The following is a 56689-nucleotide window of genomic DNA, read 5'->3' as shown; positions in this document are numbered from 1 at the left end:
TCGCGGTGACCAGGGCCAAGTCGGCCCCGGACGGTATTCAGCTGTTCAGCCCAGGGCTGGAGTCCCGGTCGTCACGGCGGCTCGGTCTCGCCGGCGACCTGCGCCGCGCGCTCGACCACGCAGATGTCGAGGTCTACTACCAGCCCAAGGTCAACCTGACCGACCGGCGGTTGGTCGGGGTGGAGTGCCTGGCCCGGTGGGTGCACCCGGCGCACGGGACGGTGGCTCCGGAGGACTTCGTGGCGGTGGCGGAGCACACCGGCCAGCTCTCCGAGCTGACCAGGCTGGTGCTCGGCGAGGCGCTGCGGCGCAGCCGGGACTGGACCAGTGGTGGCAACACGCTCGCCGTCTCGGTCAACATCTCTCCGCGTACCCTCGCCGACCAGCAGTTCCCGGCCCTGGTGCAGGGGATGCTCACGGAGTACGGCGTCGCACCGGAGTTGCTGACCCTGGAGATCAAGGAGGCCGGCGTACTGGACGGCACCGAACGCGCGGTGCCGGGGTTACGCCGGCTGCGTGACATCGGGGTACGCCTCGCCGTCGACGACTTCGGTACCGGCCACTCCTCGCTCTCCTACCTGCGTCGGTTGCCGGTCAACGAGGTCAAGGTCGACCGCTCGTTCGTGCAGGGGATGGCGACCGACCCGGTGGATCTGGCGATCGTCAACGCGGTGGTGACACTCTCCCAGCAGTTCGGCCTGGCGGTGGTGGCCGAGGGGGTGGAGAGCGAACTCACACTGGAGCTGCTCCAGGACATCGGGTGCCAGATCGGGCAGGGCTTCCTGTTCAGCCGTCCGCTGCCGTACGAACGCCTGGAGGCGTGGTTCGCGGCCCAGTCGGAATCCGACACCTCGACCGGCCCGGCCGACGTACGGCGGCTGCGCGCGGTGCCCTGACCTGCGCCAATGATCCGGGATCGATGTCCCGATATGGCTACCGGGGATCTGATTTCACCTCGTGCCCGACGACGTGTACTCTTACCCCTGCGCGCCAGCAGGAAAGATCGCGTGCGCGCCCCCTTAGCTCAGTCGGCAGAGCGTCTCCATGGTAAGGAGAAGGTCTACGGTTCGATTCCGTAAGGGGGCTCAGAGGGTTCTGTTGGACCCGCCACGGCGGTGTAGCTCAGATGGCAGAGCAAGCGGCTCATAATCGCTGTGTCGCCGGTTCAAGTCCGGCCACCGCTACTCTCGGGCGCCGGGGCAAACCCGGAGACCGAAACAAGAGGGCGCTGTCGGCGCCCACTTTGCGTGTCCGCGTGGCAGGCGTCTACGCTGGTACGTCGTAGTTCAGTCCGCTAACGAGGAAGGCGCCCCGCCGTGGCCAAGGCGACCGATGTCCGTCCCAAGATCACTTTGGCGTGTGTGGAGTGCAAGGAGCGCAACTACATCACGCGTAAGAACCGCCGTAACGACCCGGACCGCATCGAGCTGAAGAAGTTCTGCCCCCGGGACGGCAAGCACACCGTTCACCGCGAGACCCGCTGATCCGCGCCGACGTGAGTCGGCCGACCAGAGTCCTCCAGCATCGCCGTTCCGGTCCTGGCGAGCGCGCCCCGAGCCCGCTCCCGCCCAGACCCGGGGCGGCGATTCTGCGTCTGCGCCGAGCCCCCGCGCGGCGGCTCTTCCTGTGTGGCGGGCTCGTCCCGGCCGCCGGGCGGTGGCCCCGGCGGATCGCGCCCGCCGTGTAGGTTCGGCGGCATGTCCCTGGACCCGTCCTTCGTCGGCCGCAGCTATCCGCCGACCCCGCCCCACCAGGTGGGCCGCGAGAAGATCCGAGAGTTCGCCACGGCGATCGGGGCCGCCGATCCGGCGTACCACGATCCGGATGCCGCCCGCGCGCTCGGGCACGCCGACGTGGTGGCGCCGCCGACCTTCCCGTTCACGATCACCATGGCGGCCAACCGGCAGATCGTCGAGGATCCGGAACTCGGCATCGACTACAGCCGGGTGGTCCACGGCGACCAACGCTTCCGCTACACCCGCCCGGTGATCGCCGGCGACGAGCTGACCTGCGTCAACACCGTCGAGGAGATCCTCAACCGGGGCGCACACAGCTTCATGACCACCCGTACCGAGGTAAGCACGACAGCGGGGGAGCCGGTGGTCACCGTCTGGACCAAGCTCGTCGTACGCGGAGAGGGCTGAGATGGATCTTTCACCTCGTACCTTCCGGATCACCCGCGCGGACCTGGTCCGCTACGCGGGTGCCTCGGGCGACTTCAACCCCATCCACTGGAGCGACCGGTTCGCCACCAAGGTGGGACTGCCCGGGGTGATCGCGCACGGCATGTTCACAATGGCGCTGGTCGGGCGCGCGGTCACCGACTGGGCCGGTTCCCCGGACGCGGTGGTGGAGTACAGCGTCCGGTTCACCCGGCCGGTCGTGGTGCCCGACGACGACGAGGGGACCGAGATCGAGGTGAGCGCCGCCGTCCGGGGCGAGCCCGAGGATGGACTCACCCGGCTCGACCTGACCGCCACCTGCCAGGGCGAGAAGGTGCTCGCCCAGGCCCGGGCGGTGATCCGGACCCCGGCTTAGCTCCGGCGGGACCAGTTGCGACGGGCTCGCTGGGGTACACCGGTTGGGAAACTCGTGCCTCTACCCGTACACTGGTCCGCCGTGGGGCAAGTGGCCTCTACTCAGGCGTGCGTGCCTGAGTGGGCCGGCTGCCCCCACAGGGGTGTAGCTCAATTGGCAGAGCAGCGGTCTCCAAAACCGCAGGCTGCAGGTTCAAGTCCTGTCACCCCTGCGCCTACGGCCTGACCGGTCCCGGGATCGGCGTCGCCATCACCTGTGGCGACCGGCTCGTGTTGGTGGCATCGGCGGGGTCGAGCCGAGGCGGTCAGTCCGCCCGGTCCGTTCCCTGACGGATCCGCCGGTCGCGGGCCGTTCCGGGGACGGTCGTCCGGAGGGTTCGGTCGAGGGCGGTCGGCGCCCGAGGCGGAGACTCCGGGTTCCGGCCGGCGTGAAAAGCGCAGCGCGCGTCCACCCGACGCGCGTACCAACCACCCGGCGACGGAGGGCGAAGTGGCCGAGAAGAATCGGCGCGACGAGGACGACAACGACCGTCTCGACGACGAGATGATCGACGACGTCGTCGACGATGACGCCGACGACGAGGCGGACGAGCCGGTCGGGCGTGGTGGCACCGCCACCCGGGAGCGCACCAAGGCTGACTCGGCGGACAGCAGGCCCACGACCAGGACCGAGGGTCGGGTCGGAATATTCGGCCGGCTTGCCCGGTTCTTCCGCGAGGTCGTGGCAGAGCTGCGTAAGGTCATCTGGCCGACCCGTAAGGAGCTGCTGACCTACACCGCCGTGGTGGTCGTGTTCGTCGCCGTGGTGCTGACGATCGTCGCCGGGCTGGACTACGCCTTCGCCCGCGGCGTGCTGTGGGTCTTCGGCGGCTCCAGCTGACCACCTGCCCCACCTGATAGTGACGGAAGTGAGCGAGCGTGCCTGAGTACGACGAGACCGCCGAGACCCCGGACGAGCAGTCCGCGGTGGCGACGGCGAGCGGTACCGAGTCGGTCGAGGCCGCCAGCGAGCCGGAGTTCGCCGCCGAGGCGCCGGACGAGGACTACGACCCGGTCGCCGAGCTGCGGCAGAAGCTGCGCTACGCGCCCGGCGACTGGTTTGTGGTCCACTCGTACGCCGGTTACGAGAACAAGGTCAAGACGAACCTGGAGACCCGGATCACCAGCCTCGACATGGAGGAGTTCATCTACCAGGTCGAGGTGCCGACCCGGGAAGAGGTCGAGGTCAAGAACGGCAAGCGGGCCCAGGTCCAGGCGAAGGTCTTCCCCGGCTACATCCTGGTCCGGATGGAGCTCACCCCGGAGTCGTACTCCTGCGTGCGCAACACCCCGGGAGTGACCGGCTTCGTCGGCGCGACCGACCGGGCCGACCGACCCGCGCCGCTCTCGCTCGACGAGGTGCTCAAGTGGCTCGCCCCGGCGGTGGAGACCGAGACCAAGAAGGCGAAGCCGGAGGTCAAGGTACTCGACTTCGAGGTCGGTGACTCGGTCACCGTGACCGACGGCGCCTTCGCGTCGCTGCCGGCCACGATCAGCGAGATCAACGCCGACCAGCAGAAGCTCAAGGTCCTGGTGTCGATCTTCGGTCGGGAGACTCCGGTCGAGCTCAACTTCAACCAGGTCGCCAAGATCTGATCGACACGCCGGCTGCGTCCGCGGCCGCAGTCGACCTCGGCGCGTCGCCCCAGCCGGCGCTGCGCTACTCTTGAACGTCGCCCGTCACACAGGCGCGCTTGACCGTGCGCGCCGACGGGTGGCCTCAGGTGCACGTTCCCCAGTTTCAAGCCCAGGAAGTGACATGCCTCCGAAGAAGAAGCTCGTCAAGACGTTCACGCTTCAGCTCCCGGCGGGCCAGGCCACCCCGGCGCCGCCGGTCGGTCCGGCGCTGGGTCAGCACGGCGTCAACATCATGGAGTTCTGCAAGTCGTACAACGCGCAGACCGAGTCGCAGCGCGGTGACATCGTGCCGGCCGAGATCAGCGTGTACGAGGACCGGACCTTCACCTTCGTGCTGAAGACCCCGCCCGCCGCCCGACTGCTGATCAAGGCCGCCGGGGTGCAGAAGGGCTCCGGCGTTCCGCAGAGCCAGAAGGTCGGCTCGGTCACCCGCGCCCAGTTGCGCGAGATCGCCGAGAAGAAGATGGCCGACCTCAACGCCAACGACGTCGAGCAGGCCGAGAAGATCATCGCCGGCACCGCCCGGTCGATGGGCATCACGGTCAAGGAATAGTCCTCCTTCCCACCCCTGACCGGCAAGACCAGTTCGTGGGAGGGCTGCGGCGATTCGCGGCCCGCCAGACACCACAGGAGTAATCAGAGATGCAGCGCAGCAAGAGCTACCGCAAGGCCGCCGAGGCTATCGACCGGGACAAGCTCTACACCCCGGTCGAGGCCGTACGCCTGGCCAAGGGGAGCAGCACCGTCAAGTTCGACGCCACGGTCGAGGTCGCGATGCGCCTCGGCGTCGACCCCCGTAAGGCCGACCAGATGGTCCGGGGCACGGTCAACCTCCCGCACGGCACCGGCAAGACCGCCCGCGTGATCGTCTTCGCGGCCGGCGCCAAGGCCGAGGAGGCGACCGCCGCCGGAGCCGACGTTGTCGGCACCGACGAGCTGGTGGCCCGGATCCAGGAGGGCTGGCTGGACTTCGACGCGGCGATCGCCACGCCGGACCAGATGGCCAAGATCGGCCGGATCGCGCGGATCCTGGGCCCGCGCGGTCTCATGCCGAACCCGAAGACCGGCACGGTGACCATGGACGTCACCAAGGCCGTCTCGGACATCAAGGGCGGCAAGATCACCTTCCGGGTGGACAAGCACTCCAACCTGCACCTGATCATCGGCAAGGCCTCGTTCTCCGAGGCCCAGTTGGTCGACAACTACGCCGCGGTCCTCGACGAGGTGCTCCGCTCCAAGCCGTCCGCGGCCAAGGGCAAGTACCTCCGGAAGGTCACCCTCACCACCACCATGGGCCCGGGCGTTCCGGTCGACCCGAACGTGGTGAAGAACCTGCGGGAGTCGGCCGAGGCCTGATCCTCGACCGATCCCGGTCAGTCCCGTCCGACGCGGGACGCCCAGCGACGTTTTCGCGGGGCGTCCCGCGTCGGCGTCTCCGCCGCAGCCCCGTGCGCGGCGTACGGCTGTGGCACTCTGCTATCCGTGCGACTGGATCAGGTCTGGCTCCGGTACGGCGCCCGTGCCCCCTGGGTACTCCGTGCGGTCGAGGTGGAACTCGGCCCGGGGCAGAGCGCCGTGGTGCTCGGCCGCAACGGCGTGGGCAAGTCGACGCTGCTCCAGGTGGCGGTCGGCGTACTGGACCCGACCCGGGGCGTGGTGCGCGATCGCCCCCGTACCGTCGGCTGGGTGCCGGAGCGGTTTCCGGCCGACCAGCCGCACACCGTCGACCAGTACCTCACCGCGATGGCGCGGATCCGGGGGCTCTCGGGCGCGGCGGCAGCCCGTACCGTGACCGGCTGGATCGAGCGCCTCGGGCTCGCGGCGTACCGCGACGTCCGGCTGCCAGCGCTCTCCAAGGGCACGGCCCAGAAGGTCGGGCTGGCACAGGCCCTGCTCCGCCCACCCGGTCTGCTCGTCCTCGACGAACCGTGGGAGGGGCTGGACGGGCCGACCCGGGAACTGGTCCCCGAGCTGATCCGGGAGGTGCTCGACGACGGCGGTGCCGTGCTGGTCAGCGACCATCGCGGCGAGACGGTACGGCTGCCGCAGGCCGCGCGGTGGAGCGTGGCCGACGGTACGGTGAGCGTCCTCTCCCCGGCCGCCGTCGCCGGGCAGCGGATCCCGGAGGTCTCCGCCGACGGCGTCGCGGCCGGGCCGGCGGTCGCCGTCGGGCGGCGGACGATGGTGGTGGAGATCGCGGTGTCGGCCGCCGAGGCCCTGGAGACGGTCGCCGTGCTGCGCCGCGCCGGCCACCGGGTCCTGCGGGTACGCCCCGCCGAGCCGCCGACCCTCGGGGAGGGTGATTCCTCGGCCGAGCAGCCCGCCTCGTCCGGCCTCCCGGCCGTCCCCGGGCTCCGGGCCGCTCCCGGCACCTCGACCGTTCCCGGAGCCCCGGCCGTCCCCGCCGCCCCGCTGGAGGGTTCAGCCGTGCCGAGCCGGACGGTCGACGGGGGCGGGGAGCCGGGGGATGCGTTCGGGTCCGCCGGGGAGGCGTCGTGATCGCGCTGGCCCGGATGCGGCTGGCGGGCTTCGTCCGGACCGCCCGGGCACTGCCGCCGCTGATCGCCGGGCTGGTCGCGCTGAGCGTGCTCTACGGGGGTGGCGCCGCGCAGGCCGCCGAGGCGTACGCCGTCTCCGCCGTGGTGCTCTTCCCGGTCCTGGCTTGGCAGACCAAGCTGCTGCTGGACACCGAGCCGGACACCCAGCGCCGGCTCGCCGTGGTCGCCGCCGGGCGCCGGGCGGAACTTGCCGGCGGGGTGGCCGCCGCCGGGCTTGCCGGGCTGGCCCTGATCCCGGTCGCGCTGCTGCTGCCCTGGCCGCTGGGCGGGGTGACCGGACCGCAGCGGGCCGGCGACCTGCCGCTCCCGCTGGGCCTGACGGTGGGACTCTGGGCACACCTGCTGGTCCTGCCGGCGGCCGTCGGGCTCGGCGCGCTGGCCAGCCGGGCGGCGATCCGCAGTCCGCTGTACGGGCTGACCGCCCTGGTCGGTGGAGTGGTCGGGGTGTACGTGTTCGGGCTGAAGGATTCGGTGCTGCCCTGGATCGTGCCCCCGGTCCTCGCCACCGCCCGGGCCAGCACCACCGGCCCGACCGTCGGATCGGTGGCCCTGTTGACCGGGCACGCCCTGCTCTGGAGCGCGGTGGCGCTGGCCGGTTACGCCTGGCTGCGCCGCCGTCGGACCTGACCGCAGGGCGGCGGGCGAGCGGGAGCGGGGCGGACGTGAGCTGGAGCACCGGGGGGTGATTTGGCCGCCACGGCCGGCGTCACGTACTCTGATAAGTCGGTCAGGCTAGCTTGGCCGATGTTCTAACCCAGAGACCGCTGGTCACCGTGCCCCGGCACGGTCGAAGGTCCCGCTCGACGGGCGGCCCGCGCAGGGGGAGACGGTAGCGTGCCAGGTCATGTTCGCATGATTTTTCCCGCCCCGTGCGCCCTGCGCCGGGGCTTCTCTCGTTGTGGCGGAACCTCCGATCGCACCCGGGCTCCGATCGCGCCGCAGGCCGACCGGGCGTGATCAGCCTGGAGCAACGAGAGAGGAGGGACATGGCGGACAAGCCGGTTCGGGCCGACAAGGCCACCGCCGTCGCCGAGCTCACCGAATACTTCCGCAACTCGGGCGCCACCGTGCTCACCGAGTACCGCGGGCTGACGGTTTCCCAGCTCACCCAGCTGCGCCGCTCGCTCGGTCGGGACACGACCTACGAGGTGGCGAAGAACACGCTGGCCAAGCGTGCCGCGACGGACGCTGGCATTGCCGGCCTCGACGAGCTGTTCACCGGTCCTACCGCGCTGACCTTCGTCTCCGGCGACGTGGTCGAGGCGGCGAAGGGTCTGCGGGAGTTCGCGAAGGCCAACCCGAAGCTCGTCATCAAGGGTGGCGTCTTCGAGGGCCGGGCGATCACCGCGGACGAGGTCAACAAGCTCGCCGACCTCGAGTCCCGTGAGGTGCTGCTGGCCAAGATGGCCGGCGCGATGAAGGGCAGCCTGAGCAAGGCCGCTGCCCTGTTCCAGGCGCCGCTGGCGCAGACCGCCCGCCTGGCGGCTGCCCTGCAGGACAAGCGTGAGAAGGAGGGGCAGGCCTGAGCGGCCAGCCCTCCGGTACCCCCGATATTCGTGTAAGTAATCAGGAAAGGACGCCAGACACCATGGCGAAGCTCAGCACCGAAGAGCTGCTCGACGCGTTCAAGGAGATGACGCTGATCGAGCTCTCGGAGTTCGTGAAGCAGTTCGAGACCACCTTCGACGTGACCGCCGCCGCGCCGGTGGCCGTTGCCGCCGGTGGCCCGGCCGCCCCGGCCGCCGAGGCCGAGCCGGAGCAGGACGAGTTCGACGTGATCCTGGAGGCCGACGGCGGCAAGAAGATCCAGGTCATCAAGGTCGTGCGTGAGCTGACCGGCCTGGGCCTGAAGGAGGCCAAGGACCTCGTCGAGGCCGCGCCGAAGCCGGTTCTGGAGAAGGCCAACAAGGAGGCCGCCGACAAGGCCAAGGCCAAGCTGGAGGCCGAGGGCGCGAAGGTCACCCTCAAGTAGTTCGCAGTACGCCGCATCCGGTGTGCCCGTACCCACCGGCTCTCCGTTCCGCCGAGCGGGAGTCGCAGGGGTACGGGCCGCCGGCGGGCGGCTCGCGTCGGCCGAAGTGAGCTGACGCACAGCAATGTCGCCGACGGGCGGCGATCCGGCGCCGGATCGCCGCCCGTCTCCGTCTGCTGACTGGCTGCGACCGTCGATGATCAGGGCTTTGGCGCCTCGGACGGCTGTCGCGGGCCCGTCCGGCCGGTCAGGCTCGGATGGCGACCCGGCCAAAGAGGTCGCCCGACCCGGGCATCAGCCCTTGACGCGGCACGAACCGGCAGGCACGCTGACATCAGCAAGACCTTCCGCGCTTGCGACGGCCGACACCTGGGTAAGGGCCACGGCAGCACCACCAGCCGCCGGCTCCTACGAGGCCTAGCGGGATGCGTGCGGGACGTGTGAGCGCGCTCGGCGCGCGCCGGCCAGAGGGTTGGCGACACGTTCTGCAACGCCCTGCCGTGGTGGGCTGGACAGCGGTTAGCCGCTCGGCTACACTGCTAGTTTGCGCTGCCTTCCGACTTGACCCCTGCTCGGAATGTCCAGTTTTGGGCGTTTGGAGTGGGGCCATTGGAGTGCACGCGTGACAGCCGCATCTAGCAGCACCGGTCCTCGGAAGGACGCATCTTGGCAGCTTCCCGCCCTGCGAAGACCAGTCGTACGTCGAGCGCTTTCGCGCCCCGCCGAATCTCCTTCGGCAGGATTACCGAACACCTCGAGGTCCCCAACCTCCTGGCCATCCAGAACGAGTCGTTTGACTGGCTGGTCGGCAACGAGGCTTGGCAGGGCCGGTCGGCCGACGACCCGCACGCTCGATCGGGTCTCGCCGAGATCCTCGACGAGATCAGTCCCATTGAGGACTTTTCTGGCACTATGTCGCTCTCCTTCTCCGCGCCGCGCTTCGACGAGGTCAAGGCCTCGATCGAGGAGTGCAAGGAGAAGGACCTGACCTACTGCGCCCCGCTGTTCGTGACCGCGGAGTTCACCAACAACACCACCGGCGAGATCAAGAGCCAGACGGTGTTCATGGGTGACTTCCCGATGATGACGCCGAAGGGCACCTTCATCATCAACGGCACCGAGCGCGTGGTGGTCAGCCAGCTCGTCCGGTCCCCGGGCGTCTACTTCGACAAGCAGCCGGACAAGACCTCCGACCGCGATCTCTCCAGCGTCAAGGTCATCCCGAGCCGGGGTGCCTGGCTGGAGTTCGACATCGACAAGCGCGACACCGTGGGTGTCCGCATCGACCGTAAGCGCCGGCAGGCCGTCACCGTCCTGCTCAAGGCCATCGGCTGGACCAACGAGCAGATCCGTGAGCGGTTCGGCTGGTCCGAGCTGATGATGACCACCCTGGAGAAGGACCACATCGCCGGGGTGGACGAGGCGCTGCTCGACATCTACCGCAAGCTCCGGCCGGGCGAGCCCCCGACGCGGGAGAACGCCCAGACCCTGCTCGACAACCTCTTCTTCAACCCGAAGCGGTACGACGTCGCCAAGGTCGGCCGATACAAGTTCAACAAGAAGCTCCAGCTGGACGTGCCGATCAACACCGGCACGCTGACCGAGGACGACATCGTCGCCACCGTGGAGTACCTCTGCCGGCTGCACGCCGGTGAGGAGGGCTACGAGGCCGACGACATCGACCACTTCGGCAACCGCCGCCTCCGTACCGTGGGCGAGCTGATCCAGAACCAGGTTCGGGTCGGCCTCTCTCGGATGGAGCGGGTGGTCCGCGAGCGGATGACCACCCAGGACGTCGAGGCGATCACGCCGCAGACCCTGATCAACATCCGTCCCGTCGTGGCGGCGATCAAGGAGTTCTTCGGCACCTCGCAGCTCTCGCAGTTCATGGACCAGACCAACCCGCTGGCGGGCCTGACCCACCGGCGCCGGCTGAGCGCGCTCGGCCCGGGCGGTCTGTCCCGGGAGCGGGCCGGCTTCGAGGTCCGGGACGTGCACCCGTCGCACTACGGCCGGATGTGCCCGATCGAGACGCCGGAAGGCCCGAACATCGGCCTGATCGGCGCCCTGTCGACCTTCGGCCGGGTCAACCCGTTCGGCTTCATCGAGACGCCGTACCGGAAGGTCGTCGAGGGTCGGGTCACCGACCAGATCGACTACCTGACCGCCGACGAGGAGGACCGGTTCGTCAAGGCGCAGGCCAACACCGCGCTGCGGGCGGACGGCACCTTCGCCGAGGACCGGGTCCTGGTTCGCCGTAAGGGCGGTGAGGTCGACTTCGTCGCCCCCACCGCGGTGGACTACATGGACGTGTCGCCACGCCAGATGGTGTCGGTCGCCACCGCCATGATCCCGTTCCTCGAGCACGACGACGCCAACCGGGCACTGATGGGCGCGAACATGCAGCGCCAGGCGGTGCCGCTGGTCAAGGCCGAGGCGCCGCTTGTCGGTACCGGCATGGAGTACCGGGCCGCGGTCGACGCCGGTGACGTGGTCGTCGCCGAGGTCGGCGGTGTGGTCGAGGACCTGTGCGCCGACTACGTGACGGTGCACCAGGACGACGGCCACCGGCGTACCTACCTGCTGCACAAGTTCCGTCGCTCCAACGCGGGCTCCTGCGTCAACCAGAAGCCGGTCGTCTTCGAGGGCGACCGGGTCGAGGCGGGCCAGGTCATCGCGGACGGTCCGTGCACCGACGACGGCGAGATGGCGCTCGGCCGCAACCTGCTGGTCGCGTTCATGCCGTGGGAGGGCCACAACTACGAGGACGCGATCATCCTGTCGCAGCGCCTCGTCCAGCAGGACGCCCTCACCTCGATCCACATCGAGGAGCACGAGGTCGACGCCCGGGACACCAAGCTCGGCCCGGAGGAGATCACCCGCGACATCCCGAACGTCAGCGAGGAGATGCTCGCCGACCTCGACGAGCGCGGGATCATCCGGATCGGTGCCGAGGTCGTCACCGGCGACATCCTGGTCGGCAAGGTCACGCCCAAGGGCGAGACCGAGCTGACCCCGGAGGAGCGGCTGCTCCGCGCGATCTTCGGCGAGAAGGCGCGCGAGGTCCGGGACACCTCGCTGAAGGTGCCGCACGGCGAGACCGGCACGGTCATCGGCGTACGGACCTTCTCCCGCGAGGACGGCGACGAACTGCCGCCGGGCGTCAACGAGCTGGTCCGGGTCTACGTGGCGCAGAAGCGGAAGATCCAGGACGGTGACAAGCTCGCCGGCCGGCACGGCAACAAGGGCGTCATCTCGAAGATCCTGCCGGTCGAGGACATGCCGTTCCTGGAGGACGGCACCCCGGTCGACATCGTGCTCAACCCGCTCGGCGTGCCGAGCCGGATGAACATCGGCCAGGTTCTGGAGACCCACCTCGGGTGGGTGGCCAAGACCGGCTGGCAGGTCCAGGGTGACGACGCCGACTGGAAGCGGGCGCTGCGGGCGATCGACGCGGACTCCTCGGAGCCGGACACCAACGTGGCGACGCCGGTCTTCGACGGCGCCAAGGAGGAGGAGATCTCCGGTCTGCTCTCGTCGACCCTGCCCAACCGGGACGGCAAGCAGCTGATCGGCGCGAGCGGCAAGGCGCAGCTCTTCGACGGACGTTCCGGCGAGCCGCTGCCCGACCCGATCGCGGTCGGCTACATCTACATCCTCAAGCTGAACCACCTGGTCGACGACAAGATCCACGCTCGGTCGACCGGCCCGTACTCGATGATCACGCAGCAGCCGCTGGGTGGTAAGGCGCAGTTCGGTGGCCAGCGGTTCGGCGAGATGGAGTGCTGGGCGATGCAGGCGTACGGCGCCGCGTACGCGCTCCAGGAGCTGCTGACGATCAAGTCCGACGACGTACTCGGCCGGGTCAAGGTCTACGAGGCGATCGTCAAGGGCGAGAACATCCCCGAACCGGGCATCCCGGAGTCCTTCAAGGTGCTGCTCAAGGAGCTGCAGTCGCTGTGCCTCAACGTTGAGGTGCTCTCCAGCGACGGTGTGGCCCTGGAGATGCGCGAGACCGACGACGAGGTCTTCCGCGCCGCGGAGGAACTCGGCATCGACCTGTCCCGGCGCGAGCCGAGCTCGGTCGAAGAGGTGTGAGGTGCGTGGTGGGTTTGGGGCGGCACAACCCGCTCCGGGCGGTCAGGCTTGATCCCTCCGCGGGTCGCGCCGCCCCAAACCCCCAGGCCAGTGAGCTAGTGGTAAAACGACACGACACGAGGGACATATAACGTGCTCGACGTCAACTTCTTCGACGAGTTGCGGATTGGCCTGGCCACCGCCGACGACATCCGTCAGTGGTCGCACGGTGAGGTCAAGAAGCCTGAAACGATCAACTACCGCACCCTGAAGCCGGAAAAGGACGGGCTCTTCTGCGAGAAGATCTTCGGTCCGCAGCGGGACTGGGAGTGCTACTGCGGTAAGTACAAGCGCGTCCGGTTCAAGGGCATCATCTGTGAGCGCTGCGGCGTCGAGGTGACCCGGTCCAAGGTGCGGCGTGAGCGGATGGGCCACATCGAGCTGGCCGCGTCGGTGACGCACATCTGGTACTTCAAGGGTGTGCCGAGCCGGCTGGGCTACCTGCTCGACCTGGCGCCGAAGGACCTCGAAAAGATCATCTACTTCGCGTCGTACGTTGTCACGAGCGTCGACACGGAGGCGCGGCACCGTGACCTGTCGACGGTGGAGAACGAGATTCTCGCCGAGAAGCGGCAGGCCGAGAACAGCCGCGACTCGGAGATCGAGAAGCGGGCCGCCAAGCTCGAGGCCGACCTGGCCGAGCTGGAGGCCGAGGGTGCCAAGGCCGACGTGCGGCGCAAGGTCAAGGAGGGCGGAGAGCGCGAGATGCGCCAGATCCGCGACCGGGCCCAGCGCGAGATCGACCGCCTCGACGAGGTCCTCGACACCTTCCGCAAGCTGGAGCCGAAGCAGCTGGTCACCGACGAGCTGCTCTACCGCGAGCTGCGGGACCGGTTCGGCGAGTACTTCACCGGTGGGATGGGCGCCGAGGCGATCAAGGCGCTGGTCCAGAACATGGACCTGGACGCCGAGGCCGACAACCTCCGCGAGATCATCCGTACCGGCAAGGGGCAGCGGAAGATCCGGGCGCTCAAGCGACTCAAGGTCGTGGCGGCGTTCCTGAACACCCGCAACTCGCCGCTCGGCATGGTGCTGGACTGCGTACCGGTGATCCCGCCGGACCTGCGCCCGATGGTGCAGCTCGATGGTGGCCGGTTCGCGACCTCGGACCTGAACGACCTCTACCGCCGCGTGATCAACCGGAACAACCGGCTCAAGCGACTGATCGACCTCGGCGCGCCCGAGATCATCGTCAACAACGAGAAGCGGATGCTCCAGGAGGCCGTCGACGCGCTCTTCGACAACGGGCGGCGCGGTCGGCCGGTCACCGGTCCGGGTAACCGGCCGCTGAAGTCGCTGTCGGACATGCTCAAGGGCAAGCAGGGCCGGTTCCGGCAGAACCTGCTCGGCAAGCGGGTCGACTACTCCGGTCGTTCCGTGATCGTCGTGGGTCCGCAGCTCAAGCTGCACCAGTGCGGCCTGCCCAAGCAGATGGCGCTGGAGCTGTTCAAGCCGTTCGTGATGAAGCGGCTGGTCGACCTCAACCACGCGCAGAACATCAAGTCCGCCAAGCGGATGGTCGAGCGGCAGCGGCCGGTCGTCTGGGACGTGCTGGAAGAGGTCATCGGCGAGCACCCGGTACTGCTGAACCGGGCGCCGACCCTGCACCGGCTGGGCATCCAGGCGTTCGAGCCGCAGCTCGTCGAGGGCAAGGCGATCCAGATCCACCCGCTCGTCTGCACCGCGTTCAACGCGGACTTCGACGGCGACCAGATGGCGGTGCACGTACCGCTGTCGGCCGAGGCGCAGGCCGAGGCCCGGATCCTGATGCTCTCGTCGAACAACATCCTCAAGCCGGCCGACGGCAAGCCGGTCACCATGCCCACCCAGGACATGGTCATCGGTCTCTACCACCTCACCCACCTCACCCCGGGTGAGATCGGCGAGGGCCGGGTCTTCAGCTCGGACGCCGAGGCGCGGATGGCCTTCGACAACGGTGAGCTGCACCTGCAGACCCCGGTCAAGATCCGGCTGCGCGGTGTGGTCGAGGTCGACAACGGCCCCGGCGCCTCGCGGTGGACCGCTCCGGAGGAGTGGGTACCGGGTGAGCCGCTGACCGTGGAGACCACGCTGGGTCGGGTGCTCTTCAACGAGACCCTGCCGGTCGGCTACCGGTTCGTGAACTACGAGATCCGCAAGGGGCAGCTCTCTGCGATCGTCAACGATCTCGCCGAGCGGTTCCCGAAGGTGGCCCTGGCCGCGACGCTCGACGGGCTCAAGGAGGCCGGTTTCCACTGGGCCACCTGGTCCGGCGTGACGATCGGCATGGAGGACGTCATCGCGCCGCCGCGCAAGCGGGAGATCCTGGAGCGGTACGAGAAGGAAGCCGAGCGGATCGACAAGCAGTACCAGCGGGGTCTGATGACCGCCGAGGAACGTCGCGGCGAGCTCATCGAGATCTGGACCAAGGCGACCAACGAGGTCGCCAAGGAGATGGAGACCGCGCTGCCGCAGGAGAACCCGCTGTGGAAGATGATCAACTCGGGTGCTCGCGGTAACCTGCTCCAGCTCCGTCAGATCGCGGCGATCCGTGGTCTGGTGGCCAACCCGAAGGGCGAGATCATCCCGCGGCCGATCAAGGCCAGCTACCGGGAGGGTCTCTCCGTGCTGGAGTACTTCATCTCCACGCACGGCGCCCGGAAGGGTCTCGCCGACACCGCGCTGCGTACCGCCGACTCGGGTTACCTGACCCGTCGTCTGGTGGACGTCTCGCAGGACGTGATCATCCGCGAGGAGGACTGCGGCACCGACCGCGCCATCCCGATGCAGATCGCGACCCAGCTGGACGGTCGGCTGGTGGCCCACGAGCACGTGGAGACCAGCGTGCACGCCCGTACCCTGGCCGACGACATCAAGGGGCCGGACGGCAACCTGGTCGCCGAGCGGGGTGCGGACATCAACACGATCCTGGTCGACAAGATCGTGGCGGCCGGGGTGGACACCGTACGGGTCCGCAGCGTGCTCACCTGCGAGTCCAAGCTCGGCGTCTGCGGGGCGTGCTACGGCCGCTCGCTGCCGACGGGCAAGACCGTGGACGTCGGCGAGGCGGTCGGCATCATCGCCGCCCAGTCGATCGGTGAGCCGGGTACCCAGCTGACGATGCGTACCTTCCACACCGGTGGTGTCGCGGGTGAGGACATCACCCAGGGTCTGCCCCGGGTCCAGGAGATCTTCGAGGCCCGGGTCCCGAAGGGCAAGGCGCCGATCGCCGACACCCCGGGCCGGATCCGGATCGAGGACGGCGAGCGGTCGCGCAAGATCATCGTGGTGCCGGACGACGGCAGCGACGAGATCGTGTACGACAAGATCTCCAAGCGGGTGCAGCTCCAGGCACACGACGGTGACCACGTCGACGTCGGCCAGAAGCTGACCAAGGGCACCATCGACCCGCACGAGCTGCTGCGGATCCTTGGCCCGCGGGCGGTCCAGGTCCACCTGACCCAGGAGGTCCAGGAGGTCTACCGGTCGCAGGGTGTGCTCATCCACGACAAGCACATCGAGATCATCATCCGCCAGATGCTCAAGCGGGTGACGGTGATCGACTCCGGCGCGACCGAGTTCCTGCCGGGCGTGCTGGTCGACCGGGCGCTGTTCGAGTCGGAGAACCGCCGACTCGTCTCCGAGGGCGGCGAGCCCGCGGCGGGCCGGCCGGTGCTGATGGGTATCACCAAGGCATCGCTGGCCACCGACTCGTGGCTGTCGGCGGCGTCCTTCCAGGAGACCACCCGGGTGCTCACCGACGCGGCGATCCACGCCCGGAGTGACTCGCTCATCGGTCTCAAGGAGAACGTCATCATCGGTAAGCTCATCCCGGCCGGTACGGGCATCAGCAAGTACCGCAACATCCGGGTCGAGCCGACCGAGGAGGCGAAGGCCAAGGTCTACTCGATGACCGGCTACCCGGAGACCGACTACGGGTTCGGGCCGGCCAGCGGCCAGGCAGTGCCGCTGGACGACTTCGACTTCGGGTCGTACCGCTAACGAGACACCCGAGGCGCCCCGCCCCGTCGACCGACGGGCGGGGCGCCTCGCATTTCCGGCCGTGGTCACCGGGTTGGGTAGGCTGGCGTGGTGACCACCATGCCGGCAGCCGGCCCGGCCACGCGCCATCCCCTCGACCCGGATCCGGTGCGCTCCACGAAGTCGCGGGCGGTCTTCGCCCTCGGCCTGATGGCGCTGCTCACCGGCCCGATGGTCGGGGGCATCGTCCCGGCGACCGTGGCGATGCTGCTGGCCCGGCAGGCCCGCCGCGAGGCGTACGCTTCCGGGGGTTATCTGACCGGTGCCGCCTGGCTGCGTCGCGGTGAGCGGCTGGCCTGGGCCGGCCTGGTCCTCGCCGCGACTGCCGTGGTGGTGGCGACCGTGATCGGCGTGGTCCAGCTGGCCGACGGCTCGGCGGGTCGGGACTTCGCGCCCGGGGTCGACTGACCGGCAGGCACTGACCAGCAGCCACTGACCAGCAGCACTCACCGGGGTCGCCTGACCGGCGGTGGTCGGCCGTGCGGCGGTAACCTGACCTCGGCACGACGTGTCGGGCCCGGTCGACGGATTCTCCTCGGCCGCTCGGTTCCGCCAAGGCTGGCGGCTCGGTGGTTGCAGGGGGAGTTCCGTGACGGAGGAGGCGCAGCCACCCGGGGTGCAGCGCGCGGCGGACGAGACACCCGGGCAGCCGGCCGGGGACCAGCCTCGCTACCACGAGCCCTCGTACACGCTGCCGACGGATGCGCCGCTGCCGGCGTCGACGCCGTTGACGCCGTCGACGAGCGCACCGGGACAGCCGACCGCTGCGGCGAGCGAGTGGGCCCGCCCCGCGTCCGGTCCGCCGACTCCGGCGAACCTCGGTGCGGCCTGGTCGGGTACGACGTCCGGTCCGATGGCGCCAGCCTCCGGCCCGGCCCCGGTGGGCGTACGGGGGGCGGCCACCGGTTCGGCGTACCCGATGCCGGAGGCGTTCCGGACCGACGCGCAGTCGGCGCCGGCCGGGTACCCGGGGCAGGGCCGCCCGCCCGGTGCACCGGGGGTGGCCGGCGGCCAGCGGTTCGGGGCGGTGCCGGCGCCCCCGCAGGATGCGATGCGGGCGCCCAGCCGGGTGGACGCGGTCCCGGGTACGCCGTTCGGCCTGGTGCATCTTGAGGTGGCTCCGGTCACCTCCGGCCCGGCGGTGGCCTCGCTGGTGACCGGCGCCGGATCCGTGCTCGTCGCCTTCGCCGGCGGCTGCCTCGGCCTCGCCGGCAGCAGCCCGGCGGACTGGGGCGGCTGGGTGGCGGGCGCCTTCGCGGTGCTCGCCGGGCTGCTGGGGGTGACCGGTGTACTCCTCGGGGAGCTGGGGCGCCGGCAGACCTCGCCGGGCGCCAGGCCGCTCTGGCCCGCTCGCCGCCGCGCGGTGGCCGGCGCCACACCGGGCGCCACGGCGCCGCCGGTCCGGTACACCGGTCGGGGCCTGGCGATCGCCGGGATCAGCTGTGCCGGCGTCGGTCTGGCCGTTACCGTGGTCGGCTTGGCCGTGTCGCTGCTGCTGCAACTGGTCTGATCGCCGGCGTCGGGTGCGGGTCGCCCCAGGGCGGATGGTTGTCGGGTTACCGGGCCGACGGGCCGATCGGGGGAGCAGCCGGTACACTTGACAACCGGCAGTGCTTCTCGGGAGCGACGCGGAGATCCGGGCCTGGCCGGGGGTTGGTCGACAACCTCCCGGAGACCTGTTTTGACGTGCCCACTCACGGTAGGTACTCTTTCCTCTCGTGCCCGGGCGTGCCCGGGCAACTCGTGCGTGTGCCCGAGTCCACATGGTGGCAATCGAGCAACGTCACGACCAAGTCGAGACGAGTCGGCTACGCCCCAGCGTGCCGACGGGCTGGAATCCGGCGTCGACGAGTGGCGGCGGGAAACCGTGAGCGGGCGACACGCCCGACCGCGGGTGCCGGGGCCGTCCCGAGACGGCCCTGGTTGGAAGGTAAGAGAGCCACCCACACGGGCGGCTAAAGACACACGGCGCGGTCGCAGAAGGCGGCCGAAGGGAGCGGAAAACCCGGTGCCCACGATCCAGCAGTTGGTCCGCAAGGGCCGCCAGGCGAAGACGAGCAAGACCAAGACGCCGGCGCTGAAGGGGAGTCCCCAGCGGCGCGGCGTGTGCACGCGCGTGTACACCACCACCCCCAAGAAGCCGAACTCCGCGCTGCGCAAGGTCGCTCGGGTGAAGCTCAGCAGCCAGATCGAGGTGACCGCCTACATCCCGGGCGTCGGGCACAACCTCCAGGAGCACTCCCTGGTGCTGGTTCGCGGCGGCCGGGTGAAGGACCTTCCGGGCGTGCGTTACAAGATCGTCCGCGGTTCGCTGGACACCCAGGGTGTCCGCAACCGCAAGCAGGCCCGTAGCCGCTACGGCGCGAAGAAGGAGAAGAGCTGACATGCCGCGTAAGGGCCCTGCTCCGCGCCGTCCGCTTGTCGCGGACCCGGTGTACAACTCCCCGCTGGTCACCCAGCTGGTGAACAAGATCCTGCTGCGCGGCAAGCGTCAGCTCGCCGAGCGCATCGTCTACGAGGCACTGGAGGGCTGCCGGGAGAAGTCCGGCACCGACCCCGTGGTCACCCTCAAGCGGGCGATGGACAACGTGAAGCCGACCCTGGAGGTGCGCAGCCGCCGGGTCGGTGGCGCGACCTACCAGGTGCCGGTCGAGGTCAAGCCGCAGCGTGCCACCACGCTGGGCCTGCGCTGGCTGGTCACCTACTCCCGGGCCCGCCGGGAGAAGACGATGGTCGAGCGGCTGATGAACGAGCTGCTGGACGCGAGCAACGGTCTTGGCGCCGCCGTGAAGCGGCGTGAGGACACCCACAAGATGGCCGAGTCCAACAAGGCCTTCGCGCACTACCGCTGGTAACGGCCCTCCGGGTTCCGGCGCGGTCCGCCGCGCCGGGGCCCGGCACCGGTCGCGATCACACCGACGAGACGACAAGTAGGGATTGAAGTGGCCGCCGCAGACGCGCTCGCCAACGTACGCAACATCGGCATCATGGCGCACATCGATGCCGGTAAGACCACTACCACCGAGCGGATCCTGTTCTACACCGGCATCACCTACAAGATCGGTGAGGTCCACGAGGGCGCCGCCGTCATGGACTGGATGGAGCAGGAGCAGGAGCGCGGCATCACCATCACCTCCGCCGCCACGAAGTGCGAGTGGAAGGGCCACACGATCCAGATCATCGACACGCCCGGCCACGTCGACTTCACGGTCGAGGTCGAGCGGTCGCTGCGGGTGCTCGACGGTGCGGTGGCCGTCTACGACGGTGTCGCCGGTGTGGAGCCGCAGACGGAGAACGTCTGGCGTCAGGCCGACAAGTACAACGTCCCCCGGATGTGCTTCGTCAACAAGCTCGACCGAACCGGGGCGGACTTCTTCCGCTGCGTGCAGATGATGATCGACCGACTCAACGCCACGCCGCTGGTGCTGCAGGTGCCGATCGGCGCCGAGGCCGACTTCATCGGCGTGGTGGACCTCGTGGGCATGCGTGCCCTCACCTGGCGCGGGGAGACCCAGAAGGGTGAGGACTACGCGGTCGAGGAGATCCCGGCCGAGCTGACGGAGATCGCCGCCGAGTGGCGCGAGAAGCTGCTGGAGACCCTGGCCGACGTCGACGACTCGGTGATGGAGAAGTACCTCGAGGGCGAGGAACTCTCGGTCGAGGAGATCCAGGCAGGCATCCGCCGCGCCACCATCGACGGCAAGGCCAACCCGGTGCTCTGCGGCACCGCGTTCAAGAACAAGGGCATCCAGCCCATGCTCGACGCGGTGGTCGCCTACCTGCCGTCGCCGCTGGACATCCCGGCGATCGAGGGTACGGCGAGCGACGGCGAGACGCCGATGCAGCGTAAGCCGTCGACGTCGGAGCCGTTCTCGGGTCTCGCGTTCAAGATCCAGACCGACAAGCACCTGGGTAAGCTGACCTACGTCCGGGTCTACTCCGGCGTGGTCGAGTCCGGGTCCCAGGTGGTCAACTCCACCAAGGACCGCAAGGAGCGGATCGGCAAGATCTACCAGATGCACGCCAACAAGCGGGAGGAGCGCAGCTCCGCCAAGGCTGGCGACATCATCGCGGTGCAGGGCCTGAAGCAGACCACCACCGGCGACACCCTCTGCGACCCGGCCAACCCGGTCATCCTGGAGTCGATGACCTTCCCCGAGCCGGTCATCGAGGTGGCGATCGAGCCGAAGACCAAGGCCGACCAGGAGAAGCTGAGCACCGCCATCCAGCGGCTCGCCGAAGAGGACCCGACCTTCCGGGTCAAGCTCGACGACGAGACCGGCCAGACCGTCATCTCCGGCATGGGCGAGCTGCACCTGGACATCCTGGTGGACCGGATGCGCCGCGAGTTCAACGTCGAGGCGAACATCGGCAAGCCGCAGGTGGCGTACCGGGAGACCATCCGCCGCAAGGTGGAGAAGATCGAGTACACCCACAAGAAGCAGACCGGTGGTTCGGGTCAGTACGCCCGGGTCATCGTCAGCCTCGAACCGCTGCCGCTGGACAACGACTCGCCGACGTACGAGTTCGCGAACGCGGTCACCGGTGGGCGGATCCCGAGGGAGTTCATCCCGTCGGTGGACGCCGGCGCCCAGGACGCCATGCAGTACGGCATCCTCGCCGGCTTCCCGCTCGTCGGTCTGAAGCTGACCCTGCTGGACGGTCAGTACCACGAGGTCGACTCGTCGGAAATGGCCTTCAAGATCGCCGGTTCGATGGTGCTCAAGGAGGCGGCCCGCAAGGCCGACCCCGCACTGCTCGAACCGATGATGTCGGTCGAGGTCACCACGCCCGAGGAGAACATGGGCGACGTGATCGGCGACCTCAACTCCCGCCGGGGCATCATCCAGGCGATGGAGGAGCGCAGCGGCGCTCGCGTCGTCCGGGCCCTGGTGCCGCTCTCGGAGATGTTCGGCTACGTCGGCGACCTGCGGTCGAAGACCCAGGGCCGGGCTAGCTACAGCATGCAGTTCGACTCCTACGCCGAGGTTCCCGCGAGCGTGGCGAAGGAGATCATCGCGAAGGCGACGGGTGAGTGAGCGGAAACGCGCACTGACCCGGTGCCGGGCCGGTGATACCGCGAGCGTGGCGGGCGGGTAATCTCGCCCGCGGCGCCCACGGGCCGGGCTGCTAGACCGGGCCTGAAGGTTTCACCGCCGCAAGACCCACATGACTTCCCGGCCGGGAACCCTCGGTCGGAAAGGCTGTCGACAGAGTCCTGAGCGCCGAATGGCGTGCCGGGCGTACGAACCAAGAAGTCCACAGGAGGACACCAGTGGCGAAGGCGAAGTTCGAGCGGACTAAGCCGCACGTCAACATCGGCACCATTGGTCACATCGACCACGGTAAGACGACGCTGACGGCGGCCATCACCAAGGTCCTGCACGACAGGATGCCGGACCTGAACCCGTACACGCCGTTCGACGAGATCGACAAGGCGCCGGAGGAGAAGGCCCGGGGCATCACGATCTCGATCGCACACGTCGAGTACCAGACCGAGGCGCGGCACTACGCACACGTCGACTGCCCCGGTCACGCCGACTACATCAAGAACATGATCACCGGTGCCGCGCAGATGGACGGCGCGATCCTGGTGGTCGCGGCGACCGACGGCCCGATGCCGCAGACCCGCGAGCACGTGCTGCTGGCCCGCCAGGTCGGCGTTCCCTACATCGTCGTGGCGCTCAACAAGAGCGACATGGTCGACGACGAGGAACTGCTCGAGCTGGTCGAGCTCGAGGTCCGCGAGCTGCTCTCGGCGCAGGAGTACCCCGGTGACGACCTGCCGGTCGTCCGGGTCTCGGCGCTGAAGGCCCTCGAGGGCGACCCGGAGTGGACCGACAAGCTCATGGACCTGATGAGCGCCGTCGACACCGCCATTCCGCAGCCGGAGCGGGAGACCGAGAAGCCGTTCCTCATGCCGATCGAGGACGTCTTCACGATCACCGGTCGGGGCACCGTGGTCACCGGCCGCGCCGAGCGCGGCATCCTCAAGCCGAACGAGGAGGTGGAGCTCGTCGGTATCCGCGAGAAGTCGCAGAAGACGGTCTGCACCGGTATCGAGATGTTCCGCAAGCTGCTCGACGAGGCCCGTGCGGGCGAGAACGTCGGTCTGCTGCTGCGTGGCATCAAGCGCGAGGACGTCGAGCGCGGCATGGTGGTCGTCAAGCCCGGCACCACCACCCCGCACACGGAGTTCGAGGCGACGGTCTACATCCTCTCCAAGGAGGAGGGCGGCCGGCACACCCCGTTCTTCCAGAACTACCGTCCGCAGTTCTACTTCCGGACCACGGACGTCACCGGCGTTGTCACGCTGCCCGAGGGCACCGAGATGGTCATGCCGGGTGACAACACCACGATGTCGGTCAAGCTGATCCAGCCGATCGCGATGGAGGAGAACCTCAAGTTCGCCATCCGCGAGGGTGGCCGGACTGTCGGCGCCGGCTTCGTCACGAAGATCGTCAAGTAATTCAGGTAACCCCGATTAGCGTTGCCCTGCGGTAGTACGGCATACTGGTCAGGTTGCGTACCGGCGGGGTGGCTGGCTGCCAGCAGCCAGCCACCCTTGCTGGGCGTCCGGAGGTAGTTGATCTAGCTCCGGCGCCCCGATACTTCCCGCACGGGCGGGACCGCCTCGGACTTTCCGGGGTGGAGTCCGGCCCCGGGGTGCGACACGCCCGACCGCGGGGGTCGGACAGCACGGGAACTGGGCAGCGCCCGAGCCCGGCATGGAACATCCCGCTCCCCTCCGGGAGAGCGGCTCCGCTGGAGCGGGCGGGCGGGACGGACAAGGCGAGAGAAGGAACAGAGGCCACCATGGCGGGACAGAAGATCCGCATCCGGCTCAAGGCGTACGACCACGAGGTGGTCGACTCCTCGGCGCGCAAGATCGTTGAGACGGTGACGCGTACCGGGGCTCAGGTCGCGGGCCCGGTGCCGCTGCCCACGGAGATCAACCGTTTCTGCGTGATCCGTTCGCCGCACAAGTACAAGGACTCGCGTGAGCACTTCGAGATGCGCACGCACAAGCGTCTGATCGACATCATCGACCCGACCCCCAAGACGGTCGACTCGCTCATGCGCCTCGACCTGCCGGCTGGCGTCGACATCGAGATCAAGCTGTAGGGACCGGACTAATGGACAGGCAAGTGAAGGGCATCCTGGGCGCCAAGCTCGGCATGACCCAGGTCTGGGACAACAACAAGGTTGTTCCGGTGACCGTGGTGCAGGCCGGACCGTGTGTCGTCACCCAGGTCCGCACCGCTGAGAAGGACGGCTACTCCGCGGTCCAACTGGCGTACGGCGTGGTCGACCCCCGGAAGGTCAAGAAGCCGATCAGCGGCCACTACGGCAAGGCCAACGTGGCGCCGCGCCGGCACATCGTCGAGCTGCGCACCACTGACGCCGCCGACTACGAGCTGGGTCAGGAGGTCAGCGTCGAGACGTTCGCCGTCGGTACGCCGATCGACGTGACCGGCCGGACCAAGGGCAAGGGCTTCGCCGGTCCCATGAAGCGGCACGGCTTCCACGGTCTGCGCGCCAGCCACGGTGTCGAGCGCAAGCACCGCTCGCCCGGTTCGATCGGCGCCTGCGCGACCCCGGGCCGGGTCTTCAAGGGCACCCGGATGGCCGGCCGGATGGGTGGAGCGCGCTACACCGTGCAGAACCTCATCGTCCAGGCGGTCGACCCGGAGAACAACCTGCTCCTGGTCCGCGGCGCCGTTCCGGGCCCGAAGGGCGCGCTGGTGCTGGTCCGCTCGGCTGCCAAGGTCGTCGCGAAGAAGGGCGGTGCGGCGTGACCACCGTTGACGTGCTGACCGCCGAGGGCAGCAAGAGCGGCTCCGTCGAGCTGCCGGCCGAGATCTTCGACGTGCAGGCCAACATCGCGCTGATGCACCAGGTCGTGGTCGCGCAGCTCGCCGCCGCGCGGCAGGGCACGCACAAGACCAAGACCCGGGGCGAGGTCGCCGGTGGCGGCAAGAAGCCGTACAAGCAGAAGGGCACCGGTCGGGCCCGGCAGGGTTCGATCCGGGCGCCGCAGTTCGCCGGTGGTGGCGTCGTGCACGGGCCGGTCCCGCGCGACTACAGCCAGCGGACCCCGAAGAAGATGAAGGCCGCCGCGCTGCGGGGGGCCCTCTCGGACCGGGCCCGTGGCGGTCAGGTGCACGTGGTGGAGGCCTTTGTGACCGGCGACAAGCCGTCGACCAAGGCCGCCCTCGCCACGCTGCGCAAGGCGACCGAGGCCAAGCGGGTGTTGGTGGTACTCAGCAGCACCGACGAGCTGAACTGGCTCTCGCTGCGCAACGAGCCCCGGGTGCACCTGCTGGAGGCCGGCCAGCTCAACACGTACGACGTGCTGGTGGCCGACGACGTGGTCTTCACCAAGGAGGCCCTGGACGAGTTCCTGGGTGTCCGCGGTGGGACGCAGGGTGAGGAGAGCGAGAAGTGAGCACCATCGCCGACCCGCGGGACATCATCTTCGCGCCGGTCGTCTCGGAGAAGAGCTACAGCGAGCTGAACAAGAACTGGTACACCTTCCTGGTGCACCCGGACGCCAACAAGACCGCCATCAAGATCGCGATTCAGCAGATCTTCGACGTGCGCGTCCTGACGGTGAACACGCTCAACCGCGAGGGCAAGCGCAAGCGCACCCGCACCGGGTACGGCAAGCGCAAGAACACCAAGCGGGCGATGGTGAAGCTGGCTGACGGTGACCGTATCGAGGCCTTCGGCGGCCCGGTCAGCTGAGGGGTATAGACAATGGCTATCCGTAAGTACAAGCCGACGACGCCGGGCCGGCGTGGCTCCAGCGTCGCCGACTTCGCCGAGATCACCCGGTCCACCCCGGAGAAGTCGCTGCTGGTTCCGCTGCCGAAGAAGGGCGGGCGTAACGCCCACGGCCGGATCACCACGCGGCACCACGGTGGTGGGCACAAGCGCCAGTACCGTCTGATCGACTTCAAGCGGGTCGACAAGGACGGCGTGCCGGCGAAGGTCGCGCACATCGAGTACGACCCCAACCGCACCGCGCGGATCGCGCTGCTGCACTACCTCGACGGCGAGAAGCGGTACATCATCGCGCCGAAGGACCTGAAGCAGGGCGACCGGGTCGAGTCCGGTCCGGGCGCCGACATCAAGCCGGGCAACAACCTGCCGCTGCGCAACATCCCGGTCGGTTCCACCATCCACGCGGTGGAGCTGCGTCCCGGCGGTGGCGCCAAGCTGGCCCGCTCGGCCGGCGTCGGCATCCAGCTGCTGGGCCGGGAGGGGGCGTACGCCACGCTGCGGATGCCCTCCGGCGAGATCCGGCGGGTGGACGTGCGCTGCCGGGCCACCATCGGTGAGATCGGCAACGCCGACCAGTCAAACATCAACTGGGGCAAGGCCGGCCGGATGCGCTGGAAGGGCCGCCGCCCGACCGTCCGTGGTGTGGCGATGAACCCGGTCGACCACCCGCACGGCGGTGGTGAGGGTAAGACCTCCGGTGGTCGTCACCCGGTGAACCCGCAGGGTAAGCCCGAGGGTCGTACCCGGCAGAAGGGCAAGGCGAGCGACCGCCTCATCGTCCGCCGCCGCTACGCCACCCGTAAGCGCGGCTAAGGGAGATAGGTAGACATGCCTCGCAGCCTGAAGAAGGGCCCGTTCATCGACGACCACCTGCTCAAGAAGGTGGAGACGCAGAACGAGAAGGGCTCGAAGAACGTCATCAAGACCTGGTCGCGCCGTTCGACGATCATCCCGGACATGCTCGGGCACACGATCGCCGTGCACGACGGGCGCAAGCACGTCCCGGTGTTCATCACCGAGGCGATGGTCGGGCACAAGCTCGGCGAGTTTGCGCTGACCCGCACGTTCAAGGGTCACGAGAAGGACGACCGGAAGAGCCGCCGGCGCTGAGCGCCGACCACGGATAAAGGATCAAGGGGTTTCAGCGATGCCAGTAAAGGGCGACGCTCCGGTGCTTCCGGGCGCGCGGGCGGTTGCGCGACACGTGCGCATCTCGCCGACCAAGGCGCGCCGGGTGGTCAACCTCGTCCGCGGTCTGCCCGCGAAGGAGGCGCTCACGGTGCTGCAGTTCGCGCCGCAGGCGGCGAGTGAGCAGGTTTACAAGGTGCTCGCGAGCGCGATCGCCAACGCGGAGAACAACGAGCGGCTGGACCCCGACGCGCTGCTCGTCAGCGAGGCGTTCGTGGACGAGGGCCCGACGATGAAGCGGTTCCAGCCTCGGGCGCAGGGCCGGGCGTACCGGATCCGCAAGCGGACCTGCCACATCACCATCGCGGTGGAGGCCGTGGCGCCGTCGGCTCCGGCCGGGCGGGGTGCGGCGAAGAAGGCCGCTCCGGCGAAGGCCACCAAGTCGGCCGAGCAGGGCAAGGCGACCGAGCCGACCGCGGCCGAGGGCACGGAGACGCAGAGCAAGACGGAGGGTGCCGAGTAATGGGGCAGAAGGTTCACCCGCACGGGTTCCGGCTCGGCATCTCGACCGACTGGAAGTCCCGCTGGTACGCGGACAAGCTCTACAAGGACTACATCGCCGAGGACGTCAAGATCCGGCGGATGATGTCCAAGGGCTTGGAGCGGGCCGGCATCTCCAAGGTCGACATCGAGCGGACCCGGGACCGGGTGCGGGTCGACATCCACACCGCCCGGCCGGGCATCGTCATCGGCCGTAAGGGTGCCGAGGCGGACCGGATCCGTGGCGAGCTGGAGAAGCTGACCGGCAAGCAGGTGCAGCTCAACATCCTCGAGGTGAAGAGCCCGGAGTCGGACGCGCAGCTCGTCGCGCAGGGCGTGGCCGAGCAGCTCTCCAGCCGGGTCAGCTTCCGGCGGGCGATGCGTAAGGCCATGCAGTCCGCGATGAAGAACCCGATCGTGCGGGGCATCCGGGTGCAGGTCTCCGGCCGGCTCGGCGGCGCCGAGATGAGCCGTACCGAGTTCTACCGCGAGGGTCGGGTGCCGCTGCACACGCTGCGGGCCAACATTGAGTACGGCTTCTTCGAGGCCCGGACCACCTTCGGCCGGATCGGCGTGAAGGTCTGGATCTACAAGGGCGACGCCGTACCCGGTCGGGAGGCCCCGGCCGAGACGGGTCCGGCGCGTCCGCGCCGCGAGCGGGGCGACCGCCCCGACCGGCCGCGTCGCGGCCGTTCCGGTTCCTCCGGCACCACGCCGGGTGGCACCGAGGCGGGTCGGGCCGCGCAGGCGGAGGCCTCTGGTCCGCCCGCCGAGGCGACGAACGACAGCGCCGCGCCGGCCACCGCCGCGGCGACTCCGGCGGGTTCCGCCGGAACGGACAGCTCAGCGCAGGAGGGCTGACAGATGCTGATGCCGCGCAAGCCCCCTAAGGGCTTCCGCAAGCCGCACCACCCCGACCGCCATGGCGCGGCGAAGGGTGGCACCCGGGTGGTGTTCGGCGAGTTCGGAATCCAGGCGCTCGAGCCCGCGTATCTGACCAACCGGCAGATCGAAGCGGCGCGTATCGCGATGACCCGGCACATCAAGCGTGGCGGCAAGGTCTGGATCACGGTTTTCCCGGACCAGGCCCTGACCAAGAAGCCGGCCGAGACCCGGATGGGTTCCGGTAAGGGTTCGCCCGAGTGGTGGGTGGCCAACATCAAGCCGGGGCGGGTGCTCTTCGAGATGTCCTTCCCCAACGAGCAGATCGCGCGAGAGGCGATGCGTCGCGCGATCCACAAGCTCCCGATGAAGTGCCGCATTGTGACGCGCGAAGTGGGTGAAAGCTGATGGCCGCGGGCGTGAAAGCCGGCGAGCTGCGTGAGCTCTCCGAGGAGGAGCTGGTCAGCCGGCTCCGGGAGGCCAAGGCGGAGCTGTTCAACCTCCGCGTCCAGTCGGCGACCGGTCAGCTGGACAACAACCGCCGGCTCCAGGTCATCCGCCGGGAGATCGCCCGGATCTACACGATCATGCGTGAGCGTGAGCTTGGGCTTTCGGCCGCGCCGACTGAGGTGACTGCATCATGAGCGAAGAAACCACCACCGCGAAGTCGCGGGCTCAGCGCAAGGTCCGGGAGGGCCTCGTGGTGAGCGACAAGATGGAAAAGACCGTGGTCGTCGAGGTCGAGGACCGGGTCAAGCACGCGCTGTACGGCAAGGTCATGCGCCGCACCAGCAAGCTGAAGGTGCACGACGAGCAGAACGCGTGCGGCACCGGCGACCGGGTGCTGATCATGGAGACCCGTCCGCTCTCCGCCACCAAGCGGTGGCGGGTCGTGGAGATCCTCGAGAAGGCCAAGTAAGAGCCGTACCGCAGGCTCAGGGTTCCGCCAAGCTCAGCCGGCACGGGACTTCGGTCGCCGAAGGCCGGATGAACCGCCGGCTGAGAACTGGCAGACATAGGAGATAGACGTGATTCAGCAGGAGTCGCGACTGCGCGTCGCCGACAACACGGGTGCCCGGGAGATCCTGTGCATCCGGGTGCTCGGTGGCTCCGGTCGGCGCTACGCGGGCATCGGCGACGTCATCGTGGCCACGGTCAAGGACGCCATCCCCGGTGCCGGTGTGAAGAAGGGCGACGTCGTCAAGGCGGTCGTCGTCCGCACCGCGAAGGAGAAGCGGCGTCCGGACGGCTCGTACATCCGATTCGACGAGAACGCGGCCGTGATCATCAAGGATGGTGGCGACCCGCGAGGTACCCGTATCTTTGGCCCGGTTGGCCGCGAGCTGCGGGACAAGCGGTTCATGAAGATCATCTCGCTCGCGCCGGAGGTGCTGTAACCGTGAAGGTCAAGAAGGGCGACACGGTCATCGTCATCGCCGGCAAGGACAAGGGTGCCAAGGGCAAGGTCATCGCGGCCTACCCGCGGCAGGACAAGGTCCTGGTCGAGGGCGTGAACCGGGTCAAGAAGCACACCCGCATCCGCACCACCCAGCGCGGTGCGAAGACCGGCGGCATCGTCACCCAGGAGGCCGCGATCCACGTCTCGAACGTGATGGTCGTGGACTCCGACGGCAACCCGACGCGGGTCGGGTACCGGATCGACGAGGGCGGCCAGAAGGTCCGTATCGCGCGTAGCACCGGTAAGGACCTGTGATGACGGCAACCGAGACCAAGACGCTGCCCCGGCTCAAGCAGCGGTACCGCGAAGAGATCGTGGGGCAGCTCCGCGAGCAGTTCCAGTACGGCAACCCGATGCAGGTGCCCGGCCTGGTCAAGATCGTCGTCAACATGGGTGTCGGCGAGGCGGCCCGGGACGCGAAGCTGATCGACGGCGCCGTACGCGACCTGGCCACCATTTCCGGTCAGAAGCCGCAGGTCCGCCGGGCCCGCAAGTCCATCGCGCAGTTCAAGCTCCGCGAGGGCATGCCGATCGGCGCCAAGGTGACCCTGCGCGGCGACCGGATGTGGGAGTTCCTGGACCGGCTGCTCTCCATCGCGCTGCCCCGGATCCGGGACTTCCGTGGTCTGGACGGGCGCAAGCTCGACGGCAACGGCAACTACACGTTCGGCCTGACCGAGCAGTCGGTGTTCCACGAGATCGACCAGGACCGGATCGACCGCGTACGGGGCATGGACATCACGGTGGTGACCACCGCGAAGACCGACGACGAGGGCCGGGCGCTGCTCAAGCTCCTCGGCTTCCCGTTCAAGGAGGGCTGAGCAGCCGTGACGGATCGAAACAAGGAGAACTGAGGACTGATATGGCGAAGAAGGCGCTGATCCTCAAGGCCGCCGCGAAGCCGAAGTTCTCGGTTCGCGCGTACACCCGCTGCCAGCGTTGCGGGCGGCCGAAGGCGGTCTACCGCAAGTTCGGCCTCTGCCGGGTCTGCATCCGGGAGATGGCCCACCGCGGTGAGCTGCCCGGCGTGTCGAAGGCTTCCTGGTGACACTGCGCCCCATCCGTGGGTGGCGGAGCGAGGACCGCGACGCCACCCGCTTTGGGCCCAGCCACGTCCCGACCGATATCCGGGGCGAGGATCGCAACGCCGTAGGCCCGGGCCAGTGCCCCGGGAACCCCGGCGAGAAAGGCTGACGAGATCCATGACGATGACCGACCCGATCGCAGACATGCTGACGCGTCTGCGCAACGCCAACCAGGCGTACCACGACCGGGTGACGATGCCCTACTCGAAGATCAAGGCGAACATCGCCGAGGTCCTCAAGTCCGAGGGCTACATCGCGACCTGGTCGGTCGAGGAGCCCGAGGAGGGCGCCGTCGGCAAGCGACTGGTCGTCGAGCTGAAGTACGGCCAGAACCGGGAGCGGAGCCTGGCCGGCATCAAGCGCGTGTCCAAGCCCGGCCTCCGGGTGTACGCCAAGTCGGACGGGCTCCCCCGGGTGCTCGGTGGACTGGGCGTGGCGATCATCTCGACGTCCCAGGGGCTGCTGACCGACCGGCAGGCCCGCAAGCGGAGCGTTGGCGGGGAAGTCCTCGCCTTCGTCTGGTAACGGGAGACAGAGAAAAATGTCGCGTATTGGACGTAAGTCGATCCCGGTGCCGTCCGGCGTCGAGGTGACCATCGACGGTTCGACCGTCAAGGTCAAGGGGCCGAAGGGCGAGCTGTCGCACACCCTGGCCGAGCCGATCACGGCGGAGCGGGGCGAGGACGGCGCGCTGCACGTCACCCGGCCGAACGACGAGCGCAAGGCCAAGGAACTGCACGGCCTGAGCCGCACCCTGGTGGCGAACATGATCGTCGGGGTGACCGAGGGCTACCGCAAGACCCTGGAGATCGCCGGTACCGGTTACCGGGTCACCGCCAAGGGCAGCGACCTCGAGTTCGCGCTCGGGTTCTCGCACCCGGTGCAGGTGAAGGCCCCGGCCGGGATCACCTTCACCGTCGAGCGGCCCACCCTGTTCCACGTGGCCGGCATCGACAAGCAGCAGGTCGGCGAGGTTGCCGCCAACATCCGGAAGATCCGTCCGCCGGAGCCGTACAAGGGCAAGGGCGTCAAGTACCAGGGCGAAGTGATTCGTCGCAAGGCCGGAAAGGCAGGTAAGAAGTGACCGCCACACTGCTCAAGCGCCGCCGCGGGGTCGCCGCCAAGCGCGCCGTCGGGCGGGCGCGTCGGCACTTCCGGGTCCGCAAGACCGTCGTCGGCACCGCCGATCGGCCGCGTCTGGTGGTCACCCGCTCGCTGCGGCACATCACCGCGCAGATCGTGGACGACGGCCGGGGCCACACGCTGGTCTACGCCTCGACCATGGACGACTCGATCCGGGGGACCGAGGGCGACAAGAGCGCCCTGGCCGGCAAGGTCGGCGCGCTCGTCGCCGAGCGGGCCAAGGCCGCCGGGATCTCCAAGGTCGTCTTCGACCGCGGTGGCAACCAGTACGCGGGGCGGATCGCCGCACTGGCCGATGCGGCCCGCGAAGCCGGGCTCGAGTTCTGACGGCGTTTGATGCGCAATCAGACGAGGATCGTAACTAACCCCGTCACGAGAAGAGAGGAAAGCTGCTGATGCCAGGTCAACAGCGCCGTGGCGGCGGGTCCGGTGGCAACGAGGGTGGTCGCCGCGACAACCGCCGTGAGGGCGGTCGCGGAAACGCGCCCGCCGAGAAGACGCCGCACCTTGAGCGGGTCGTCGCCATCAACCGGGTTGCCAAGGTCGTGAAGGGCGGTCGTCGCTTCAGCTTCACCGCCCTGGTGATCGTTGGCGACGGTGACGGCACGGTCGGTGTGGGCTACGGAAAGGCCAAGGAGGTGCCCGCGGCGATCGCCAAGGGCGTCGAGGAGGCCAAGAAGCACTTCTTCAAGGTGCCTCGGATCGGTGCCTCGATCCCGCACCCGGTGACGGGTGAGGACGCCGCCGGTGTGGTGCTGCTCAAGCCGGCTAGCGCCGGTACGGGTGTCATCGCCGGTGGTCCGGTCCGGGCCGTACTGGAGTGCGCGGGCATCCACGACGTGCTCTCCAAGAGCCTCGGCTCGTCCAACCCGATCAACATCGTGCACGCCACGGTGGCGGCCCTGAAGGGGCTGGAGTCGCCGGAGGCGGTCGCGAAGCGTCGGGGTCTGCCGGTCGAGGACGTCGCCCCGGCCGCCATGCTGGCGGCCCAGGCGGGGGTGACGGCCTGATGGCACGCCTGAAGGTGACCCAGGTCCGGTCCGGCATCGGGACCAAGCACAACCAGCGCGAGTCGCTGCGGTCGCTTGGTCTCAAGCGGATCAACGACGTGGTGGTCAAGGAGGACCGCCCCGAGATTCGGGGCATGATCTTCACCGTGAGCCACCTCGTGAAGGTCGAGGAGGTCGAGTAATGACGATCAAGGTCCACCACCTGCGCCCGGCCCCCGGAGCCAAGACCGAGAAGACCCGGGTGGGTCGCGGTGAGGGTTCGAAGGGGAAGACCGCCGGTCGCGGTACCAAGGGTTCCAAGGCCCGGAAGAACATCTCGGCGGCGTTCGAGGGCGGGCAGATGCCCATCCACATGCGGCTGCCGAAGCTGAAGGGCTTCAAGAACAAGTTCAAGGTCGTGTTCCAGGTGGTCAACCTGGACCGGCTCGCCGAGCTGTTCCCGGAGGGCGGCCAGGTCGGTCCGCAGGAGCTGGTCCAGGCCGGCGCCGTCCGCAAGGGCCAGCCGGTGAAGGTTCTCGGTACCGGGGAGCTGGGCGGGGTCGCCCTCCAGGTGTCGGCGCACGCGTTCAGTGCGTCGGCCAAGGAGAAGATCACCGCTGCCGGCGGCTCGGTGACGGAACTGTAGGACGTCGTGGTCGAGGCGCTCGCCCAGTTGATGGCAACTGGCGGGCGCCACGACCTACTAGGGGTCCATCGATCCCGTTAACATCGGAAGCGGTGAATGCTTCCCGGGTGGATCTGCCCGGAAGCGCGCCGGACTGTTAGAGTCCGATCCCAGCTATGGGTATCGGGTCGATCGCCCGACAACCACCCCGTCCCGCCATGAACCACCGGCGGCCGCCTCGCGCAGGAGGAAGAAGTTGCTCTCCGCCTTTCTCAGTGCGTTCCGCACGCCTGACCTGCGCAAGAAGCTGCTGTTCACAGTAGCCATCATCGCGGTCTACCGGCTCGGCGCGACGCTGCCCAGCCCGGGTGTCTCCTACGGCAACGTGCAGAAGTGCATCCAGACCATGGAGTCGGGTGAGGGCAACGGTGTCTTCAACCTGCTCAACCTCTTCTCCGGTGGCGCGCTGCTGTCGCTGTCGGTCTTCGCGCTGGGCATCATGCCCTACATCACCGCCTCGATCATCCTGCAGCTGCTCACCGTGGTCATCCCGCGGTTGGAGCAGCTCCGCAAGGAGGGCCAGGCCGGTCAGGCGAAGATCACGCAGTACACCCGCTACCTGACCCTCGGCCTGGGCGTCCTGCAGGCCTCGGCGTTCGTGGCGCTGGCCCGGTCCGGCCAGCTCTTCAACGGGATGTGCCAGGAGTTCCCGATCATCCCGGAGGGCACCGGCCTGCCGAACTGGCTGACCGTGACGGTCCTGGTGATCACGATGACCGCCGGCACCGGCGTGGTGATGTGGCTCGGCGAGCTGATCACCGACCGGGGCGTCGGCAACGGCATGTCCGTGCTGATCTTCACCTCGATCGCCGCCCGGCTGCCCAGCGAGGGCTGGACCATCAAGAACAACAAGGGCTGGGGGATGTTCGGCCTGGTTCTGGTCCTGGTCCTGGTGGTCATCACCGCTGTCGTCTTCATCGAGCAGGCCCAGCGCCGCATCCCGGTGCAGTACGCCAAGCGCATGATCGGCCGGCGGATGTACGGCGGCACCTCCACCTACATCCCGCTGAAGGTGAACCAGGCGGGTGTGATCCCGGTCATCTTCGCGTCGTCACTGCTCTACCTGCCGTCGCTGCTGCTCCAGTTCTTCGACCAGAACAACCTGAACAACTGGCAGACCTGGGTGCAGAACCACCTCGTGCAGCCGGACAGCCCGACGTACATCAGCGTCTACTTCCTGCTGATCATCTTCTTCACGTACTTCTACGTCTCGATCACGTTCAACCCGACCGAGGTCGCGGACAACATGAAGAAGTACGGCGGGTTCGTCCCGGGCATCCGGCCGGGCAAGCCGACCGCCGACTACCTGGACTTCATCCTGAGTCGGATCACCCTCCCCGGTGCGCTCTACCTGGGCCTGATCTCGATCCTGCCGAACTTCTTCTTCATCTGGCTCGACAGCCAGCAGTACCAGAACTTCCCGTTCGGCGGCGTCGCGGTGCTGATCATGGTCGGTGTCGGACTCGAGACCGTGAAGCAGATCGAGAGCCAGCTCATGCAGCGGAACTACGAAGGGTTCCTGCGGTAGATGCGACTCGTTCTGGTCGGTCCCCCCGGGGCGGGCAAGGGGACCCAGGCCGAGTTCATCGCCGCCCACCTCGCCGTGCCCAAGATCTCGACAGGCGACATCTTCCGGGCCAACGTGTCGCAGGGCACCCCACTCGGTGTCGAGGCGAAGCGCTACATGGACGCCGGCAAGCTGGTGCCCGACGAGGTGACGATCAACATGGTCCGGGACCGGCTCGCCCGCCCGGACGCGGCCGAGGGATTCCTGCTCGACGGATTCCCTCGGACCACCCCGCAGGCCGCGGCGCTGGACAAGCTGCTGGCTGACCTCGGCACCGCCCTCGACCTGGTAATGGAACTGGTCGTCGACGACGACGAGGTGATCCGGCGGCTCTCCGGCCGGCGTACCTGCCGGGGCTGTGAGAAGGTCTGGCACATCGAGTTCGACGCCCCCTCGGTGGCGGGCATCTGCGACAGGTGCGGCGGCGAGCTGTTCCAGCGGGACGACGACAAGGCGGAGACGATCGCCGAGCGACTGCGCGAGTACGCCAGCAAGACCGCACCGTTGATCGACTACTACGGCGCGCAGGGCAAGCTCGTCGGCATCGACGCCACCGGGCCGGTGGAGGACGTCACCGTCCGGGCTATCGACGCCCTGCGGTCGTACGGCGGATAGGCTGGGCACCATGCGCCGACCCCAGCTGGACATCCAGCTGAAGACCCCGGAGCAGATCGAGCTGATGCGGGCCGCCGGGCTCGTCGTCGCGTCGGCCCTCGAACGGATGCGCGCGGCGGTGGCTCCCGGCGTCTCCACCGCCGACCTCGACGCGATAGCCGAGTCGGTGATCCGGGAGGCCGGCGGCATCCCGTCGTTCAAGGGCTACCACGGCTATCCGGCGTCGATCTGCTCCTCGGTGAACGAGCAGATCGTGCACGCCATCCCGGCGCCGACCCAGGTGCTCAGGGACGGCGACCTGATCTCGATCGACTGCGGGGCCGTCCTCGACGGCTGGCACGGCGACGCCGCGATCACGGTCGGGGTCGGCGAGGTCCGTCCGGAGTTGCTCCGGATGGCCGAGGCCGCCGAGGACGCGATGTGGGCGGGAATCCGCGCCGCGGCGCGCGGCATGCTCAGCGGTCGTGGCCGACTGACCGACATCTCGTACGCGGTGGAGCGGGCGGTCCGGGCCGCCGGCCGGTACGGCATCGTCGAGGGGTACGGCGGGCACGGCATCGGCACCGAGATGCACCAGGACCCGCACGTGCTCAACCACGGCCGCCCCGGGCGTGGTCCCCGGCTGGTGCCTGGGATGGCGCTGGCGATCGAGCCGATGGTGACCCTGGGTTCGCCCCGGACGGTGGAGCTGGACGACGGCTGGACGGTGATCAGCCGTGACGGGTCGATCGCGGCCCACGTCGAGCACACGATGGCGCTGCTGGACGACGGCGTCTGGGTGCTGACCGCACCGGACGGCGGTCGGTCCCGACTCGGTGACCTGGTCACCGCCCGGGAACCGGCCACCTCCTCTCCCGGCTGACGGCCGCCTCCTCTCCCGGCTGACGACCGCCTCCGACCGCTGCGCCAGCACCGGCTCGGGCTGCTGCGCCGGTCTTCCGCGCCGGCTGCCGGGTCGAGCAGCGCGAGGCGTGCGCGCCGACAACCGGGCTGGGCGGGCTGGACCCGCGGTGGCATCCTCGTAGTCATGGAGCGGCGGGACCAGATGCGTGCGGCGGACTCCGATCGTGCCGCCGTGGCCGACCAGCTTCTACGGGCCCTGAACGAGGGGCGCCTCGACCTGGCCGAGTACGACGACCGGCTCCAGCGGGCGTACGCCGCCAAGACGTACGGCGACCTCGACGGGCTCCTCACCGACCTGCCGGGTACGGTCCCCGTCGAGCAGGCACAGTTGGTGCCGACCGACCCGAAGGCTCCGGTGTTCCGCCCCGGACCCGACGGCCGTTATCCGGGCGCCACCCGAGCCTGGCTGGCCGACACCTGGGACGGCTACCTTGGCCTGGTCGGCGTGGTGGTCGCGATCTGGGCGGTCACCTCGGTACTGGCCGGCGACCTCCTCTACTTCTGGCCGGGTTGGGTGGCCGGTCCGTTGGGCGCGGTGCTGTTGGCCGGTACCGTCAGCGGGCTGGCGAAGGGGGAGCCGCAGCGCTGGGCCGCCAAGCAGGCGGCGAAGCAGGCCGCGAGGGAGCGGGCGAAGATCGAGAAGCGGGCCCGGATCGAGGGGCGGAAACGCCGCCGGGACGAGCAGGCCGACCAGGGGGAACCCGCCTGATATAGTCGCGTTCGTCCGATCCGACGGCCCGGGAGTCCCCGGGTTGGCGCTGGCGTGCGGGCGCGCGTACACTGGCTGATCGGCGCACAGCGTCCACTCCGGCATGCCCACCCGCGCTTCGGTGGGGCCGGAGCCGCGGCTGGCTCGGATGTTCTCCATCCGGGAAAGGCGTTGTGAGCCGTCCGGAGTAACCGACGTCAGGACAGCGGAGGACATGCCGAAAAAAGACGGAGCCATCGAGATCGAGGGTCGAGTGATCGAGCCACTCCCGAACGCCATGTTCCGGGTGGAACTCGCCAACGGCCACAAGGTGCTGGCTCACATCAGCGGCAAGATGCGGCAGCACTACATCCGCATCCTGCCCGAGGACCGGGTCGTCGTCGAACTTTCGCCGTACGACCTGACCCGAGGGCGCATCGTCTACCGCTACAAGTGAACGTCGCCGGGCCGATCGCCGGTCCGGAGCACGTGCACTGTCTGACGACGGCCGGGTGTCCGTGTCCGTCCTCAAGACTCGACGGCGTCAGCGCGCTGCCGGGCACAGATGGGAAAGTAAGGCAACCGTGAAGGTCAAGCCGAGCGTCAAGAGGATCTGCAACAAGTGCCGGGTGATCCGCCGGCACGGCCGGGTCATGGTCATCTGCACCGACCCGCGCCACAAGCAGCGTCAGGGCTGATCCGCGGCTGCCGCCGGTGAGTGCCGGTGGTAGCGACGGTGGGTCCGACCGCAGATCCCGTACAACAACACAAGCTCGTCCCAGCCGCGAGCGCGAGATCGCCGAGCGAGAACGCAGTCGTGGCCTACCCCCGGTCGGAGGCCGGGGCCCGCAGGTCAGGGCAGGCGGGGTGGGGCGGGTACAGACCTCCGTGAAGAAATCCGAGGAGTACGCCCACACATGGCACGGCTAGCCGGCGTCGATCTTCCCCGCGAGAAGCGGCTGGAGATCGCGCTCACCTACATTTTCGGGGTCGGTCGGACCCGGGCGATCGAGACGCTCGCCGCCACCGGCATCTCCCCCGACAAGCGCGCCAAGGACCTCACGGACGAGGAGCTGGTCCAGCTCCGGAACCACATCGAGGCCAACTACAAGGTAGAGGGCGACCTGCGCCGCGAGGTCGCCGCTGACATCCGCCGCAAGGTCGAGATCGGCTGCTACGCGGGCATCCGGCACCGCCGGGGTCTGCCCGTCCGTGGGCAGCGGACCCGTACCAACGCCCGGACCCGGAAGGGCCCGAAGCGGACCGTCGCCGGCAAGAAGAAGCCCGGCAAGAAGTAATAGGAGCGCACAAACTTATGCCACCGAAGGCTCGCGCCGGGGCCGCCGTCAAGAAGGTCCGGCGCAAGGAACGCAAGAACGTCGCCCACGGGCAGGCGCATATCAAGAGCACGTTCAACAACACCATCGTCTCCATCACGGACCCGACCGGTGCCGTCATCTCCTGGGCCTCCGCCGGCCAGGTGGGCTTCAAGGGTTCCCGCAAGTCGACTCCGTTCGCCGCGCAGCTCGCCGCCGAGGCCGCCGCGCGCCGGGCCATGGAGCACGGCATGCGCAAGGTCGACGTGTTCGTCAAGGGCCCCGGCTCCGGCCGGGAGACCGCCATCCGTTCGCTGCAGGCCGTCGGCCTGGAGGTCGGCCAGATCGCCGACGTCACACCGCAGCCGCACAACGGGTGCCGTCCGCCGAAGCGTCGTCGGGTCTGAGAGGTAGACGAAGAACATGGCTCGTTACACCGGTGCCGACTGCCGCCGTTGCCGTCGGGAGAAGATGAAGCTGTTCCTCAAGGGCAGCAAGTGCGATGGCCCGAAGTGCCCGTTCGAGTCCCGGCCGTTCCCGCCCGGGCAGCACGGCCGGGGTCGCACCAAGGAGACGGAGTACCTGCTCCAGCTCCGTGAGAAGCAGAAGGCCCGCCGGGTCTACGGCGTGCTGGAGAAGCAGTTCCGGGGGTACTACGAGGAGGCCGTCGCCAAGAAGGGCAAGACCGGCGAGATCCTCCTGCAGATCCTCGAGTCGCGGCTCGACAACGTGATCTACCGGGCCGGCCTGGCGAAGTCGCGTGACCACGCGCGGCAGCTCGTCAAGCACGGTCACCTGACGGTGAACGGCCGCAAGGTCGACATCCCGTCGTACCGGGTGAAGGAGCACGACATCGTCGAGGTCCGGGCCAAGTCCAAGGAGCTGACGCCGTTCATCGTGGCGCAGGCCGAGGCCGGCTCGAAGACGGTGCCGGCCTGGCTGGAGGCGATCCCCAGCCAGATGAAGGTGCTGATCCACTCGCTTCCGGCCCGGGGCGTCATCGACACCCAGGTCCAGGAGCAGCTGATCGTCGAGCTCTACTCGAAGTAACGGTTCCTGGCGTTCCCGCGCCGGCACCCGGCCTCGCCGCCGGGAGCCGGCGCGGAGCGCCGGAGAAGAAGTTTGGGCATCAAATAGCGGGTGCCCCGAACGAAAAGGAAACAGCATGCTCATCACCCAGCGGCCGACCCTCACCGAGGAGTCGATCAGCGAGACCCGCTCCCGGTTCACCATCGAACCGCTCGAGCCGGGTTTCGGGTACACCCTGGGCAACTCGCTCCGGCGGACCCTGCTCTCCTCCATTCCGGGCGCGGCGGTCACCTCGATCAAGGTCGACGGTGTGCTGCACGAGTTCACCACCATCCCCGGGGTCAAGGAGGACGTGGTCGAGCTCGTCATGAACGTGAAGGAGCTCTGCGTCAGCTCCGACCACGACGAGCCGGTCAGCATGTACCTGCGCAAGCAGGGCCCCGGCGACGTCACCGCCGGTGACATCCAGCCCCCGGCCGGTGTCTCCGTGCACAACGCCGATCTCAAGCTCGCCACCCTGAACGGCAAGGGCCGGCTCGACATGGAGCTGACCGTCGAGCGGGGTCGCGGCTACGTCACCGCCGCGCAGAACAAGCAGGCCGGCGCCGAGATCGGCCGCATCCCGGTCGACTCGATCTACTCGCCGGTGCTGAAGGTGACGTACCGCGTCGAGGCGACCCGGGTCGAGCAGCGTACCGACTTCGACCGGCTGATCATCGACGTCGAGACCAAGGCCTCGATCGGGCCGCGTACCGCGCTCGCCTCGGCCGGCTCCACCCTGGTCGAGCTCTTCGGGCTGGCCCGGGAGCTGGACGAGAGCGCCGAGGGCATCGACATCGGCCCGTCGCCGCAGGACGCGCAGCTCGCCGCCGACCTGGCGCTGCCGATCGAGGAGCTGGACCTCACCGTCCGGTCATACAACTGCCTCAAGCGCGAGGGCATCAACACGGTTGGCGAGCTCATCGGGCGTACCGAGGCCGATCTGCTCGACATCCGCAACTTCGGGCAGAAGTCGATCGACGAGGTCAAGATGAAGCTCGCCGGCATGGGGCTGGGGCTGAAGGACTCGGCGCCCAACTTCGACCCGGCGCACGTCGTCGACTCCTTCGGCGAGGCCGACTACGACACCGACGACTACCGCGAGACCGAGCAGCTTTAGTCCGGGGCTAGCCGGAGATCCGGCCACCCACTGGAGATCCGGCCACCCACTATTGAGGAGCACCAAGAATGCCCACGCCCACCAAGGGCCCCCGCCTCGGCGGTAGCCCCGCGCACGAGCGGATGATCCTGGCCAACCTGGCCACCGCGCTGTTCCAGCACGGCCGCATCACCACCACCCAGACCAAGGCCAAGCGACTCCGCCCGCTCGCGGAGCAGCTGATCACCAAGGCCAAGCGGGGCGACCTGGCGTCCCGGCGGCGGGTGCTGACCGTCGTACGGGACAAGGACGTGGTCTTCGCCCTGTTCGACCAGATCGCTCCCCGGTTCGCCAACCGCCCCGGTGGCTACACCCGGATCGTGAAGACCGTCCCGCGCAAGGGCGACAACGCGCCGATGGCCATCATCGAGCTGGTCGAGGAACTGGTCGAGGCTCCGGCGGCACCGGCGAAGAAGACCGCCGCCCGCAAGGCGGCGCAGCAGGACAAGGTCGAGGCGCTCGCCCCGGACGAGGAGACCCCGCGTTCCTCGTCGCAGGACCGGGACGGTGACCAGGACGCCGAGGCGCCGGAGTCGCGCTCCGGCGACACCGACGCGGCCCGCGAGGACAGCGACGAGGCCGACAACAAGTAACACCGATGCACGACGCCGGGCCCGGCACCCCCTGCGGGGTGCCGGGCTGTGGCATATCCGGAGCGGGTGGTTGGGTGGAGCACGAGGTGGATGAGGAACGCACCCGGGTACGCCTGGACGTCGCCTACGACGGCGGCGACTTCTCCGGCTGGGCCGTGCAGCCCGGTCGGCGTACCGTCGCCGGGGTGCTGGTCGAGGCGCTGACCAGGCTCGTCGGGGCGGATCGGGTAAGTGGGCTGACCGTGGCGGGACGGACCGACGCCGGGGTGCACGCCACCGGGCAGGTCTGCCATCTCGACCTGCCGAGCGCGGTGTGGCGGCAGTCGGCGGAGACGCTGCTGCGCCGGCTCGCCGCGGTGTTGCCGCCCGACGTCCGGGTCCGCGCCGTCACCGAGGTACCCGCCGAGTTCGACGCCCGGTTCTCGGCAACCTTCCGCCGCTACGAGTACCGGGTCACCGACGCCCCGTACGGCGCCGAGCCGCTGCGCCGGCACGAGGTGCTCGCCTGGCCCCGCCCGCTCGACCTGACGGCACTGAACCAGGCCGCCGCCGGGCTGGTCGGCGAGCACGACTTCGCGGCGTACTGCCGGCGCAAGGAGCACGCCACGACGGTACGGGAGCTGACCAGACTGGACTGGCGGCGCGACCCGGACGGTCTGCTGGTGGCCACGGTGCAGGCCGACGCGTTCTGCCAGTCGATGGTGCGCAGCCTGGTCGGGGCGATGCTGGTGGCCGGGGACGGGCGGCGCCCCGTCGACTGGCCCGGTGGCCTGCTCGGGCGGCGGGAGCGGGCCAGCGAGGTGAGCGTGGTACAGCCGCACGGGTTGACCCTGGTCGAGGTCGGCTACCCGGCCGACCCGGCCGAGTACGCCAGCCGCGCGCTGCGTACCCGTCGACTGCGGCTCACCGCCTCGGCCTGAACACCGGCTGGCGAGCCCGGTGGTGCCCGTGCGGCCGGCCCAGGGCTCAGCCGGATCCGGCCAGGGCTCAGTCGGATCCGGCGGGACTCGTCGGGGCGCCGGACGGGGCGAGAATGCGCTGGTCGAGCACCTTGCCGCGCAGGTACACCTCGATCATGTCGGAGAGGATCTGCCGGGCGAAGAGGTCCTGGTCACCGATGGTCTTGCCGTCGCTCTTGGCGACGACGCAGTAGATCAGGAAGTGGCCGCGGACGTGCCAGCCGGCCTGGGCCGAGGCGGCGGTGACGGCCTCGGTGCCGCGTCCGGCGGCGAGGCCAAGGAAACGCCCCTTCCGCCCGTCCACGATCGGCTTGATCTTCTCGCGTGCCGAGGTCGCCCCGGCCTCGTCGGCCAGGTTGACGATGCCGGCGGTCGCGACGTACAGGCCGGTGGGGGAGCGTACGGTGCCGCGCACGAACTGGCTGCACCCGGCGTCGGCCAGTACGGCCGCGATCTGGCCGTCGGCGACGAGATCGCACTCCTCCGACTGCTGGGTCTTGAGCAGTTCGTACGCCGACTGCTCCTGGTCGACCAGCACCTCCTTGCCGTTCGGGAAGACCTCCTTGACGGTCAGCGGAGCCGGATCGGCACTGCGGGAGCTGATGTCCCGGGGTGCGGCACCGGCACCGGTGCCGTCGGCCGCCCGGGAGTCCCGGCCCACGGGGTCGTCGACCATGAAGAAGTACGAGCTGAGCCCGCAGATACCGAGCAGCAGCAGTACGCCGAGCGAGCCGATGATCAATTGCCAGGTTCGCTTCGAACTGCGCAGCGGTGCGCCGGCATCGCCCGAGGTGGCCCCGATGGTGGCGATGGCGGAGCCGGGGGTCGGGCCGCCCGAGGGCTTGGCCGGGGCGGGGGCGGGTGCTGGGCTCGGGGCGGCTCTGGAGGTGCGCTCCGGTGCGGCCGGCGTACGGGCCGGGGAGACCGGGGAGGCCCCACCCGACGGCCCGGTACGCACACCCTGCCCCGACCGACCGCCGCCCGGCGGGCCGGAGCGCGGCCCGGCGGGTGAGCCCGGAGTCCGGTCGTGCGGCGTTGCGCCTGGCGGGCCGGAGCGAGGACCCGGTGTGCCCGGGACCCGGTCGGGTGGTGGCCCGGAGCGTGTTCGTGGCGCGCCGTCCGGTCCGGGACGTGGTCCGGCGGGTGAGCCCGGAGTCCGGTCGTGTGGTGTCGCGCCTGGCGGGCCGGAAGGCGGCCCGACCGGTGAGCCTGGTGCGGCCCCGGCGTTGCGGGGACGGCGCGGGGGAGGTGGACCTGCCGGTGCCGGCCTGCCCTGTTCGGGGCTGGGCCGGAGCACACCGTCCGCGCCCGGGCCGGCCGGTCGCGGCGACCCCGGCGGCGCACCCCCGGACGAGGGACCGGGCCGGGGGGAGCCACGGGTGCCGGCCCGGCCGGCGGGGGGAGGCTCGGAGCTGGCGGGGCGACCTGGCCGGCGTACCCCCGGATTGTCGTCCCCGGGCGGCGCGGCACGGTCCAGCGGCGGGCGGGCCGGGCCCCGGTCACCGTGGCGCTCTGCCGGGCCGCCACCGGGCCGGTCGGCGGGGCCGCGCCGGCCACCGGGCGGACCGCCGGGATCGGGAAGGCCGGGATCGGGGAGGCCGGGCCGCAGCGGGTCCCGGTCGGCCGAGGGGGTGCGCCGCTGTCGCGGTACCGGTGCGGATCGTGGCCCGGCGGCTGGCGGCTCTCCGGGACCCGGCCGGTAGGCGCCGGCCGGACCGGCAGCGGGATCCGGCTGGCCGCGACGTCGACCGCCGGGGGCAGGATCATGCGAATCGAAGCCCGCTGGTGCGGCCGATCCCGGCCTGGTGCGGGCCGACCCGAACGGCTCCGCGCCAGGCGAGACCGGTCCGCCGCGTGGCGAGCGGAACGGTTCGGCGTCGGTCGGGGCCGGTCCGCTGTGCGGCGACCGGATCGGTCCGGCGTCGGTCGGGGTCGGTCCGCCGCGTGGCGGCCGGAACGGTTCGGCGCTGGACGGAACCGGCCCGCCCGGGGCACCGCGACCGCGGGTCCGGGCGGGGCGGGCGCCCGGCGCGGCATCGGCGCCGGGCCGGGGGTCGGCGGGTGGCCGGGTGCCGGGGAGCCGATCGCCGGGCATCATCCGGTCGCGTGGCCCGGCCCGGTCGCCGGTGACCGGCCGACCGCTGCCCGGCGCCGGTCGGCCGCCGGGAGGTCCGTCCTCGGGAGCGGCCAGGTGGCGTCCGCCACCGGCAGGGCGTGCCGGGTGGGCCGGGCCGCCGGGAGGCAGCCGATCCTGGGAGCCGGTGGGAGGCAAACGTTCCTGGGAGCCGGCGGGGGACAGCCGATCCTGGGAACGGTTCGGGGCCAGCCGGTCGCGGGACCGGCCGCCGGGGATTCCGCCGGGCAGGTCGGGAACCGGCCTACCCGGCGGTGGGTAGCCGGCGCCCGGTTCGAACCCGTCGGGTCCGGCGGCGTCGTGCCGGCCACGACGCGACCGGCCGGAGGAGGGCCCGGAACGTTCCGGGCCGTCCAGTGTGGGGCCGGGAGACGGCTCCGGGTACCGGCCGGCCGGGCCGTCGCCATACCGACCCGCTGGGGGATCCGGGTATCGGCCGGCAGTCGTGTCCGGGTAGCGGCCGGCGGGGGTCTGCGGGTGTCGGCCGGCCGGCGCATCGGCATGCCGGCCGGCGGGTTCCTCGGGGTGCCGGACCGGCCCGTCCTGGTATCGGCCCGGGGTGTCGCCGGGACGACCCGGGGGCACCGCCGACCGACCTGGACGGTCGGCTGGTCCTTCCGGCCCGTCGACCGTCCAGCCGCGCGAGGAGCCGGGCCCCGGGGGCTCGGCAGTGGACGGACCGAAGCGGGACGCCGCCGGCAACCCGTCCGACCGGTCCGCGGAGCGGCGTCGCCCCGCCCTTCCCGGCGGCGGACCATCCGTCGGATCCGGCTCGATCGAGGGTTCATCGGCGGGATCTCGTCGAGACCGTGGCGGCCCACCGCCCGGTCCAGGACCACGCCTATAAGCCATGTCGCACAGGGTAACGGAAATGCGGATCGGCGCGCCGCCGCAGCGGAGGCGCAGTTGGTGAGAGAGTGGTCATTTGCCCGGAAGCCGGGCAGGGCCCGGAGTACGGCCACCTGCCCGGCGCACTCTCGCGGTAGGCGACAATGCGTGGCGTGACCGGCGACCACTATTTCAGCACCGAGCCCGTGACCAGCGCCGACCGGCGCACGGTGGCATTCTCCGTCGAGGGGTACGACTACTCGCTGACCTCCTCGGCAGGGGTCTTCTCCGCTGACCGGCTCGATTCGGGCACCGCCGTACTGCTGCGCAAGGCCGAGCTGCCCGACGCCCAGACAAGTGGAGCACTGCTCGACCTGGGCTGCGGGTACGGGCCGATCACCTGCGTACTCGCCACCAGGGCGGGTGCGGCGACGGTATGGGCGGTCGACGTCAACGCCCGTGCCCGGGAGCTGACCGGCCAGAACGCGCAGCGGCTCGGCCTCGCCGACCGGGTACGCGTCGCGGCACCGGACGAGGTGCCCGACGACGTCACGTTCGCGCAACTGTGGTCGAACCCGCCGATCCGGGTCGGCAAGGAGGAACTGCACGGCATGCTGCGGCGCTGGCTGCCCAGGTTGGCACCGGACGGCGTGGCCTGGCTGGTGGTGGCCCGGCATCTCGGCGGCGACTCGCTCCAGCGCTGGCTCGTCGAGGCCGGCTGGCGGGTCGAGCGTCACGCCAGTCAGAAGGGTTACCGGGTACTCCGGGTCACCCGCTGACCGCCACGCAGCCCTCCGGGGGCGAGCGCGCTGTAGAGCGGAGGCGCTGTCAACCGGCCGAAACCCGGTGTCGGCGGAGTCGGTGCCTGAGGCAGTATGCCGACGTGGGTTACGTGGACGTCGCCGGAGTCGGGCACATCCTGCCGGATGGCCGCGAACTGTTCGCCGATGTCTCCTTCCGAGTCGGCGAGGGCGCCAAGGTCGCCCTGGTCGGGCCGAACGGCGCCGGCAAGACCACCCTGCTGAAAATGGTGGCCGGGGATCTGCCCACCCGGACCGGAACCATCGCCCGTTCCGGCGGGCTGGGCGTGATGCGCCAGTTCATCGGCATGATCGGCGACGAGTCGACGCTGCACGACCTCGTACTCTCGCTCTCGCCACCGCTGCTGCGCACGGCCGGCGAGCGGCTGGCGGCGGCCGAGGCGGCGCTGCACGCCGCCGAGGTGCACGGCAAGTTCAGCAGCGCCGCCGGCAAGGCCCAACTGGAGTACGCGGAGGCGCTGGCCGAATGGGGCGAGTCCGGCGGCTACGACGCCGAGGTGCTCTTCGACACCGTCTCCACGATCGTGCTGGAGCTGCCCTGGGAGAAGACCCGGGACCGGCCGGTACGCACCCTCTCCGGCGGGCAGCAGAAGCGGTTCGCCCTGGAGTTGCTGCTGCGCGGCGTCGACGAGGTACTGCTGCTCGACGAGCCGGACAACTTCCTCGACGTGCCGGGCAAGCGCTGGCTGGAGGGGCGACTGCGGGAGTCGGCGAAGTCCGTGCTCTACGTCTCGCACGATCGGGAACTGCTGGCCCGTACCGCCGACCGGGTGGTCGCGGTGGAGGGCGGCAGCGCCTGGGTGCACCCGGGCGGCTTCGGCAGTTGGCACGAGGCCCGGCTGGCTCGGCACGACCGGCTGGAGGAGCAGCGCCGCCGCTGGGACGAGGAGCACCAGAAGCTGCGTGAGCTGATGCTGATGTACAAGCAGAAGGCGGCGTACAACGACGGGCTGGCCTCGCGGTACCAGGCGGCGCAGACCCGGCTGCGCAAGTTCGAGGAGGCCGGGCCGCCACCCGTACCGCCGAAGGACCAGGACATCCGGATCCGGCTGACCGGCGGGCCTACCGGCAAGCGGGCGATCGTCTGCGAGCAGGTCGAGCTGGACGACCTCACATTCCCGTTCGACCTGGAGGTCTGGTACGGCGACCGGGTGGCCGTGCTCGGTGCCAACGGTACGGGGAAGTCGCACTTCCTCCGCCTGCTCGCCCTGGGCGGGACCGACCCGGATCCGGCGTGCCGCCCGGTCGACGGCGGCCCGACGCTGGCTCCGGTCCGGCACGGCGGGGTGGCTCGACTGGGCGCCCGGGTGCGGCCCGGTCACTTCTCCCAGACCCACGACCGGCCGGAGTTGCTCGACAAGACCCTGGTCGAGGTGCTGTGGCGGGGTGACGACCACCGGGCCGGAATGGACCGGCAGACCGCGATGAAGGCGCTGAACAGGTACGAGTTGGCAGGTCAGGGCGACCAGCGGTTCGGCACGCTCTCCGGTGGACAGCAGGCGCGGTTCCTGGTGCTCCTGCTGGAACTCTCCGGTGCGACCCTGCTGTTGCTGGACGAGCCGACCGACAACCTGGACCTGGCCTCGGCCGAGGCGCTGGAGGCCGGACTGTTGGCGTTCGAGGGGACGGTGCTGGCGGTCACCCACGATCGCTGGTTCGCCCGGTCGTTCGACCGGTTCCTGCTCTTCCGGGGCGACGGTGAGGTGGTCGAGACGCCGGAACCGGTCTGGGACGTGGCCTGAGCCAGCCAGCCGTGAGCCGGCTTCGGTCGGCGCCGCGTCGTCGGGTCGGTTGGTGGCGCGCGGTCGGGTCGGTTGGTGGCGCGCCGCGTGGCTCTCCGGGCTGGTGGCGTTACTCGGAGTATCGTCCCCGCCGTGGTGCCGCGCGGAACCGGCAGGTGGCGCCTGGCGCGCGGAGCCGCCCAGGTCGCGGTGACCGGGGCGCTCCTCGGATTCGTCGGCTGGGCGGTTGCGAGGCGGTGGGACGAGGTGCCGACCGTACTCGGCCAACTCTCCCCGTCGGGGTTGCTGCTGGCCGGACTGGCTGCCGTCGCCAGTGCGCTCTGCGGCTGCCTGGCCTGGCGGGCCATCCTGACGGACTTCGGCGTCGACCTGCCGCTGGGCGGCGCGGCGCGGATATTCTTCGTCGGGCAGTTGGCGAAGTACCTGCCCGGCAAGGTGTGGCCGATCCTCGTCCAGGCCCGGCTCGGACGGGCGTACGGGGTGCCCGGTCGGGCGTCGGCGGTCGCCGCGCTGCTGGCGATGCTCGTCACGCTCGGGACCGGCCTGCTGCTCACCGCAGCCGCCCTGCCGCTGTTGGGCGGGCGGGCCGTCGCGGACTACTGGTGGATCCTGCTGGCCGTACCGCCCGCGCTGCTGGTGCTCTGGCCGCCGCTGGTCAACCGGATCCTCGCCGCGCTGCTCCGGTTGGCCCGCCGGGAGCCGATGCCCCGGCCGCTCTCCCCGCGCGGCATCGGCGGGGCCGTCGGCTGGTCGCTCGCGACCTGGCTCGGCTACGGTACGCACCTCTGGCTGCTCCTCACCGACATCGGTACGGGTGGCGGCCCTGAACTGCTGCTCCGCTCGATCGGCGCCTTCGCCGGGTCGTGGTCGGTCGGATTCCTGCTGGCCGTCGCGCCGGCCGGGGTCGGCCCCCGGGAGGTGGCGTTGCCGCTGCTGCTCGGCCCGAGCGTCGCCGGGCCGGCCGCGCTGGTCGCCACAGTGCTGTCCCGGCTGCTGCTGACCATGGTGGACCTGCTGCTGCCGGCCGTCGCGGTATCGATGCGGTGGTCAGGACGTCGACTCTCCCGCCGGATACCCCGGCAGCCGCCCCCGGCCGGGGCGCCCGTGGACGCCGTGCCGGAGTTGCGTGGGACGGAGCCGCGCGGGACTGAATTGCGCGGGACGGAGCCGCGCGGGACTGAGTTGCGCGGGACTGAATTGCGCGGGACGGAGCCGGTGGACCCGGCGACGCGCCAGACGTGACGACGGAACGTGCCTGGGGGCGTACTCGGCGTTACGCTGCTCCTCGTGCGCTGGCTGGTGTTCGGCAGCTACGACGTACGCCGACATCCCCGGGTCGGCGTACTCGTCGAGGGGCTCCGGGCGGCCGGCGACGAGGTGACCGAGCTGAACGAACCGCTGACAATGGACACCGCCGCCCGGATAGCCGTGCTGAGGCAGCCGTGGCGACTTCCGCTGCTCGCCGGCAAGCTCACCCGTTGCTGGGCCCTGCTCGTGATGCGGGCTCTCCGGCACCGGCAGCGGCACCGGCGTTGCACCGTCACCGGCCCGGTCGACGCCGTACTGGTCGGCTATCTCGGACACTTCGACGTGCACCTGGCCCGGCTGCTGTTCCGGGGTACCCCGATCGTGCTCGACCACCTCGTCTCCGCCGCCGGTACGGCCCGGGACCGTGGACTCGCCGGCGCCCGGGGTACCCGGGTACGGCTGATGCGGGCGATCGACCAAGCCGCGCTGTGCCGGGCCGACGTCGTACTCGTGGACACTGCCGAACATCTCGACACGTTGCCGGCGCCGGCTCGGAACCGGGGAATCGTGGTACCCGTCGGAGCCGGTGCGCGGTGGTTCGCCGCCGGTGCCCGTACCGCCCGGGAACGCTGGCCCGGCGACCCGGCCGGCGGCGGCCGGCGGCGGCTGCGGGTCGTCTTCGTCGGGCTCTTCACCCCGTTGCACGGCACCCGGACCCTGGGCGCCGCGCTCGCCGCGCTCGCCATCGACGACTCGATCGAGGTGAGCGTGGTCGGCACCGGACAGGACCATCCCGCCTGCCGCCTGGCCGCCGCTGACAATCCCCGGGTGACCTGGCACGACTGGATCCCGTCCGGTGAGTTGCCCGCGTTCGTCGCCGGGCACCAGGTGTCACTTGGCATCTTCGGCGAGACGGCGAAGGCCGGCCGGGTGGTACCGACAAAGGTCTTCCAGGGCGCCGCCGCCGGCTGCGCCATCGTCACCTCCGACACCGCACCGCAACGCCGGGCTCTCGGTGACGCCGCCGTGTTCGTACCTGCCGGCGACCCGTCCGCGCTGGCCGGCGCGCTCCGCGACCTGGCCCGGGACCCGGACCGGCTGGCCCGGCTGCGGCGGGCTGCCCGGCGGCGTGCGGTCGAACACTTCTGGCCGGCGACCGTCGTGGCCCCGGTCCGGCACCGGATCGACAGGCGCCTGCGACGGCACGGCGGAACGCCCAAGTCGCCGCCGACGACGGAGGCGGCCGCCCAACCGAAGCCGGCTTCCGCTGCGACCCCGGCCGGTGTTTCGAGCCCGGCGGCGTCTGCTCCGGGTCCGGCGGCGTCCGCTTCGAGCCCGGCGGCGTCTGCTTCGGGTCCGGCGGCGTCTGCTGTGGCGCCGGCTGGTGGGGACCTGGCCGCCGGCCCGGTCTGGTGGGTCGGATGAGCGCGCTGGCGGCCGACCCGCCGCTGCCACCCCGGGCGACCCTGCGCTGGCACGTCGTACGCCGGCTCGTGGCGGAGTGCGAGCCCCGGACCATCCTCGAACTCGGCTGCGGGCTGGGCTCCGTCGGTACCCGGCTGGCCCGGCTGGCCCGTTACACCGCGACCGAACCCGACCCGCGCAGCTTCGAGACCGCGTACGCCCGGATCACCCCGCTGGGCGGGACCGTGCACAACGGGGATCACCGGCAGGTACCGGCAGCCGACGGCTACGACCTGGTCTGCGCGTTCGAGGTACTCGAACACATCGCCGACGACCTGCCGGTGCTGAGCGAGTGGCTGACCCTGGCCAGGCCGGGCGGGCACCTGCTGCTGTCGGTACCCGCCGACCCGGAGCGGTTCGGTCCCTGGGACACCCTGGTCGGGCACTACCGGCGCTACTCCGCCGGGCAACTACGGCAGCGGCTGCTCGACGCCGGTGCCACAGATGTCCGGCTGGTGCACTACGGCTGGCCGCTCGGCTACCTGCTCGACTCCGTACGGGACCGCTGGGCGGGTCGCCACGCCGGGCATCCGGCCGAAGCTGTTGTCGGTCATCCGGCCGCAGCCGGTACCGAGGCTGGTCCCGATCATCCGGCTGTGGTCGGTGCCGATCATCCGGCTGGGGCCGGTGCCGGCCCGGGTGGGACGCCGGAGGAGCGCACCTCGACCTCCGGGCGGATCCTGCAACCGCGTGGAGTCCTGGCCGGCGAGGCGATCCGGCTGGCCGTCTCGCCGTTCGTACTCCTCCAGCGGATGCGCCCGGACCGCGGGCCGGGCCTCGTCGCGCTCGCAACCCGCCGGTAGAAGCCTTGGCCACCTCGGCGGACCCGTCCGACCGGCCCCGAGCTTTGTGGATCCCCGGCCCGCCGTCGACCCGAGTCCAGGCCGGGGATCCCGCCCGATCGACGGGCGGGCGAGATAACCGGGTCAGGAGGCCAGGGGTCAGGGGGCGTCGGCGGTGCTGTGCAGGGTGGCGACCCGGAGCAGCGCGTACCGCCCGTCCCGGGCCACGATCCCGGTCTCGACCGACCCGGGCAGCCACTCCGGACGCCTGGTCAGGTCGATCAGAACCAGGTCCTCTGGGCGGGTCGGCTCGGTGTGCAGCGTCGCGGGGGTGAGTGGCCGGGGCTTCAACCGCCAGTAGTAGGCGAGCCAGCGCGGGCTTGCCGCCCCGGAACCGACGGTCCAGGCGTACCGCTGACCGGCCGGTGGCGGATGTTCGGAGACGAGCCGACCGGCCGCGGCCGGTTCGTCGAGCAGGCGGTGCCGGTCCGGGCCGACGACAAGCATCCCGAGGTACGCCCCGAGCGCCGCCCCGACCAGCGTCGCCGCCGTCACCCGGACCGGTCGGCAGGCCAGCCTCCTCCCGGTCCGGATGAACCGGCGCGATACCGCCGATGTCCCCGTACCGTCGCCCTTCCGGGCCGGTGCGTCGAGGCCGTTCTCCGGAACGCGGCGGGTGAGCCCGTCAACGAGCCGGTCCAGCAGTACACCCGTTCCGACCAGTCCGACCACAAGCATCGGATAGGACCAGTACGAGTGGACGTAGGCGCCGTTGCGCAACCCGAGAATCCAGACGGCGGTGAACGCGACAGCCATCGCCAGGTAGACCCGGGTACGCCGATCCAGCAGCCCGACCACCGCCCCGACCGGCAGTGCGCCGATGTACCAGAGTGGCAGCAGATCGTAGGCGTAGCGCCACTGCTGGCGGAGGAACTGCCGCACGGTGAAGCCGCCACCGGTACTGCGCAGCTCGGCCTGCCCGCCGAGCATCGCCATCCCGGTCACCCCGACCACGTAGCCCAGGCTGATCGCGACCCCGGTCAGCATGCTCGCGCCGACCAGTACCGTCACCCGGTCGACCCGACGGGCCGCCAGCAGCCACAGCCCGAGTACGGCGGCGAACCCGACTCCGGGCCAGGAGACCAGGGTGGTGAGCAGCGCGGCGACACAGGCTCCGGCGACGAGCCGGCGGGAGGGATCCGGGCGGGCGCGCAGCCGCACCACCAGGGCGGAGAGGGCCAGGATCGGCCCGAGGTCGAACATCAGCGGGCTGTAGATCCAGTAGAACGGGGTGGCCACCGTCAGGCCGAGCGCCAGCAGGGTGGCCGACCAGCGCAGCCCGAGGCCGCGCAGCAGTGCGGTGCCGGCCGGGACGATCAGCAGGGCCAACAGGTACGCCGGCAGCCACACCTGGTATTCACCGTCCCCCGGCAGCAGGCCGGTCAGCGCGGTGAGCAGGTTGAGCAGCGGCGGGTGATGCGCGTACGGCGTCGAGGCGTAGGGCAGCCAGTCGGCACCGAAGTGCGAGCCGAGGATGCCCTGTTCCTGGAGGTTCCGCAGGTGCAGTGCGTACCGGCCGATGATCCGGCCCAGGTGGTTGTCGCCGAACGGCATGCTGAGCAGTGGAAACCAGGTGAGCGCGACGATCCCGGTGATCGCGGCGACACCGACCCGGCCGAGCCGCTCGATCCGATCCGGGCCCGGTTGCGCCGGTTCGTCGACCGGCCCGTTCGAGTCTCCGGCCGACGGCACCGGCCCGCTCTCTCGTACCCGGGCGACCCTGCCCCGGACCCGTAGCCCGGCGCCCCGGACCCGCAGCCCGACACCGCCGCCCCGCAGCCCGACACCGCCGAGCCGCAGTCCGACGCCGCGGACCCGTAGTCCGACACCGCGGACCCGTAGTCCGACGTCTCGGGTCGGGAGCGGCGCGGCGGCGGTCGGCGCCGCTTCGTTCACGATCGGTTTCCGGGCGGCCAGTCGATTCTGGACCGCACGATGAGGTCGGCGAGCAGCGCCACCGCGCCGATGATCAGGCCGGCGCAGAGCAGCAGCACCGTGTTGGTGGCGATCCGGACCGGGTGCGCGACCAGGTCGTAGACGACCTTTCCGGAGCCGACGGCGAGCAGCAGCAACGACGGCGGCATCAGCACCTTGAGCGGGTTGAAGTACATCACCATCCGGAGGACCTGGAGAAGGTACCGGTAGGCGTCCCGGACGAAGTGGAACTTCGACGAGCCCGACCGGCGGGCGTAGGAGATCGGCACGTAGTGCACGTCATGCTGGTTGTGCAGGAACGCCATCGTGATCGTGGTGACGCAGGAGAATCCCGGCGGAAGCAGCCGGAGATAGGGGAGCGACACGTCCCGGCGGAAGGCCCGCAGCCCGGAGTTGAGGTCGGGAATCCGGGTGCCGGCCAGCCGCTCGGCTATCTTGCGGATGAGCCACTTCGCGGGTACCCGGAGGAACTTGTGGCTGCCCTGCTCGCTCGTACGGGCGCCGACGACCTGGTCGACGTGCGGATCCCGGAGCAGCAGCCGGACGAACTCGGGAATCCGCTCGTTCGGATAGGTCATGTCCGCGTCGGTCCACACCACGATGGCGCCACGCGCCTGTTCGGTACCGATCCGGCGGGCGGTGCCGGAACCGCCGTTGCGATGGAACGCCAGCAGCCGGAGCCGGGGAAAGCGGCCGGTCGCCCCGCGCAGGATCTCCAGTGTGTCGTCGGTGGAGGCGTCGTCGATCGCCAGCAATTCGTAATTGAGACCGCTGGCGTCCATTGCGGAACAGATGCGCTCGATTTCCGTCAGCACGTGCGCCTGCTCGTTATAGCAGGGAAGGACGACCGTCACCTCGACAGGTGCGTTGCTCTCCCTGCTGACCTGCGTGGGGACGACCGACGTCTCCGAGCCGGGCCGGTCGAATCGGCCGTTCACCGCCATGTGAACCCGCCTTTCGACACCTCGTGCGGCGACCGTGAACGGCACGGGGTATTCGCAGAGGTCGCCGTATCCGTGCCCACGATATAGCAGTTTTCGGCGTACGCGCGCGACGCGCCAGCGCGCCAGTTGATTTCACGTACGTGAATCGTCGTCGAATTATTTTCTCGAATGGCGTCCCCTGGCCGGGTGAGCGGACTCCGGTGCGGAGTGTCCGGCCCGGGGCGACGGCATAGGGTTGATCTCGTGACTGAGATGACCTACCGCCGGTTGGGCGACTCCGGGCTCGTGGTGTCCGTCGTGGGAGTCGGCTGCAACAACTTCGGCCGCAAGCTCGACTCCGCCGGGACCCGGGCCGTGGTCGACGCTGCCCTCGACGCCGGCATCAACCTCTTCGACACCGCCGACATCTACGGCGAGCCGCACGGCGGGTCGGAGGAGCAGCTCGGCGCGGCGCTGCGCGGACGGCGGGACGACGTCGTGCTGGCGTCCAAGTTCGGCATGAGCATGTCCGGGATGAACGGGCCGGACCACGGCGCCCGTGGTGCCCGGCGCTACGTCATCCGGGCGGTCGAGGCGTCCCTGCGCCGGCTCGGCACCGACCACATCGACCTCTACCAGATGCACGAACCCGATCCGGGTACGCCGATCGAGGAGACCCTGCGCGCGCTCGACGACCTGGTCCGGGCCGGCAAGGTCCGCTACCTCGGCAACTCCAACTTCAGCGGCTGGCAGATCGCGGACGCGGCCTGGACGGCGCGTACCCGGGGCTACCCGCCCTTCGTCAGCGCGCAGAACGAGTACAGCCTGCTGAACCGGAGTGTGGAGGCCGAGGTCGTGCCGGCCGCGCAGCACTTCGGGCTCGGCCTGCTGCCGTTCTTTCCGCTCGCCGACGGGCTGCTCACCGGCAAGTACAAGCGGGGCGCCCAGCCACCCTCGGACAGCCGGCTCGCCGGCACGAGCCCGAGGTACGCCGCCCGGCTCGCCTCCGCCCCCTGGGACACCATCGAGGCACTGGAGAAGTACGCCGCCGAGCGCGGCCGTTCCCTGCTGGACGTGGCGATCGGTGGCCTGGCCGCCCAGCCGGCGGTGACCTCGGTGATCGCCGGTGCCACCACTCCCGACCAGGTACGCGCCAACGCCAACGCCGGCACCTGGCAGCCCACCGCCGACGACCTCACCGCGCTGCGCGCCCTCCTCTGAGCCCGGCTCCCACCGCCACCGGCCGTCGGCCCATCGCCACCGTTACCAGCCCATCGCCATCGCCACCGGCCTATCGCCACCGTCACCGGCCCATCGGCCACAGCCGACCACTGTCACCGACCACCAACCACCGGCCGCTGCTGTGGCCAGGCCGCTGCGGCTGGCCGCCGCCGATAGGTGATCGATGTCGGTATGTGGCCGGTGTCGACCTGGGCGTTAGAGGCGTTACCCGGCAGGGTTAAGGCATCTCGCGTCCAGGTGTGTGGAGGCGTTCCCGGACGGCCTGGGTCACCTGGGCGACGACTCGGGCAGGGCGCCGCAGGACGTCGTCGGCGGTGAAGCGGAGCACGATCCAGCCAGCGGCTCGCAGGTCGTTCAACCGGGCGACATCCTGGCGAAAGTGTGTCCGCTCCCGGTGGTGGTCGCCCTCGTATTCGAGGGCGATGCGCAGCCGGGGATAGGCGAGGTCCACCCGGCCGACGAACCGCCCCCGGGCGTCGTGCACGTCGTGCTGCGCCGTCGGCCTCGGCAGGCCGGCGTCGACGAGTAGCAGCCGGAGGCGGGTCTCCATCGGTGACTCGCTGAGCGGTTCTGCCAGGCCGAGGACCTCACGCAGCAGTGGTACGCCGGGCCACCCGGGCCGCGCGGTGAGGTACTCGGTGAGCCCGGTGGACTTCACCAACCGGCGGTTCAGCAGTGCGTCCACCGCCACCACCGCCTCGGTGCGCGGCGGCTTCCGCCCCAGGTCGAACGCGGTACGCAGCGGCGTGGTGATCGGCAGCCCGCCGAACCGGGTCACGTCGTCGGGCGAGAGTTTCGCGAGCGTGTAGCGAACCCGCGGCCGAGGTCGAGGTCGGGTGACACCGGGTACCAGCACAGTGACCGGAGCGTCGCGGGGGAGTAGGTGGACGCCCCACAGGTGCGCGGCGCTCAGGCCGCCGATCGCCGCGCCCCGGGGCAACGTGAGGGCGACCGCGTCGCACCACATCCGGTGGTCGTCCGCCCGGTAACCGTCGCGGTGCACATAGACGTCGGGAAGCAGCCGGTGCCATGCCGCCCCGCGC

General features: G+C 70.1%; 63 protein-coding genes and 3 tRNA genes (2 of these 66 cut by a window edge). 62 read left to right on the top strand and 4 right to left on the bottom strand.

The annotated features are described in order from the left end of the window. The 56 genes from CLT71_RS18200 to truA form a co-directional block, all read left to right on the top strand. Positions 1-896, top strand: the end of a protein-coding gene (locus CLT71_RS18200; protein WP_101368164.1) for a sensor domain-containing phosphodiesterase. Its footprint begins 1639 nt before the window's first position; only the last 896 of its 2535 coding nucleotides appear in the window; its start codon lies off the left edge, out of view; its stop codon occupies positions 894-896. A gap of 117 nt (positions 897-1013) precedes the next feature. Next, a tRNA-Thr gene (locus CLT71_RS18195) sits at positions 1014-1086 on the top strand. Positions 1087-1111: 25 nt separating this feature from the next. Beyond that, positions 1112-1184, top strand: a tRNA-Met gene (locus tag CLT71_RS18190). Between the two features lie 132 nt (positions 1185-1316). Further along, positions 1317-1484 (top strand): 50S ribosomal protein L33, encoded by a 168-nt coding sequence (gene rpmG, locus CLT71_RS18185; RefSeq protein WP_013288652.1) that lies wholly within the window; start codon positions 1317-1319, stop codon positions 1482-1484. A 213-nt stretch (positions 1485-1697) separates the two neighbouring features. After that, a complete protein-coding gene (locus CLT71_RS18180; RefSeq protein ID WP_101368163.1) occupies positions 1698-2144 on the top strand; it encodes a MaoC family dehydratase N-terminal domain-containing protein in 447 nt (148 codons plus the stop codon). 1 nt (position 2145) lies between these two features. Further along, on the top strand, positions 2146-2538 hold the full coding sequence (locus CLT71_RS18175; protein ID WP_101368162.1) for a MaoC family dehydratase: 393 nt from the start codon (positions 2146-2148) through the stop codon (positions 2536-2538). Positions 2539-2676: 138 nt separating this feature from the next. After that, positions 2677-2749, top strand: a tRNA-Trp gene (locus CLT71_RS18170). Positions 2750-3027: 278 nt separating this feature from the next. Then, positions 3028-3417, top strand: a complete 390-nt coding sequence (secE, locus tag CLT71_RS18165; protein WP_101368161.1) for a preprotein translocase subunit SecE — start codon at positions 3028-3030, stop codon at positions 3415-3417. Positions 3418-3455: 38 nt separating this feature from the next. After that, on the top strand, positions 3456-4172 hold the full coding sequence (gene nusG / locus CLT71_RS18160) for a transcription termination/antitermination protein NusG (protein WP_101368160.1): 717 nt from the start codon (positions 3456-3458) through the stop codon (positions 4170-4172). A 163-nt stretch (positions 4173-4335) separates the two neighbouring features. After that, the gene (gene rplK / locus CLT71_RS18155) at positions 4336-4767 is read left to right on the top strand and encodes a 50S ribosomal protein L11 (RefSeq protein WP_101368159.1); all 432 of its coding nucleotides are present in this window, start codon (positions 4336-4338) and stop codon (positions 4765-4767) included. A gap of 89 nt (positions 4768-4856) precedes the next feature. Then, the gene (gene rplA, locus CLT71_RS18150) at positions 4857-5570 is read left to right on the top strand and encodes a 50S ribosomal protein L1 (RefSeq protein WP_101368158.1); all 714 of its coding nucleotides are present in this window, start codon (positions 4857-4859) and stop codon (positions 5568-5570) included. Between the two features lie 126 nt (positions 5571-5696). Beyond that, positions 5697-6713: an ATP-binding cassette domain-containing protein gene (locus tag CLT71_RS18145; RefSeq protein WP_101368157.1), complete on the top strand. Its 1017-nt coding sequence runs from the start codon at positions 5697-5699 to the stop codon at positions 6711-6713. Next, positions 6710-7399, top strand: coding sequence for a hypothetical protein (locus tag CLT71_RS18140; RefSeq protein WP_101368156.1), 690 nt, complete (start codon positions 6710-6712; stop codon positions 7397-7399). The genes CLT71_RS18145 and CLT71_RS18140 overlap by 4 nt, the downstream gene beginning before the upstream one ends. 359 nt (positions 7400-7758) lie before the next feature. Next, the gene (gene rplJ, locus CLT71_RS18135; RefSeq protein ID WP_101368155.1) at positions 7759-8298 is read left to right on the top strand and encodes a 50S ribosomal protein L10; all 540 of its coding nucleotides are present in this window, start codon (positions 7759-7761) and stop codon (positions 8296-8298) included. A gap of 62 nt (positions 8299-8360) precedes the next feature. Further along, positions 8361-8744, top strand: coding sequence for a 50S ribosomal protein L7/L12 (gene rplL / locus CLT71_RS18130; RefSeq protein ID WP_101368154.1), 384 nt, complete (start codon positions 8361-8363; stop codon positions 8742-8744). A gap of 666 nt (positions 8745-9410) precedes the next feature. Continuing rightward, positions 9411-12842 (top strand): DNA-directed RNA polymerase subunit beta, encoded by a 3432-nt coding sequence (gene rpoB / locus CLT71_RS18125; protein WP_101368153.1) that lies wholly within the window; start codon positions 9411-9413, stop codon positions 12840-12842. A 132-nt stretch (positions 12843-12974) separates the two neighbouring features. Then, positions 12975-16862 carry a DNA-directed RNA polymerase subunit beta' gene (locus tag CLT71_RS18120; protein WP_101368152.1) on the top strand — a complete coding sequence of 1296 codons (3888 nt, stop codon included), beginning with the start codon at positions 12975-12977 and terminating at the stop codon, positions 16860-16862. 99 nt (positions 16863-16961) lie between these two features. Continuing rightward, complete coding sequence (locus CLT71_RS18115; RefSeq protein ID WP_101371556.1) at positions 16962-17309, top strand: hypothetical protein; 348 nt, start codon at positions 16962-16964, stop codon at positions 17307-17309. Positions 17310-17490: 181 nt separating this feature from the next. Further along, a complete protein-coding gene (locus CLT71_RS38075; protein WP_486483324.1) occupies positions 17491-18411 on the top strand; it encodes a phage holin family protein in 921 nt (306 codons plus the stop codon). 498 nt (positions 18412-18909) lie between these two features. Beyond that, positions 18910-19284 (top strand): 30S ribosomal protein S12, encoded by a 375-nt coding sequence (gene rpsL / locus CLT71_RS18100; protein ID WP_101368150.1) that lies wholly within the window; start codon positions 18910-18912, stop codon positions 19282-19284. A gap of 1 nt (position 19285) precedes the next feature. Further along, positions 19286-19756: a 30S ribosomal protein S7 gene (gene rpsG, locus CLT71_RS18095; protein WP_101368149.1), complete on the top strand. Its 471-nt coding sequence runs from the start codon at positions 19286-19288 to the stop codon at positions 19754-19756. Positions 19757-19843: 87 nt separating this feature from the next. Next, positions 19844-21940, top strand: coding sequence for an elongation factor G (gene fusA / locus CLT71_RS18090; protein WP_101368148.1), 2097 nt, complete (start codon positions 19844-19846; stop codon positions 21938-21940). A 236-nt stretch (positions 21941-22176) separates the two neighbouring features. Then, complete coding sequence (gene tuf / locus CLT71_RS18085) at positions 22177-23370, top strand: elongation factor Tu (protein ID WP_101368147.1); 1194 nt, start codon at positions 22177-22179, stop codon at positions 23368-23370. A 347-nt stretch (positions 23371-23717) separates the two neighbouring features. Beyond that, positions 23718-24026 (top strand): 30S ribosomal protein S10, encoded by a 309-nt coding sequence (gene rpsJ / locus CLT71_RS18080; protein WP_007073037.1) that lies wholly within the window; start codon positions 23718-23720, stop codon positions 24024-24026. 11 nt (positions 24027-24037) lie between these two features. Continuing rightward, positions 24038-24700, top strand: coding sequence for a 50S ribosomal protein L3 (gene rplC, locus CLT71_RS18075; RefSeq protein WP_101368146.1), 663 nt, complete (start codon positions 24038-24040; stop codon positions 24698-24700). Then, complete coding sequence (gene rplD / locus CLT71_RS18070; protein WP_101368145.1) at positions 24697-25350, top strand: 50S ribosomal protein L4; 654 nt, start codon at positions 24697-24699, stop codon at positions 25348-25350. Before rplC ends, rplD begins: the two co-directional genes overlap by 4 nt. Next, complete coding sequence (rplW, locus tag CLT71_RS18065; RefSeq protein WP_101368144.1) at positions 25347-25649, top strand: 50S ribosomal protein L23; 303 nt, start codon at positions 25347-25349, stop codon at positions 25647-25649. The genes rplD and rplW overlap by 4 nt, the downstream gene beginning before the upstream one ends. Positions 25650-25661: 12 nt before the next feature. After that, a complete protein-coding gene (gene rplB, locus CLT71_RS18060; protein ID WP_101368143.1) occupies positions 25662-26501 on the top strand; it encodes a 50S ribosomal protein L2 in 840 nt (279 codons plus the stop codon). Positions 26502-26516: 15 nt separating this feature from the next. After that, complete coding sequence (gene rpsS / locus CLT71_RS18055) at positions 26517-26798, top strand: 30S ribosomal protein S19 (protein WP_101368142.1); 282 nt, start codon at positions 26517-26519, stop codon at positions 26796-26798. Between the two features lie 37 nt (positions 26799-26835). Beyond that, positions 26836-27339 carry a 50S ribosomal protein L22 gene (gene rplV / locus CLT71_RS18050; RefSeq protein ID WP_101368141.1) on the top strand — a complete coding sequence of 168 codons (504 nt, stop codon included), beginning with the start codon at positions 26836-26838 and terminating at the stop codon, positions 27337-27339. After that, positions 27339-28217, top strand: a complete 879-nt coding sequence (rpsC, locus tag CLT71_RS18045; RefSeq protein WP_101368140.1) for a 30S ribosomal protein S3 — start codon at positions 27339-27341, stop codon at positions 28215-28217. The genes rplV and rpsC overlap by 1 nt, the downstream gene beginning before the upstream one ends. 3 nt (positions 28218-28220) lie before the next feature. Then, positions 28221-28646: a 50S ribosomal protein L16 gene (rplP, locus tag CLT71_RS18040; RefSeq protein WP_101368139.1), complete on the top strand. Its 426-nt coding sequence runs from the start codon at positions 28221-28223 to the stop codon at positions 28644-28646. Next, positions 28646-28882, top strand: coding sequence for a 50S ribosomal protein L29 (gene rpmC, locus CLT71_RS18035; protein ID WP_101368138.1), 237 nt, complete (start codon positions 28646-28648; stop codon positions 28880-28882). The genes rplP and rpmC overlap by 1 nt, the downstream gene beginning before the upstream one ends. Beyond that, positions 28879-29157, top strand: a complete 279-nt coding sequence (gene rpsQ, locus CLT71_RS18030; protein WP_101368137.1) for a 30S ribosomal protein S17 — start codon at positions 28879-28881, stop codon at positions 29155-29157. The genes rpmC and rpsQ overlap by 4 nt, the downstream gene beginning before the upstream one ends. Positions 29158-29266: 109 nt before the next feature. Beyond that, positions 29267-29635, top strand: a complete 369-nt coding sequence (rplN, locus tag CLT71_RS18025; protein WP_089244879.1) for a 50S ribosomal protein L14 — start codon at positions 29267-29269, stop codon at positions 29633-29635. 2 nt (positions 29636-29637) lie between these two features. Beyond that, positions 29638-29952 carry a 50S ribosomal protein L24 gene (gene rplX, locus CLT71_RS18020; protein WP_101368136.1) on the top strand — a complete coding sequence of 105 codons (315 nt, stop codon included), beginning with the start codon at positions 29638-29640 and terminating at the stop codon, positions 29950-29952. Beyond that, entirely contained in the window at positions 29949-30518 is a 570-nt protein-coding gene (gene rplE, locus CLT71_RS18015; RefSeq protein WP_101368135.1) for a 50S ribosomal protein L5, read from the top strand. Before rplX ends, rplE begins: the two co-directional genes overlap by 4 nt. Before the next feature lie 41 nt (positions 30519-30559). Next, positions 30560-30745, top strand: coding sequence for a type Z 30S ribosomal protein S14 (locus CLT71_RS18010; protein ID WP_007073023.1), 186 nt, complete (start codon positions 30560-30562; stop codon positions 30743-30745). 154 nt (positions 30746-30899) lie between these two features. Further along, complete coding sequence (gene rpsH / locus CLT71_RS18005; protein ID WP_018784557.1) at positions 30900-31307, top strand: 30S ribosomal protein S8; 408 nt, start codon at positions 30900-30902, stop codon at positions 31305-31307. A gap of 16 nt (positions 31308-31323) precedes the next feature. Next, a complete protein-coding gene (gene rplF, locus CLT71_RS18000; RefSeq protein WP_101368134.1) occupies positions 31324-31866 on the top strand; it encodes a 50S ribosomal protein L6 in 543 nt (180 codons plus the stop codon). Further along, a complete protein-coding gene (rplR, locus tag CLT71_RS17995; RefSeq protein ID WP_101368133.1) occupies positions 31863-32252 on the top strand; it encodes a 50S ribosomal protein L18 in 390 nt (129 codons plus the stop codon). The genes rplF and rplR overlap by 4 nt, the downstream gene beginning before the upstream one ends. 68 nt (positions 32253-32320) lie before the next feature. Beyond that, positions 32321-32935: a 30S ribosomal protein S5 gene (gene rpsE / locus CLT71_RS17990; RefSeq protein WP_101368132.1), complete on the top strand. Its 615-nt coding sequence runs from the start codon at positions 32321-32323 to the stop codon at positions 32933-32935. Continuing rightward, on the top strand, positions 32935-33117 hold the full coding sequence (gene rpmD / locus CLT71_RS17985; protein WP_013735939.1) for a 50S ribosomal protein L30: 183 nt from the start codon (positions 32935-32937) through the stop codon (positions 33115-33117). Before rpsE ends, rpmD begins: the two co-directional genes overlap by 1 nt. Continuing rightward, positions 33117-33560 (top strand): 50S ribosomal protein L15, encoded by a 444-nt coding sequence (rplO, locus tag CLT71_RS17980; RefSeq protein WP_101368131.1) that lies wholly within the window; start codon positions 33117-33119, stop codon positions 33558-33560. Before rpmD ends, rplO begins: the two co-directional genes overlap by 1 nt. Positions 33561-33795: 235 nt before the next feature. After that, positions 33796-35127 carry a preprotein translocase subunit SecY gene (gene secY / locus CLT71_RS17975; RefSeq protein ID WP_101368130.1) on the top strand — a complete coding sequence of 444 codons (1332 nt, stop codon included), beginning with the start codon at positions 33796-33798 and terminating at the stop codon, positions 35125-35127. After that, positions 35128-35781 (top strand): adenylate kinase, encoded by a 654-nt coding sequence (locus tag CLT71_RS17970; protein ID WP_101368129.1) that lies wholly within the window; start codon positions 35128-35130, stop codon positions 35779-35781. A gap of 10 nt (positions 35782-35791) precedes the next feature. Next, entirely contained in the window at positions 35792-36643 is an 852-nt protein-coding gene (map, locus tag CLT71_RS17965; RefSeq protein WP_101368128.1) for a type I methionyl aminopeptidase, read from the top strand. 165 nt (positions 36644-36808) lie between these two features. Further along, complete coding sequence (locus tag CLT71_RS17960; RefSeq protein WP_486483323.1) at positions 36809-37393, top strand: DUF1707 SHOCT-like domain-containing protein; 585 nt, start codon at positions 36809-36811, stop codon at positions 37391-37393. Positions 37394-37607: 214 nt separating this feature from the next. Beyond that, positions 37608-37829: a translation initiation factor IF-1 gene (gene infA / locus CLT71_RS17955; protein ID WP_007073013.1), complete on the top strand. Its 222-nt coding sequence runs from the start codon at positions 37608-37610 to the stop codon at positions 37827-37829. Between the two features lie 127 nt (positions 37830-37956). Next, positions 37957-38070, top strand: coding sequence for a 50S ribosomal protein L36 (rpmJ, locus tag CLT71_RS17950; RefSeq protein WP_012184307.1), 114 nt, complete (start codon positions 37957-37959; stop codon positions 38068-38070). A 219-nt stretch (positions 38071-38289) separates the two neighbouring features. Further along, positions 38290-38670, top strand: a complete 381-nt coding sequence (gene rpsM / locus CLT71_RS17945) for a 30S ribosomal protein S13 (RefSeq protein WP_101368126.1) — start codon at positions 38290-38292, stop codon at positions 38668-38670. A 17-nt stretch (positions 38671-38687) separates the two neighbouring features. Further along, positions 38688-39095 (top strand): 30S ribosomal protein S11, encoded by a 408-nt coding sequence (gene rpsK / locus CLT71_RS17940; RefSeq protein ID WP_030329919.1) that lies wholly within the window; start codon positions 38688-38690, stop codon positions 39093-39095. Positions 39096-39111: 16 nt separating this feature from the next. After that, the gene (gene rpsD, locus CLT71_RS17935) at positions 39112-39738 is read left to right on the top strand and encodes a 30S ribosomal protein S4 (RefSeq protein ID WP_101368125.1); all 627 of its coding nucleotides are present in this window, start codon (positions 39112-39114) and stop codon (positions 39736-39738) included. 115 nt (positions 39739-39853) lie between these two features. Further along, entirely contained in the window at positions 39854-40876 is a 1023-nt protein-coding gene (locus CLT71_RS17930; protein ID WP_101368124.1) for a DNA-directed RNA polymerase subunit alpha, read from the top strand. A gap of 68 nt (positions 40877-40944) precedes the next feature. Then, a complete protein-coding gene (gene rplQ / locus CLT71_RS17925; protein ID WP_101368123.1) occupies positions 40945-41508 on the top strand; it encodes a 50S ribosomal protein L17 in 564 nt (187 codons plus the stop codon). An 86-nt stretch (positions 41509-41594) separates the two neighbouring features. Continuing rightward, positions 41595-42428 (top strand): tRNA pseudouridine(38-40) synthase TruA, encoded by an 834-nt coding sequence (truA, locus tag CLT71_RS17920; protein WP_486483322.1) that lies wholly within the window; start codon positions 41595-41597, stop codon positions 42426-42428. A gap of 67 nt (positions 42429-42495) precedes the next feature. On the opposite strand, the gene CLT71_RS17915 is transcribed toward truA, so the two are convergent. Then, positions 42496-43425, bottom strand: coding sequence for a hypothetical protein (locus CLT71_RS17915; RefSeq protein WP_143743501.1), 930 nt, complete (start codon positions 43423-43425; stop codon positions 42496-42498). Positions 43426-45602: 2177 nt separating this feature from the next. Between CLT71_RS17915 and CLT71_RS17910 the strand changes: the two genes are divergently transcribed. The 5 genes from CLT71_RS17910 (at position 45603) to CLT71_RS17890 (ending at position 51507) form a co-directional block, all read left to right on the top strand. Beyond that, entirely contained in the window at positions 45603-46208 is a 606-nt protein-coding gene (locus CLT71_RS17910; protein WP_101371553.1) for a methyltransferase, read from the top strand. 104 nt (positions 46209-46312) lie between these two features. Further along, the gene (locus CLT71_RS17905; RefSeq protein WP_101368120.1) at positions 46313-47992 is read left to right on the top strand and encodes an ATP-binding cassette domain-containing protein; all 1680 of its coding nucleotides are present in this window, start codon (positions 46313-46315) and stop codon (positions 47990-47992) included. Between the two features lie 132 nt (positions 47993-48124). After that, on the top strand, positions 48125-49234 hold the full coding sequence (locus CLT71_RS17900) for a lysylphosphatidylglycerol synthase domain-containing protein (RefSeq protein ID WP_158242252.1): 1110 nt from the start codon (positions 48125-48127) through the stop codon (positions 49232-49234). 45 nt (positions 49235-49279) lie between these two features. Continuing rightward, a complete protein-coding gene (locus CLT71_RS17895) occupies positions 49280-50665 on the top strand; it encodes a glycosyltransferase (protein WP_199187627.1) in 1386 nt (461 codons plus the stop codon). Further along, positions 50662-51507: a class I SAM-dependent methyltransferase gene (locus tag CLT71_RS17890; RefSeq protein ID WP_101368118.1), complete on the top strand. Its 846-nt coding sequence runs from the start codon at positions 50662-50664 to the stop codon at positions 51505-51507. The genes CLT71_RS17895 and CLT71_RS17890 overlap by 4 nt, the downstream gene beginning before the upstream one ends. Before the next feature lie 138 nt (positions 51508-51645). Here CLT71_RS17890 and CLT71_RS17885 read toward each other — a convergent pair whose 3' ends face one another. Both CLT71_RS17885 and CLT71_RS17880 read right to left on the bottom strand, forming a co-directional pair. Then, complete coding sequence (locus CLT71_RS17885; RefSeq protein WP_101368117.1) at positions 51646-53442, bottom strand: glycosyltransferase family protein; 1797 nt, start codon at positions 53440-53442, stop codon at positions 51646-51648. Next, positions 53439-54425, bottom strand: coding sequence for a glycosyltransferase family 2 protein (locus CLT71_RS17880; protein ID WP_101368116.1), 987 nt, complete (start codon positions 54423-54425; stop codon positions 53439-53441). Before CLT71_RS17880 ends, CLT71_RS17885 begins: the two co-directional genes overlap by 4 nt. A 252-nt stretch (positions 54426-54677) precedes the next feature. Between CLT71_RS17880 and CLT71_RS17875 the strand changes: the two genes are divergently transcribed. After that, positions 54678-55625, top strand: coding sequence for an aldo/keto reductase (locus CLT71_RS17875; RefSeq protein ID WP_101368115.1), 948 nt, complete (start codon positions 54678-54680; stop codon positions 55623-55625). A gap of 238 nt (positions 55626-55863) precedes the next feature. Here the strand turns inward: CLT71_RS17875 and CLT71_RS17870 are convergent, their stop codons facing one another. After that, a protein-coding gene (locus tag CLT71_RS17870; protein WP_486483321.1) for a DUF559 domain-containing protein crosses the window boundary here: on the bottom strand, positions 55864-56689 show its 3' portion. 5 nt of this gene lie beyond the right edge of the window; only the last 826 of its 831 coding nucleotides appear in the window; the start codon falls outside the window, past its right edge; it ends in the stop codon at positions 55864-55866.

The organism is Plantactinospora sp. CNZ320 (assembly GCF_002846275.1).
The sequence above is the reverse complement of the archived record's forward strand: the minus strand, read 5'-3'. Positions and strand labels throughout refer to the sequence as shown.

Coding starts and splice junctions, on each gene's coding strand:
- CLT71_RS17930 (WP_101368124.1), top strand. CDS start 39,854: ATGCTCATCACCCAGCGGCCGACCCTCACCGAGGAGTCGATCAGCGAG.
- rplQ (WP_101368123.1), top strand. CDS start 40,945: ATGCCCACGCCCACCAAGGGCCCCCGCCTCGGCGGTAGCCCCGCGCAC.
- rplL (WP_101368154.1), top strand. CDS start 8,361: ATGGCGAAGCTCAGCACCGAAGAGCTGCTCGACGCGTTCAAGGAGATG.
- rpsH (WP_018784557.1), top strand. CDS start 30,900: ATGACGATGACCGACCCGATCGCAGACATGCTGACGCGTCTGCGCAAC.
- rpsE (WP_101368132.1), top strand. CDS start 32,321: ATGCCAGGTCAACAGCGCCGTGGCGGCGGGTCCGGTGGCAACGAGGGT.
- CLT71_RS18180 (WP_101368163.1), top strand. CDS start 1,698: ATGTCCCTGGACCCGTCCTTCGTCGGCCGCAGCTATCCGCCGACCCCG.
- CLT71_RS18175 (WP_101368162.1), top strand. CDS start 2,146: ATGGATCTTTCACCTCGTACCTTCCGGATCACCCGCGCGGACCTGGTC.
- CLT71_RS17960 (WP_486483323.1), top strand. CDS start 36,809: ATGGAGCGGCGGGACCAGATGCGTGCGGCGGACTCCGATCGTGCCGCC.
- CLT71_RS17875 (WP_101368115.1), top strand. CDS start 54,678: ATGACCTACCGCCGGTTGGGCGACTCCGGGCTCGTGGTGTCCGTCGTG.
- rpsC (WP_101368140.1), top strand. CDS start 27,339: ATGGGGCAGAAGGTTCACCCGCACGGGTTCCGGCTCGGCATCTCGACC.
- rpmC (WP_101368138.1), top strand. CDS start 28,646: ATGGCCGCGGGCGTGAAAGCCGGCGAGCTGCGTGAGCTCTCCGAGGAG.
- rpsJ (WP_007073037.1), top strand. CDS start 23,718: ATGGCGGGACAGAAGATCCGCATCCGGCTCAAGGCGTACGACCACGAG.
- rpsD (WP_101368125.1), top strand. CDS start 39,112: ATGGCTCGTTACACCGGTGCCGACTGCCGCCGTTGCCGTCGGGAGAAG.
- CLT71_RS18115 (WP_101371556.1), top strand. CDS start 16,962: ATGCCGGCAGCCGGCCCGGCCACGCGCCATCCCCTCGACCCGGATCCG.
- rplA (WP_101368158.1), top strand. CDS start 4,857: ATGCAGCGCAGCAAGAGCTACCGCAAGGCCGCCGAGGCTATCGACCGG.
- rpsG (WP_101368149.1), top strand. CDS start 19,286: ATGCCGCGTAAGGGCCCTGCTCCGCGCCGTCCGCTTGTCGCGGACCCG.
- rpmD (WP_013735939.1), top strand. CDS start 32,935: ATGGCACGCCTGAAGGTGACCCAGGTCCGGTCCGGCATCGGGACCAAG.
- rplF (WP_101368134.1), top strand. CDS start 31,324: ATGTCGCGTATTGGACGTAAGTCGATCCCGGTGCCGTCCGGCGTCGAG.
- infA (WP_007073013.1), top strand. CDS start 37,608: ATGCCGAAAAAAGACGGAGCCATCGAGATCGAGGGTCGAGTGATCGAG.
- rpsM (WP_101368126.1), top strand. CDS start 38,290: ATGGCACGGCTAGCCGGCGTCGATCTTCCCCGCGAGAAGCGGCTGGAG.
- rplJ (WP_101368155.1), top strand. CDS start 7,759: ATGGCGGACAAGCCGGTTCGGGCCGACAAGGCCACCGCCGTCGCCGAG.
- rpsK (WP_030329919.1), top strand. CDS start 38,688: ATGCCACCGAAGGCTCGCGCCGGGGCCGCCGTCAAGAAGGTCCGGCGC.
- map (WP_101368128.1), top strand. CDS start 35,792: ATGCGCCGACCCCAGCTGGACATCCAGCTGAAGACCCCGGAGCAGATC.
- rplB (WP_101368143.1), top strand. CDS start 25,662: ATGGCTATCCGTAAGTACAAGCCGACGACGCCGGGCCGGCGTGGCTCC.
- CLT71_RS17890 (WP_101368118.1), top strand. CDS start 50,662: ATGAGCGCGCTGGCGGCCGACCCGCCGCTGCCACCCCGGGCGACCCTG.
- rplP (WP_101368139.1), top strand. CDS start 28,221: ATGCTGATGCCGCGCAAGCCCCCTAAGGGCTTCCGCAAGCCGCACCAC.
- CLT71_RS18010 (WP_007073023.1), top strand. CDS start 30,560: ATGGCGAAGAAGGCGCTGATCCTCAAGGCCGCCGCGAAGCCGAAGTTC.
- CLT71_RS17880 (WP_101368116.1), bottom strand. CDS start 54,425: ATGGCGGTGAACGGCCGATTCGACCGGCCCGGCTCGGAGACGTCGGTC.
- rplC (WP_101368146.1), top strand. CDS start 24,038: ATGGACAGGCAAGTGAAGGGCATCCTGGGCGCCAAGCTCGGCATGACC.
- rpsQ (WP_101368137.1), top strand. CDS start 28,879: ATGAGCGAAGAAACCACCACCGCGAAGTCGCGGGCTCAGCGCAAGGTC.
- CLT71_RS17970 (WP_101368129.1), top strand. CDS start 35,128: ATGCGACTCGTTCTGGTCGGTCCCCCCGGGGCGGGCAAGGGGACCCAG.
- rplK (WP_101368159.1), top strand. CDS start 4,336: ATGCCTCCGAAGAAGAAGCTCGTCAAGACGTTCACGCTTCAGCTCCCG.
- rpsS (WP_101368142.1), top strand. CDS start 26,517: ATGCCTCGCAGCCTGAAGAAGGGCCCGTTCATCGACGACCACCTGCTC.
- rplV (WP_101368141.1), top strand. CDS start 26,836: ATGCCAGTAAAGGGCGACGCTCCGGTGCTTCCGGGCGCGCGGGCGGTT.
- rplO (WP_101368131.1), top strand. CDS start 33,117: ATGACGATCAAGGTCCACCACCTGCGCCCGGCCCCCGGAGCCAAGACC.